The sequence below is a fragment of the Mycobacterium syngnathidarum genome (assembly GCF_001942625.1).
Classification (GTDB): Bacteria; Actinomycetota; Actinomycetes; order Mycobacteriales; family Mycobacteriaceae; genus Mycobacterium; species Mycobacterium syngnathidarum.
This window is the reverse complement of the sequence record NZ_MLCL01000054.1, coordinates 1-55,655: the sequence shown is the minus strand read 5'-3', so window position 1 is coordinate 55,655 and position 55,655 is coordinate 1. Positions and strand designations below refer to the sequence as shown.

Genomic DNA, 55,655 nt, shown 5'->3' with positions numbered 1-55,655 from the left:
CGCGCCCTATGGGTTACCGCCGACAGCATTCAAACCGTCATACGGCATCGCCGAGGCAACGCTGCTGATCTCGACGATCGCTCCGGCCGAGCAGGCGTCGGTGGTCTACTTCGATCGCGAACAACTCGCGGGCGGGCGCGCCGTTGCCGTCAGCGCCCACGCCGACGGCGCGGTCGCACACGTATCGTGCGGCAGCCCTGCTCGCAGTTTGTGGGCGGTCGTCGTCGATCCCGCGACCGCAGACGGGCTCTCCGCGGAAGTGCCGGACGGTCACGTCGGGGAGATCTGGTTGCACGGCAACAACATCGGTCGTGGCTACTGGGGCAGGCCGGAGGAAACCCGCAAGGTTTTCGGGGTCTCGCTGCACTCGCGCCTCGCCTCCGGCAGCCATGCCCAGGGGCTTCCTGAGCACGCCACCTGGCTGCGCACCGGCGATCTCGGGGTGTACTTCGAGGGGCAGTTCTACGTGACCGGGCGTATGGCCGACCTGGTTCAGATCGACGGTCGCAGCCATTATCCCCAGGACATCGAGGCCACGGTGGCCGACGCCTCGCCACTGGTTCGGCGCGGTTACGTCACCGCATTCACCGTCACCCCCGATCCAAGTGGCGACGGTGACGGAGCCAGGCTGGTCGTGATCGCCGAACGCGCGGCGGGCACCAGCCGCGTCGACCCCCGGGAGGCCACCGAGGCCATCCGCGCGGCCGTGGCCGACCGGCACGGATTGACCGTGGCCGACCTACGGTTCCTGCCCGCAGGTGCGACACCGCGGACCACCAGCGGCAAGCTGGCCCGGGTGGCGTGTCGCGGCGAGTACCTGGAGGGCACACTGGGCGTGCGGTGACCGCCCGGCGCAGGCATGCTGCTGGTATGAGCAGAGACGAGATCACCGCCGCGATCGTGGAAGCCCGCCTGACCAAGGGCCTGACCTGGCAGCAGTTGGCCGACGCCATCGACAAGCCGGTGGTGTGGACGGTGTCCGCGCTGCTCGGTCAGCACCCCGTTCCGGTCGAAGCGGGCAAGACCATCGTGGAGTTGCTCGGATTGGACGATTCGGTGATTCCGGTGCTGGCCGCGGTGCCGATGCGCGGTGGATTGCCCACCGCGGTGCCCACCGACCCCACGATCTACCGCTTCTATGAGGCACTTCAGGTGTACGGCGGCGCGCTCAAGGAACTCATTCACGAGCAATTCGGTGACGGCATCATGAGCGCCATCAACTTCAGTGTTGACGTACAACGCAAGTCACACCCTGCCGGTGACCGGGTGGTGGTGACCTTCGACGGCAAGTTCTTGCCATACGACTGGACCGCCGCGGAAAATTAGCACCGGCTGCGACACAGCTCCCGTTCGTCCTGGGCTGACCGCATTCTGTGGTCAAGCGGGCCGCCGGCGGTCGATGATGGCCTGGTACACCGACGGCGACGGTAAGGATCTCAATGTCTACTCATCGAGCTGTTCAGGTCAATTCCTCGGGTGGGGCCCTGGAACTTGTTGACGCCCAAACTCTCTCACCGGGACGGGGGCAGGTGCGGGTGGCGGTCGCGGCGTGCGGAGTCTGCGGCACCGACCGGGCCATCGTCAACGGCGGATTTCCGGGCATCACCTGGCCGGTGACCCCGGGCCACGAGATTGCCGGCACCATTGCCGAAGTCGGCTCCGGTGTCACCGATTTCACGGTGGGCGACCGCGTCGCGATCGGTTGGTTCGGCGGTCATTGCGGAGTCTGCATCCCGTGCCGCAAGGGCCTGTTCATCCACTGCGTGGCGGGGCAGATTCCGAGCCTGCATTACCCAGGAGGCTACGCGGAATCGGTGACGGTACCTGCCAATGCGCTGGCCCGGATCCCCGATGAGTTGTCGTTCGCCGAGGCCGCTCCGATGGGGTGTGCCGGCGTGACGACCTACAACGCGCTTCGCCACACCCGCGCACTACCCGGCGATGTCGTGGCGGTGCTCGGCGTCGGAGGTCTGGGCCACCTGGGGCTGCAGTTCGCCAACGCGATGGGGTTCGAGACGGTTGCGATCGCTCGCGGCCCCGGCAAAGAGGCGGACGCCCGCGCGCTGGGCGCCCGGCATTACGTCGACTCGACCGCTGTGGACGTCAGCGCAGCCCTGCTCGACTTGGGGGGTGCGGCAGTCGTTTTGGCGACGGTGGGCAACTCGCAGGCGATGGCAGACACGGTTGGCGGGCTGGCACCGCGTGGCGAACTGGTGGTGATCGGGGTGTCGGCAGACCCGTTGCCGATCAGCCCGGTGCAGCTGATCCAGCCCGCTCTGACGATTTCCGGGCACCCTTCCGGGACCGCTCGTGATGTCGAGGAGACGATGCATTTCGCGGTGCTGTCGGGGGTGCGTGCCCTGGTCGAGGAGTGTCCACTCGATGATGCGGCGAGCGCGTATGGGGCGATGGAGAATGGACAGGCACGCTATCGCATGGTCCTGACGATCTGAGCTATCTCACCCGCCGGTCGCTACAAGCAGGTAGCGTCGTACTTCGTTTGCTGGACGACGACTCGGTGGGGGCCGGATGGCGTGGAAGCGGAGGGCGACGGTCGCCGGGCGGAGTTTCGCCGGCAGGTCACGTGGCGTTGCCCGGAAGTTGGTATGTGATATCTACTCTGCCCCGGTGCTTTTCGTGCCGGGCCGGCTCAGAACAGCGTTTTTCGCAGCGCTCGTCGCGCTGTCGTGGGGCACAGCGGGCGCCTTGCCCGCCGCGGCCTCGCCGCTACCGTCGGCGCAACTCGACTTCGGCGGCATGATGCGCACCTATCGTGTCCATTTGCCGGCCGGAGGCCCGCCATCGGGTTTGGTCGTGAATCTGCACGCCGCCGGATCGACCGGAGCAGATCAGGCGGCACTGACCCATTACGACGCCGTGGGCGACGCATACGGGTTCGCAGTCGTTTATCCCGACGGCATCGACTACAGCTGGGCGGACGGCCGGGGTGCCTCGGTGCCGGACCGGCAAGGGGTCGACGACGTGGGTTTCATCTCGGCCCTGGTTGAGCGTCTCGTCGCCGAGAACGGTATTCCGCGGGGACGGGTGTACGTCACCGGTCTGTCGGCGGGAGGGTTCATGGCCAATCGCCTGGCCTGTGATCGGGCGGACCTGTTCGCGGCGGTTGCCCCGGTTGCCGGCACGCTCGGTACGAATGTGGGCTGCAATCCGTCCAGACCCGTCTCGGTCCTCGCCAGCTACGGCACCGCAGACCCCATCGTGCCGTTCAACGGCGGGCCGATGAGCGGGCGCGGTGGAGGCAGCACGGTGCTGTCGGGCCCCGCGATGGTGGATCGGTGGCGCCAGATCGACGGCTGCCCCACCCCGACTGACGAGCCGCTACCCGCCACCGGTGACGGCACCGAGACCCACCGCATCGTCTCCGACGGGTGCGCCGGCGGAACTTCGGTGGTGTTCATGCGAGTCGACGGCGGCGGACATACCTGGCCGGGCGTGCCCGAGATCCTTCCGGTGCAAGCCGTCGGTGCCGCCAGCCGGGCGTTCGACGCGTCGGTCGCCTCCGCGCAGTTCTTCGCCGCGCACGGGAGGTGACCGCCGCAGCTGAAGCGTGTCGTCTGCTGTCCGAATAGTGTTCTGCGCCACATGCATTCACCATCAGGGTGCTGCGATTTCCGAAGCCGGCGACGTCAGGCTACTGCGGCACAGATCTGCGACGACACTGCAGGTCGCGGCGTAGTTCCACCGGGAACCGACCGTTCATCAGTACGCTTTTCAACGATGGCTGAGGAAGGTCTGAACGGTAGAGATCGCCTGCGCGGAGGGCTGCGCATCGCCCTGCGGGGACGGCGCGACCCGGCACCCGTCGCCGGCCGGCGCAGTCGCGCGTCGGCGGGAATGGGTGACGTGCACACCCGGAAGGTTCTCGATCTGACCATCCGCCTGGCGGAGGTCATGCTCTCGTCGGGCTCGGGTACCGCCGACGTCGTCGCCACCACCCAGGACGTGGCGCAGGCGTACCGGCTGACCGACTGCGTCGTCGACATCACCGTCGCGACGATCATCGTGTCGGCGTTGCCCACCGCGGACAGCCCGCCGGTCACGATCATGCGCGCGGTGCGCACCAGGTCGACGGACTACACCCGGCTCGCTCAGCTCGACCGCCTGGTACGGCGCATCACCTCCGGCGGTATCACCGTCGACGAGGCGCACGAGGCCATGGACGAGCTGACGGAGAGCCCCCACCCGTTCCCGCGGTGGCTGGCAACTGCCGGCTGGGCGGGTTTCGCGCTCGGCATCGCGATGATGCTCGGCGGCAACTGGTTGACCTGTCTGCTTGCCAGCCTCACTGCCGCATTGATCGACCGCGTCGGACGGTTGCTGAACCGTATCGGCACACCGTTCTTCTTCCAGCACGCGGTGGGGGCGGCGATCGCCACCATGATCGCCCTGGGTGCCTACCGCTACGCCGGGCAGGGGCTCAGTGCGCTGGTCGCCACCGGGATCGTGTTGTTGCTGTCCGGCATGACCCTGGTCGGTGCCGTCCAGGACGCGTTGACCGGGTACATGGTCACCGCGGTCTCGCGGCTTGGTGATGCGGTCTTTCTCACCGCCGGGATCGTCGTCGGAATCACCGGTGCGCTGCAGGCCGCCACGTTGCTCGGGTTCCAGATCGAGTTGCACGTCAACACGGCCGGCACCTTCATCACGCCGAGAGGTCCGCTGCCGATCCTGCTGGCGGTTCTCGGTGCCTCGCTGGCCGGTATCAGTCTGACCATGGCCAGCTATGCGCCACTGCGCTCACTGCCCACGGCCGGGCTGGCCGCGGGCCTGGCGGAGCTGACCTTGATCGGTCTCGGGACAGCCGGTTTCGGTCAGTGGGCGGCCACCGGGGTGGCGGCGATCGGAGTCGGTTTCCTCGCCACGTTGATCTCCATTCGCCGGCAGGCTCCGGCGCTGGTGACGGCGACCGCCGGCATCATGCCGATGCTGCCGGGCCTCGCGGTGTTCTGGGCGGTCTTCGCCTTCGCCGTCGACGAGAACTTCGGTCAGGGACTGGCGCACCTGCTGACCGCGGCGGCGACGGCGTTGGCGCTGGGCAGCGGCGTGGTGATGGGTGAGCTACTCGGCTCGCCGCTGCGTTACCGCGCCGGACGTATCGGTGAGTTCTTCCGCAAGGAAGGCCCGCCCGGGCTGCGCCGGGCCGTGGGCCAGGTGGTCCAGCTGCAGCCGGCCGACAACACCTCTGCGGTCAACTCTCCACGCGCCGAAAGTGTCCCGCTGGAACCGCCGTCGGCGGACGAGCAGGACGCCGATGACACCACAGAAGAGTCGGGTCCGCGAGGACAGACATCGGGGTGATGCCGGGGCCGCTGCTCAGGTGAACGGCAGGAAGTCGCCGTTGATCCACACGCCCCAATGGCCGCCCGCGGGCAGGTTCCACCAGACCATCGGGTGCCCCTGCCATGTCTCGGCCGGCTTCTTCGGTGCATTCGGGGGCGGCGGGAGGCTCGGGTCCGGCTCGGCGCTCGCGGTGGCGGCACCGAGGCCGAGGGCGGCCCCGATCAGGCCGGTGGCCGCAATGGTTGCCAGGGTTGCCTTGCTTCCGAACATGAATCTCCACCTCGGTGCTTGACTGAAGAACTTGGATACCCGAAGCTTAGCCAAACAAAGTGATTGATCGCGCCCTTGAGGTCCGCGTCGGGGTCATACGCCATCCTGAACCCCTACGACCTGGTCTGACAACGAGACCAGAAATATTTCGGTATTTGTGTCGAGAACGCGACGTCGGCTCCGTCCCAGGGGTGAGCGACCTACTAGGGTCGCGAATCTGAAGGGAGAATCACATGGCCAAGTACCTGTTTCTCAAGCACTACCGAGGTGCGCCCGCGGCCGTCAACGACGTCCCCATGGATCGGTGGACACCAGACGAGATTCAGGCGCACATCCAGTACATGAACGACTTCGCGGGCCGGCTGAAAGACAGCGGTGAATACGTCGACAGCCAGGCCCTCGCCCCGGAGGGGGCCTGGGTCCGCCACGACGGCGACGGCAGACCGCCCGTCACCGATGGCCCGTTCGCCGAGACCAAGGACCTGATCGCGGGTTGGATGATCGTCGACGTCGACTCTTACGATCGCGCCCTTGAGCTGGCCGGAGAACTGTCGGCGGCGCCCGGCGCGGGCGGTAAGCCGATCCACGAGTGGCTCGAGGTGCGCCCCTTCCTGGGAGCGCAGCCGACGGTCACCGAGTAGGGGCCACCGGCGCGGTGGACGAGCAGCAGTTCCGGGATCTCATCCCCGGTGTCCTGGCGGCCCTCGTCCACCGCGGGGCCGACTTCGCCACGGCCGAGGACGCCGTGCAGGAAGCCGTCGTTCGCGCCTGGGAAACCTGGCCCAACCGGCAACCCGACGATCCCAAGGGCTGGCTGGTCACCACGGCGTGGCGGCGTTTTCTCGACTTCACCCGATCAGACGGGGCTCGGCGCGGCCGCGAGGCACGGGTCGCGGCGGCGCCGGCCGCGGGGCCCGCCCAGGCGACCGACGACACGTTGGCGCTCTACTTTCTGTGCGCGCACCCGAGTCTGTCCTCGTCTTCGGCGGTCGCACTGACGTTGCGCGCGGTCGGTGGCCTGACCACCCGCCAGATCGCACAGGCCTATCTCGTGCCGGAATCAACGATGGCTCAACGGATCAGCCGGGCCAAGCGGACGGTGGCCGACGTACGGCTGGACCAGCCCGGGAAATCGAGCACCGTGTTGCGGGTGCTGTACCTCGTGTTCAACGAGGGCTACAGCGGCGATATCGACCTGGCCGCCGAGGCCATCCGGTTGGCGCGCCAGCTGGTCCGGATCACCGACGATCCGGAAGTCGCCGGGCTGCTCGCACTGTTCCTGTTGCATCACGCCAGACGCCCGGCGCGCACTCGCGCCGACGGGACACTGGTTCCCCTGGCGGAGCAGGACCGCACACTGTGGCGGCGCGATCTCATCGCCGAAGGTGTGGCCGTACTGCAGGCGGCACTGGCACGCGACCGGCTGGGCGAGTACCAGGCGCAGGCCGCGGTGGCGGCGCTTCACGCCGACGCGCAGTCCGCCGAGGAGACCGACTGGGTGCAGATCGTCGAGTGGTATGACGAACTCGTCGCGCTCACCGACAGCCCGGTGGTCCGACTCAACCGCGCTGTGGCCATCGGTGAAGCCGATGGCCCGCAGGCAGGTTTGGCTGCGCTCGCCGAACTCGACCCGGCGTTGCCGCGCCACACCGCCGCGGCCGCCTATCTGCACGAGCGCGCAGGAGACATTTCCACGGCCGCGCACCTCTACGTGCAGGCGGCGGCCGAAGCGCAGACGCTGGCCGAGCGTAATCACCTCACCCTGCGCGCATCTGCGCTGCACGGTCGCATTCCGGGCCGGGACGGTTAACCTCCTAGTTGTGGGCGACAGTCGGATGAGGGTGTTGATCATCGGTGGGGGATTCGGCGGTCTGTTCTGCGCGCGCCGACTGGGCGGGACCGACGTCGACGTGACGCTGCTGGATCGCGCGGCGGGACATCTGTTCCAGCCCCTGCTCTATCAGTGCGCCACCGGAACGCTGAGCTTCGGGCAGATCAGCCGTCCGCTGCGCGAGGAGTTCGAGCGTCACCGCAATGTCACCACGCTGCTCGGCGAAGCGGTCGACATCGACCCGCAGCTGCGCCAGTTGACTGCCCGTCGGCCGGACGAGACGACGTTCACCATCGACTACGACGTGCTCGTCGTGGCCGCGGGAATGCGACAGTCTTATTTCGGCAAAGAGCATTTCGCGCAGTGGGCCCCGGGGATGAAGACCCTGGACGACGCGGCCCATATTCGGCAGCGGGTGTTCACCGCCTTCGAGATCGCCGAGACGTTGCCGCCCGGCCCCGAGCGTGACGGATGGCTGACGTTCGCTGTCGCCGGTGGCGGCCCCACCGGGGTGGAGTTGGCCGGGCAGATCCGGGAGATGGCAACCCGCACCTTGGCTCATGAGTTCCACAGCATCGAGCCCGAGGAAGCCCGGGTGCTGTTGTTCGACGGCGGTGAGCGGGTGTTGAAGGCTTTCTGTTCCGAGCTGGGAGACAAGGCGACTCGGTCGTTGCAGCGGCTGGGTGTGGAGCTCCACATGGGCGTGCACGTGACCGACGTCAACCGCGATGGGGTGACCGTGAGCCCCAAGGCCGGTGGTCCCGACGAGCAGTACGTGGCCCGCACCGTGTTGTGGACGGCAGGTGTCGAGGCCGTGCCCTTCGCCCGGCACCTCGCGCAGGTTCTGGGTGCGGAATCGGATCGGCGTGGGAGAATCGCTGTGGGGCCTGATCTTTCGGTCGCCGGCTATCCCGAAGTGTTCGTGATCGGAGACCTCGCCGGCCGCGAGAATTTGCCCGGTGTCGCCGAGAACGCGATGCAGGGCGGGCTGCACGTCGCCTCGTGCATACGTCGGGAACTGGCCGGTAAACCTCGAAAACCGTTCCGCTACCGCGACCTTGGTTCCGCGGCGTACATCGCTCGGGGGCAGGCCCTTCTGCAAGTCGGCCCGGTCAAAATCGCCGGAGTTTTCGGCTGGCTGGCATGGGGCGTCCTCCACATCGCGTTTCTGACCGGGATCCGCAACCGGATCAGCACCGTGACCACCTGGCTGGGCACCATCGCGCGGGCCCGGCGTGCGCACCGGGCCTTCATGCTCGGCGCGACGGGCCTTCCCGAGCAGCGCTATACGTGGACCACCTGGGATGCGCTCACGCCGCCATCGTCGGACGCGCCGCCGAAGGCCGGCGATTGCTGACCGCAACGATCGCACCTGCCGGCGCCGTTCCAACCCAGCGCGTACTGAGGGCGGTGTGCGACGATGCACGGACCGACCGAGAGAGGACCGCCGGATAGATGACCGAAGCGCAGCGCGCCACGCTCGCCGTTCACGCGGCGAAGCTCGCGATCGCCGGCCTGACCGCCGCGGGCGCCGTGCTGGTCGGGGCCGGCCAGGCCATGGCAGACCCCGTCGTGCCTGATCCAGCGCCTGCACCGGCGGATCCCGCGCTGGCGGCGCCCCCTCCGCCCGCACCGGCCGGCCCTCCGCAGGTTCCCGAGATCGCCAACCCTGTGTACGGCTCGGGGCAGTACGGATCGGGACCGGTGGGCACCCTGCGGGATCTGTGGCACCAAGCTCATGACCCGTACGGTTTCCAGGGCGGCGGGGGAGCACCCGATGGTGTCGCACCGCCTCCCGGCGCGGGTCCGGCACCGCCATTGCCGCCCGGATACAAATCGATCAACGCTCCGGGCTCGGAGACTCCGGTCACCGAGCCTGCACCCGGTAGCGGGCCGGCCGGCCCTCCGCTGCCACCCGGGTACTACTCGCTCGACGGCCCACCTCCGCCGGGATACGAGTACAACTCGCCGGGACAGCAGCCGGCCGCGCCGCCGGTAGTTCCTACGCCGTAGCCGGGTGTCCCAAGACGTGGCGCAGCGCCTGATCCAGCTGCGGATGGCGGAATCTGTGATCGGCGGCGGTCAAGACCCCGGGCATCACCCGCTGGCTGGCGCATGCCAGTTCGCGGGCACCCTGGTCGCCCAGCAGCAGCCGCGGCCCCACAGTGGGCACCGGCAGAATCGTCGGGCGGTGCAGAACCTGGCCTAGCGTGTCGGTGTAGTCAGCGTTGCGCACAGGTTCCGGAGCCACTGCGTTGACCGGGCCGAACAGCTGCGTGTCCCACAATGCCCGGTGGTAGATGTCTACGAGGTCATCGATACCGATCCAGGGCAACCACTGCTGCCCGTCGCCGATGCGGCCGCCGAGTCCGGCGGCGAACAGTGGCCGCAGCAGCCGTAGCGTTCCGCCGCTCGGGGACTGGACGATTCCGGTGCGAATGCGCACCACTCGAGTGCCTGATCGTTCAGCCGGGGCCAGCGCGTTCTCCCAGTCCGCCACCACGTCGGCCAGGAAGCCGTCGCCGCGCTCGCTGGTCTCGGTGAGAAGCTCATCGCCGCGGTCGTATCCGTAGATGCCGACGGCCGACGCGCTGACTACCACGCGCGGTCCGGTGGCGGCAACCAATTCGGCCAAGCGCCGGGTCGGATCGATGCGGCTGTCGCGAATTGCACGGCGGTGCCCTTCGGTGAACCGGCCCGCGATCGACGCACCGGCCAAGTGGATGAAGGCATCCACCCCGGCGAACAGTTCCGGGTCGGGGTCAGCCGGATTCCAGTGCCGTTCATCAGGTTCGGTTGTCGGGTGCCGTACCAGCCGGATGACCCGATGGCCCCCGGTGCTGAGGAACGCGGTCAATGCCGAACCGACCAGCCCGGAGGCCCCGGTGATCGCGATCGTCAACGGCGTCAGCCCCTGGGCGCGGGCCTGCTGGTGGGCCGCGAGGTCGGCGGCGAGCTGGCGGTGACGGTAGGCGAACATCGGGCGCAGGAAACGGCCGGGCACCGGCGTCTCGACGCGGTCGGTCATCCGGGTGTGCGTGGCGTCGATCGCTTCGAAATCGTGAATGTGCTTCCAACGCACGGCCAGTGCCGCGGGCAGCGACGCCGGCCCGCCGCGGGCGATCTGGTCGACGAAGCGCCGTGGCGGGTCGTAGGCGTCGGCTTGGTGCTGAGCCACCCACCGCAGCCCGCCGGGGATTGCGAGTTCGGCACGGCCGTCACGCAACGAGGCGGCCTCGGCTGTGAGCTTCATGGCTTGCCAGGGCGGCGAGAGCCGGGCGAATGCACCCGGGCGGCTGTGCCAGGCGAAGACGTCTTCTTGCGGGGCATCGACGATGCTGGAGTACACCAATCCCATCAGCCGACGTTACCCGCAGAATCCGGACCTAGGTCGCAGCCCGCTTCGCCCGCATGCCCGCATAGGCGAACAACAGGCCGGTACCGATCTCGGAAAGGGCTGTCACCCAGGAGAACCAGGTGACATTGATGCGGGGGCCGCTCAGATAGCTGTCCTGGAATTCCGGCCAGAGATTCGGCAGCAGATGCGCGTAGGTGAACACGACGGCACTGCCGACACCGGTGAAGATCGCGAGATCGGGCGCCCGGGGATGTCCGCGCAGGGTCCAGGTGATCGCGATGATGACGATCACGCCCTGGATCATGCCGCCGACCATGACGAACATCGGCGATGCCGACATCCCGCGTAGCAGGTGATCGATCACATGCAATCCCCAGCCGGCCAGAAAAGCCCATCCGGTCAGGCGCAGAAAGCGTTGTGCCTGAACGATTGTCGGTGCTGTCATACGAGCCCCCGGGATCGTTGTACTACAGGCGATAGTAGATCTGGGGGAGGCCCGTGGCAATAGTCGCGTGCTAGGCGGGTCGCAGAATCGCGACGAGGAAGTCCGAATCTTCGGTGAAGGGCCGCAGATCCCATGTGGACAGCAACAGATCCCGGGCGAATCCGGCCGTTGCCGCGTCATCGAGGAACTGGCCGAACCCGTATTCGCGGCCGGCCCCGAATCCGATCACCGCGCGGCCGCCGTCGGCCAGGTGAGCACGCAGATGGGTCAGCACCTGGACCCGGGTGCTCGGGGCGAGGAAGGTCATCACGTTGCCGGCCGACACGATGATGTCGAAGGGGTCGGCTATACCCCGCGCCGGTAGGTCGAGTTCAGCGAGGTCGCCGACGAGCCAGCGAGGACCGGGGTGGTCGTTCTCGGCTGCCTCGATCAGCGCGGGGTCCACGTCGACGCCGACCACCTGGTGGCCGACGCCGGCCAGGTATCCGCCCACCCGCCCGGGCCCGCAGCCGGCGTCCAGGATGCGGGCACCGCGCGGTGCCATCGCGTCCACCAGTCGAGCTTCACCGGCCAGATCCTCACCGGCGCGCGCCATGGCACGAAAGCGTTCGATGTACCAGTGCGAGTGCCCGGGATCGGCTGCGACCTTTTGCATCCAGATACTGCGCTCGACCATGTGAGCATTGTTGCAAGCGGACACCGGGCGCCGGGCGGACGGTGTGTGTCTATTGCTGGGCGTCGAGAATCTTGATCGCGAAGATCAACGTGTCACCGGGCTGGATTCCGGCGGCGGGCTGGCCCTGGGGATAACCGTCGGCCGAGGCCACCGCGACCCCCACCGTGGAGCCGACCTTCTGTCCCGAGATTGCCTTCTGGAAGCCGGGGACGACGCCGTCGAGCGGGAAGTCGACCGTCTCGCCACGCTGGTAGCTGCTGTCGAAGACCGATCCGTCGCGTCCGTTGACACCCATGTAGCAGACCGTGACGTTGGCCGTCGGCGCGACGACGGGTCCGTCACCGGCCTTGAGGGTATGCACCTGGGTCTCGGCCACGCTGAACGGCCCGTTCACCTTGACCGCAGGCGCCGCGGTGTCAGTGGAGCCGGTGACCTCGATGCTGCCGGTCGCCCCGGACGTCGTCCATTCAGGGGCCCCCGCATCCTGCGGCGCCGCGGTCGGGCAGGTGGCGGCCTCGGTTGCGGTCTCGGCGATGGAGGGGGTGAGGACATCGGCGACCGACGGTGTGCTCGACGAGGACGTGGCCGAGGAGGTTTCGGTGTCGGACCCGCACGCGGCGAGGGCCATGGTCAACGACGCGGCACAGGCCACGAGCGCAACGGAGGAAGGCACGCGAAAGGAATTCATGCACGTCACGCTACAGCCGCGGACGGATACCACCCGAGGACGGTGTCGTGCGCCGATCGTGATCTCGCCGGCCGGGGCGTCGATATCGAAACCTTGATACCTTCCAGGTTTGTCGCCACACTCGAGGTGATGGCTGAAGGCCTCGACTTCACAGGCATGTTGGGTTCGGCCGGGCTCCGGATCACTCGCCCCCGGAGCTGACCGTCCGGTGTGTTCACTGCGCGACCCGGCACGTTGTCCAACGATTTCTTCGTCAACCTGTTGGACATGAGTACCGAGTGGAAGGAGTCCGAGACGGCTGAGAACGTCTACCAGGGGCGGGATCGCGCGACGGGGGCGCCGCGGTGGACGGCCACCGCCAACGACCTTGTGTTCGGCTCGAATTCGATTCTGCGTGCCATCGCCGAGGTCTACGCGCAGGAAGACAACAAGGCCAAGTTCGTGGAAGATTTCGCGGCGGCGTGGGTCAAGGTGATGAACAACGACCGGTTCGACCTGGATTGAGGCGAGTAACCGCCGGCGGTTACTCGGTCCAGTGGGAAATGAGCACCGCCGCTGCCCATTTCGGCCAGTTGGGTGACCCGATGACGTACCCGCCCGTTGTCTGGGCGACGATGCGGGGGCCTCGGATGGTGCTGTTGTCGTAGAACGTTGCGGCATCCGCACGCATCGCGGCGACGGCGACCAGATCCCAAAGTCGTTGGTACCGTTCCCGGATCTTGGCTTCGGGTACGTCGTGGCCGCCCGCTGAAACCCGGTGGCGCACGCGCTGCACGGCAAGTTCTTCGGGGATGAGGATGCAGTGCAGGACCACCGTGTAGCCGGCACGGTGTGCCATGTCGATGAGGTCGAGTTTGGAGGGGTGGGAGAACACGGTCTCGGCGATGAACGACTCACCGAGTTCGATGAGTTTGGCTCGGGTTTCGGCCGCGACCAATGCCGCTTCATATGAGTGCGGGGCCGGGTCTTCGGGCCAACGCCGCTTGGCGATTTCGTCTGCGTTGACGAACGGGCTGCCGGGCAGCAGAGGCGAGAGGGTGAGCTCGACGAAGGTGGACTTGCCGGCACCGTTGCAGCCGACGACGAGATCGAGGCGTTTCACCGCGCGGTGATACGGCCCACGTCAGTGCCGGCCACGATCACGCTTTGTGTGCCAGCACCGCAGTGCTGCCGTCGGGGCGGTACTGCACGATCTCGCCGTTTGCGTCGAGCGCCACCGTGGTGATCCCGCGTCCGGCCAGCGTTTTGCCATAGTCAGCGCGCGCCAGGCTTTCCTCGATGGAGGCGGCGATCTCGGCGTCGAAAACCGTGCCTTCCTCGGTCGTCAAATCGCGCAGGGGCAGATCGCCTGCCAACGCGGACTCCACCTTGCGGCGTGCCGCACTGTGTTGGCTCGACACCGCCCGGCCCACGCGAGCCCAATGGTCGAGCTGCTGTTTGGCTGACCGGCTCTGACGCGCGCCTTCGGCGGCCGCGCTATCCATGAGATCAGCGGCGAACCGGGTAACCCGATCTGCGGTTTCGGTCATGGCAGACCTCCGTTGTAGCAGTCTGAAACCAGCGTAGCAGAATGCTACAGCGCGGGTAATGTGCGCTTCACCTCGTCGACAGCCGTTTCGCGATCTCGCCGTAGCGTTCGAAGCGTTCGGCGCCGCCCAGCGCGTTGTAGAGCACCAGCCGGGTGGCGATCCCGGCGTATTTGTCGATCAGCGCCTCAGCCAATCCGTCCCACGTCGATTCGGTGGCGAACGCGGCGATGTGGTCGTCGGTGATCTGTGCGGCCATGCCTGCGATGTCACCGGCTTTCTGTTTCTCCCGCAGCCGGGCCGTGGTGCCGTCGAAGCCGGCCTCGTCCCAGATGAACGCGTAGTTCGGCGTACTCCCGTAGAAACTCATGCTGGCCCGCACCAACTCGCGCTCGTGGGCGCGTTCTTCGTCCGTGTCGCCGACGATCGTCATGACCGGCACGATCTTGGCGATGTCGGCAGGGGCGCGGCCCGCCCTGGCCGCTCCAGCGGCAATATTGGGCATTACGTGGCGAGCGATGTAGCCCGGCTCGCCGATCGGGTGGATGTGCACCCCGTCGGCCACCTCGCCCGCCATGCGCAGCATCCACGGATTCACGGCCGCGATGTCCACTTTGGGATCGGGCGCATCGATCGGGCCGGGACTCCACTGGGGCGTGATGAAGTCGAGGTTGTAGAAGTCGCCGTGATGATCGAGGGTTCCGGTTCGGAAAGCCGTGAAACACGCCTTCACGGCCAGCACGTAGTCGCGCAGGCGCGGTCCGGGGTGTTCGAAGGGCATCCCGTAGCGCCGGACCACGTGGGTACGGACCTGGGTGCCGATACCGAGCCGGAACCTGCCTCCGGTTGCTTCCTGGAGTTCCCAGGCTGACGCCGCGGTGATGAACGGGCTGCGTGGAAACGCGACGGCGACACCGGTCGAGAGCTCCAGGCCGGGAGCGGCCTGAGAAGCCACCGCCGCGTTCAGATACGCGGTGCGGCCCGTCTCGGTGAGCAGGAGCCCGGAGAATCCGGCGGACTGGGCGCTGCGGGCAAGCTCACCGACTTTTGCCAGCGGTTGCGGAACGGTCATCGCATCGACGTACACGTGGGCAGCGTACGTGTCGAACGTCCGAAATGCCTTAGAAGTCAACCGTTTCACGCCTAGACTCGAAGAAGATCAGGGCAATCGGACTTGTCAACCAGGGCTCGTTGCAACTGAAGGAGGGGACCTATGGTCAGGATTCACACGGTCGTGGCGGGGGAGACGCTGTCGGCATTGGCGTTGCGGTTCTACGGGGATGCCGAACTGTATCGGCTGATCGCTGCGGCCAGCGCAATTCCCGATCCGGACGTCGTCAACGTCGGACAGCAGCTGGTCTTCCCAGACTATGCGCGTCTCACTGCGGCCCCCGGGGAAACGTTGTCGGCGGTGGCGTCCCGCTTCTACGGACAGCCCGATCTGGCCCGCTTGATCGCGGCCGCCAACGGAATCGGCGAGGGCGCCGGCCTCAATCCCGGGCAACGGCTCATCGTCCCCGAACTCAAGCGTTACACGGTTGCGCCGGGAGATACGTTGTCGGCGTTGGCATCACGCTTCTACGGTGATGCCTTGTTCTATCCGCCGATCGCCGCGGTCAACGACATCCCCGATCCGGGTCACCTCAAACCAGGGCAGACGCTGGTCATATTCAGCGGTCGCAGTGACGGCTTCGGTCTGCGGATCGTCGACCGCAACGAGAGTGATCCTCGCCTGTGGTACTACCGATTCCAGACCGCCGCCGTCGGCTGGAACCCCGGCGTCAACGTTCTGCTTCCCGACGACTATCACACCAGCGGCCGCACCTACCCGGTGCTGTACATGTTCCACGGCGGTGCCGACGACTTCCGTCAGTTCGACTTTCTGGGAATCCGCAGCTGGACGGCCGGCAAGCCGATCATCGTGGTGATGCCCGACGGCGGGCACGCTGGTTGGTACTCCAACCCGGTCACGTCCTTTGTCGGGCCGCGCAATTGGGAGACGTTCCATATCGCCCAGCTGCTGCCGTGGATCGAAGCGAACTTCCGGACGTACGCCGAGTACGACGGCCGTGCGGTCGGCGGTTTCTCGATGGGCGGTTTCGGTGCGCTGAAGTACACCGCCAAGTACTACGGCCATTTCGCATCGGTCAGCGCCCACTCCGGGCCGGCGAGTCTGCGCCGCGATTTCGGCCTCGTGGTGCACTGGGCGAACATCACCTCGGCCGTTCTGGATCTGGGCGGCGGGACGGTCTACGGCGCGCCCTTCTGGGACCAGGCCAGGGTCAGTGCCGACAATCCGGTCGAGAGGATCGACAGCTACCGCAACAAACGGATCTTCCTTGTCGCCGGTACCAGTCCCGATCCGCTCAACTGGTTCGACAGCGTGAACGAGACGCAGGTGCTCGCCGGCCAACGCGAGTTCCGTGACCTGCTCGGCCGGGCCGGGATCCCGTTTGAGGCACACGAGGTGCCCGGGGGACACGTGTTCCGTCCCGAGATGTTCCAGCGCGACCTCGACGGCATCATCGCTCGCTTGCGCCCGGCGGCAGTGGTGGGCAACGTTCTGTAACAACAACCACATCTCTCACAGCTGTCACATTTGCATCAGAATTCATTTCTTTCACTACCGTCTCTTCAGAATCTGAATTCACGGCAGTTGTAAATCGCCACAGCGGTAGGCCCTGAATTTATGAGAGCGGTGCCGGGTGCCGCCGGCCGGACCGAGATGCGACAAGTGGGGTGCTGACCTGTGCCGATGGGCGATTCGTCCGCGGGATCTCACCTACCTCACTGGCCACAGAAAGCGCATAACTATTAAATAAACTCAAAGAAGATAATTAGACTCTCTAGCACGGCTATTTTACTTTCACCTCATTGGTAAACTCTGTATCACGATGGGCTGCAAATAGTCTTTCGCCCCGCCATTACCGGCGGGCACGGGTAGTGCCCGCCGCCATGAAGGGATCGACATGCGCGTGCGCAGGGTCGTCACCGTGTTCGGGTTCATCGGTGCATTCACCTTGGCCCAGACCCTCCTGACTGTTCCGAACGCCGGCGCAGAGCCGAACTGGGATGCGATGGCGCAATGTGAATCGGGCGGGAACTGGGCAGCTGACACCGGCAACGGCTTCTACGGAGGGCTGCAGTTCACTCCTGCCACGTGGGCCTCCCACGGAGGAACCGGATCGCCTGCTGCGGCGAGTCGCGAAGAGCAGATTCGCGTGGCCCGCAACGTATTGCAGACTCAAGGCCTGGGAGCGTGGCCGGTCTGTGGTGGGCCGATCGGCCAGGCCACCGGAACCTGCCGCCAGGTGATGGTCTGGATCCCCCTGAGGAACCTGCCAAGGCTGTGCACCTTGGTGCTCAATCCATTGGGCTGATGCGCACATTCGCCGCTCGGCTGGCGACGTTCCTGCCGCAGTGGCACTTTCGGGTTCGCGGCTGCGCGCTGTGACCGCGGCCACGCGCAGCCCGGCAAAGTCTTGGGCCGCACCGAGCTCACTCTCAGCTAACCCTCAGTACCGGACTGCAGCATCTACATAGGCGCCGGCACGGCGCATAAATGTCGGTGTCGCAACGAAAGAAGCAAGCGCAATGAATCAGTGGCCGGGGATGTCATCATCGAATAGCAACCAGGGGTGGGAAGCGAAACAGGCCACAGGTCAGCCGGATCCGAGCCCGTGGAGCCGGAAGGGCTATCAGCAGCCGTATCCGCCCTATGGGCTGCATCCCGAGATGACCCAGAAGTTCGATACGCCCGTCACTCAGGAAGCGTCGCAACCGAAGAAGAAGTCGCGCGTCGGCGTGCTCGTCGCCGGCACCGCCGCGGTCGCCATGGCGACGGGTGCGGTCGCAGCGATCGCTGTGGTGGACCATGCCGGACCGCCGAGTCCGGTGGCCCAGGCGTCGGCGCCCGACCGCATCGGCAAGCCGTTGCCCGCCCCAGGGGGGGTTCCGGTGCAGCCGAAGGGTTCGGCACCGGCCGGATCGGTCGAACAGGTCTCGGCCAAAGTGCTGCCCAGCGTGGTCAAACTGCAGATCGAAACCGGGCAAGGGCGTGAGGAAGGCTCCGGCATCGTCCTGACCGAGGACGGCCTCATCCTCACCAACAACCACGTTGTGGCCTCCGCGGCGCGCGGCACCGGCGATCAGGGGCCGCTGGCCACCCAGATGTCGCCCGATGGCCCGTTCCCCGGCTTGCCGCGCGGCCTGTTCCCCGGCGGCGACCCGTACTCACCCGACGGACCGTCGGCCGACAGATCCGGACGGGCCGGCGGCGCGATTGAGGCGACCGTGACGATGTCCGACGGACGTACGGTGCCGTTCTCCGTGATCGGCACCGACCCCGCCGACGACATCGCGGTGGTGAAGGCACAGAACGTCTCTGGGCTCACCCCGATCACGATCGGTTCTTCGAAGGACTTGAAGGTCGGCCAGAACGTCGTCGCGATCGGCTCGCCGCTGGGTCTGCAGGGGACGGTGACGACGGGCATCATCAGCGCCCTGGATCGCCCGGTCACCACCGGCGGCGGCCAGAGCGGCCAGCAATCGGTGATGAGCGCCATCCAGACCGATGCGGCGATCAACCCGGGCAACTCCGGCGGTGCGCTCGTCGACATGAACGGAGACCTGATCGGGGTCAACTCCGCAATCGCCTCGCTGGGTGGTGGCCAAAGTTCGCCGGGTAGCGGGCCGGCCGGATCGATCGGTCTGGGCTTCGCCATTCCGGTGGATCAGGCCAAACGTATTGCCGACGAACTGGTTTCGACCGGCACCGTCCAACACGCCTCGCTGGGTGTTCAGCTCTCCGGCAACGACACCAGTGGCGCAACAGTCGCCGGCGTGGTCAGGGGTGGTCCGGCGGCAGTCGCGGGCCTGAACGAGGGTGCGGTGATCACCAAGCTCGACGACAAGGTGATCGACAGTCCCGATGCCCTGGTCGCCGCGGTGCGTTCCAAGGCGCCGGGGGACACCGTGACGCTGACTTTTGAGGACTCGTCGGGCGCGTCGCGCACCGTCGATGTCACCCTCGGACAGGTGCAGGCGTAGCAGCCAGTTACCGGGCCCCAGCCTCGCACATTCGAGGCTGGGGCCCACGTCTTCAAAATTGGAATGACGGCCGCCCGCCACGTGTGTGACGATTCCCGGATGCCCAGCACGCTCATCGAGGTCAGGCGCCCGTACACCGAATCCGACGAGGTGGCGATCATCGATGCGGTGCACGATGCGCTGGTGTCCGCGTTCCAGATACCTCCCGGCGACAAGCATGTCCGATTGGTATCCCATGAACCGCATCGGTTCTCGTATTCCCCCGGATTGGCTCACCCCGAGCTGTACACGTTCGTTGCGATCGACTGCTTCGCCGGTCGATCGGTCGAGGCCAAGCGGAATCTCTACCGGGAGATCACCACTCGTCTGCAGGCGCTGGGCATCCCTGCAAACCACGTCACGATTGTCTTGCGTGAGAGCGCACTCGAGAACTGGGGCGTACGAGGCGGACAGGCCGCGTGCGACGTCGATCTTGGCTTCGCGGTCAACGTCTGATCGGTGTCAACGGGACCTCTCGTGCCGCCCGAGGCCGGGGACGAATCGCCCGACGGCAGCACAGTAGTCGCGGTACGACTCACCATGGGTGCGGAGCAGGTAAGGTTCCTCGACGATCCTGACCTGGAGTTCGATCGTCGCCAGCAATGCGACGAACCCGACCAACGCAATCGGGTTGGGCGTCATCAGGGTAATGCCGCCGGCGAAGACCAGCATGGCGGTAAAGATCGGGTTGCGCACGGTTCCGAATACCCCGTTGCGCACCAACGTCGTTGTCTCACTGGGGTCAACGCCGATTCGCCAAGACTCGCCCATGTCCAGTTGGGCATAGACGGTGCCCGCTACTCCTACGACGGCGAGCACTGTCCCGAGCGCCTGAATCCACGCGGCCTGCAGGCCTGCAATCGGGGTGAGGATTCCGAGAAACTGCGCCGCTGGAGCGAAGACTCCGACGATGACCGCCACGATGAATCCGATGCCGGCCAGCCACTCCAGCGAGCCGGGCCGTCCGTGAATGCCGCGGAACCCGGTCGAACCGCTGCGGCGGTACTGAACCCAGCTACGCCAGCCGAATCCCAAGACGGCGAAGATCAGATAGAGAATCAGTGCGGCCACAGCCATGTTCATCTCCTTGCGTGATCAGTCGGTGCGGTTCGGGCAGCAGCCGTCTCCGCCGTCGGCAGCAGGAAGGGCTGTGGTGCAGCAGGTTTGGCCACGCCACGCTTTGCGTCCTTCGTAGCCGGCAACGCCGGCCAGGATGAGTGCAGCGATCGGGTCGGCCCAACTCCAGCCGAAGAGACTGTTGAGCACCAGGCCGGCGAGCACCACAGCGGACAGGTAGGTGCAGAGCAGGGTTTGCTTGGAGTCGGCGACAGCAGAGCGGGATCCGAGTTCGCGGCCGGCTCGGCGTTGGGCCCACGACAGCACGGGCATGACGATGAGGCTGGCCGCGGTCAGCGCGATGCCGATTGTCGAGTGTCGAGCCTCGGCCGCTCCGGTGAGTGATCGGATCGATTCGACCGTCACGTAGCCGGCCAGCGCGAAGAATGACACCGCGATGATCCGGAGCGCGGTCTTTTCTCTGGCTTCTGGGTCCGGACCGGAGAATTGCCAGGCGACCGCAGCGGCCGAAGACACTTCGATCACGGAGTCGAGGCCGAAGCCGATCAACGCGGTCGAGGACACCCTGGCGCCTTCGCCGATCGCGACGATCGCCTCGATCACGTTGTAGGCGATGGTTGCCGCGACAAACCACCGGATTCGCCCGTGCAGCAGAGCGCGTCGCGCCGGGGTCAGGGCAGGAGCGGGGTACTCGAGGTCCGAGGCCATCAGCAACACCCGTCGGAAGCTGCGTTCGGGCAATGTTCGGACTCGGCGGCGAGCACCACCTGCAGTAGATCGTTCAGTGCGTGGGCAAGCCTGCCGTCGGCGAGTTCATAGCGCGTGCGCCGACCTTCTGGAACGGCGACGACCAGGCCGCAACCGCGCAGGCAGGCGAGGTGGTTGGACATGCTCTGGCGGGATACCCCCGCCGCTTCGGCCAGGTCTGCCGGATATCCCGGCGAATCCTTGAGTGCCAGCAGGATCTTGGAACGGGTTCGATCCGACAGCGCGTGACCGAACCGGGCCAGCACTGCCACCTGGGTGAGTGTCTCCACATCGGCAACAGTACATCCATATATGTATTCAGAAAAGGATGTACCGTTGGCGCACTCGTAGGTTCGCGGCTAGATGGCCCCTGGGGTGCCGGGAGGGCTGAGAGATCCGTCGACATTTGGCACCATCGCAGGGGCCGGTATGCCGCCCTCCGCCGCGTTGTCGCCAGGGATCCCATCGTCGGGCGACTGGTCGTACATGCCGCCCCAACAGGCCGGATTCCACCCCTCGGTCGCGCACGCCGGATCATCCGGGCTGATGGGTTCGAGGGCCACCGGCACGCAGGGCGAGGCTGCAACAGCGGCGGCCGCATGCGCGGGGGTGACCGCGGCCAGCACGGCCAAGCCGCCGATCGCCGCAACGGCCGTTCTCGTCAGTGCGCTCCGTACCTCGGAAGTCATCATCCAGTTCATCTGCCGCTCCTTCACCCGGGTACCGAACGAGTCGGCTAGACGTTTGCCGTTGCCGAACCGCCATCGCCCATGCTCGCAGTTCCGCGCACAGTGCGGAGGGAAACCGAGGCTTCGCTGGAAGAAATCCGACATCTAGTTCAGGTTTGTCGTTCGCGTCAAAAACGAACGCGCACAGGGTGTCCGCCGCGAATAGGCCGGCGCTCTCAGTGCAGAACGACAGAACGCCGGCCCATCGCCCACGCGATCAGTAGTCCCAGGGGGCCGGCACACACCGGAATGCGTCGCCTGCGGTCGCCACGTGGCAGACCGAAGGGAACGGCAGGTGGGTAGCCACCAACGATTCTCCGGTCGCGGCGAGCTCGCGCAGCAACTGAATGCGAACGCGGGCCGCCTCCTCGGGATCGTGTTCGAATCCGTTCTGCCACTCGGGGTTATCGAACCCCGGCGCGAACACGGCATCACCGGCGAACGTCAGCTTGTCGCCCCGGGACTCGAGCCGGACCACGCTGTGACCGGGGGTGTGGCCACCGGTGCGCGAGATGAGCACACCAGGCGCCACCTCGTACTCCGACTCGAATGTCCGCAATTGACCCCGGTAATCGTCCAGGAACTGCGTGGCCACCCTGCGCAACACATCGGGTATCGGCTGGGGCATGACGGTGCGGGAGAAGTCCGGCGACTCCCAGAACTCGGCCTCGGCGGTCGCGGCGTGGATCTGCAGGTCCGGACGCAGCCGTTCCTTCAGCCCTTCGCTGATCAGTCCGCCCACGTGGTCCATGTGCATGTGGGTGAGCACCACATCGGTCACAGCGTCGAGATTGACGCCGGCGGCCTCCAGACGCTGGACGGTGTTGCCGGCGCGCGGGAAGTCCGGGAACTCCAGGCCCAGCCCCGCGTCGACGAGGATCGTCTTCTCGCCGCTGCGCACCACCACCACGTTCAGCGGCCAGTCGATCACGTCAGGCGGCAGGAAGTTGTGGTCCAACCAGCCCCCCAACTCGGCCGGCTCAGCGTTGGTCGCCAGGGTCGAGGCCGTGATCGGCAGGACGCCATCGCTGATCACCAGCACCTCGATGTCGCCCACCTGCACCGCATAACGTGACGGCACCAACTCGTCGACCGGACTTCCAAGGCGTGAAAGGTTGTCCAAGCTCATGCGTTCTCCTCCTGAGGGCTGTACGGGAAGACATGGTGAAATGACCTGTCTTTCCCGGGGAACGCCGTCGGAGGCGCAGATTCATCCGCTCCGCGGCTATGGTCGGATCATGGCCGCGGTCAGACAATCTTCTGGTGCGCGGTGCTGGGGTATGTGATACCGCCGCCACCGCCGGGGTTTGACTCGTGGGCGGATTTCGATCGGACGCTGCCTCAGGAGCGTCAGGGTTCGATGTTCGCTTGCGAGGCTCCTTCCGGTAGCGGGCCGCGGCTGTTCTTCCAACGAGTGCCCGAGAGCAAGGTCGTGAAGAACAGGCTGCATCTCGATGTGCGGGTGGGTGCCGGACTGATCGGTCAGGAGTGCGTGGAGGCACTCGAGGCCGAGTGCGCCAGGCTGGTCGCGTTGGGCGCGATCCGCGTGCGGCTGCTACCTGCCTATCGGTCCCCGTGCATGTGCGAAATGACCGAATTGGACCTCGCCACCTGAGGCCGAATTATCAACCGCGACTGGGCGTTTGCGTTTGATGCCGTCAGCGCGCTGGGATCTCAGGGATGTGCTCGGGCGCCGCGGCACCTGAGCCGTCGATACGGAGACCGGCGCAACAGGCCGTCTGGCAAAGGTGAAACGCATCTACACGCAGACCTGCGCCGGTCTCGAGCCAGCCCGGCCGCACCGGCGTTTTGCCAGATCGACGATGCTGCCATAGAGTGCACGGCTAATTACTACCATGCCGTAGTACCAGGCAGAGTGACACAAGTCACAGTGTGGCAAAGCGGGGAGGCAGTTGCCGCAACTGTGACGTGCCGGCGTAGCGCCGGCTCCTGCGTCGTCGCAGCTGTGACGCACGCAGCAAACTCTTGCAGTCCAATCCTGTTTTTCGCGCCGAGAAGCGGGTTGGCCGGGGGGTGTTCGTGTCCGCCACACGAATCCACAAGTTCAGACCCCCACAAGGAGAGCCAGACCATGCACCGAGCCAACCGGGCAATCGAGACGTTCGGAAGACCCAAGCACGCGAAGAAGATCGTTTCCACCGTCCTCGTCGCTTCTGGCCTCGCCGGTGCCACTTTGCTGACCTCGCCGATGCATCAGCATCCCGAGATCGCGGTTGAGCAACCACCGGCGGACGGCACCGTCACCCACACGGCCGCAGCCGCCACCGTCCCGGCACCGGCGGTCGTCACCAAAGACTCCAGCGCACAGGACATCGTCAAGGCCATCGTGAGCCAGGGCAGGGCTGCCAGGTTGAGCGACGACCAGATCAAGACCGTCATCGCCACTGCGAAAATCGAGTCCGGCTTCCGCCCCGCCGTTTCCGGAGGTGTGCAGGCCTACGGGGGACCGGGAGGCTCTGCTGACGAGGTCATCGGCCTGTTCCAGGAGAAAGCCAGCTTCGGCACTGTGGCCGAACGCCAGGATCCCAACAAGTCGATCGCCCGGTTCATCGCCCGATTCACTGAGGCGTTCAAGAAGTACCGAATCACCAGCGGTGACGCGGTCCTGGCGGCCACGCTCGCGCAGAACCCGCAACTGCTGAAGTATCACGGCGGGGTCGGAACGCACTACTACAACACGGTCAAAGCCGCGATGGGTACGGCATCGGACTTATACCGGGCCGCTGGCGCGCCGCTTCATCCAGTGACCTGATGCCAAGGGGGACAAGCTCGTTCGTGGTCCGAGCGGTCACACGTGACCGGTGAACCCCCGGAGCACCTGCACGGGGAGGTCAGGACCGGTCGTGGTGATTTCGTCTGCCGTCACACGCCCTGACAACCAGCGGAGCAGGTCCGGAAGAGAGCCGGCCAGTGTTACCTCCGGCGCCGTCGTTGGCCCGACAGACCACTGGTAGCGGTTGTCGTTGGTACCGATGGTCACCCGGACGCCGGCGGGCAATTGCTTGACCTGATAACGCAGTACGAGAGGTATGACCTCAGCCAGAGTCGCCGGCACGTTGTGGCCCCGCTCGCTGACTCGGACCAAATCGTCATGATGCGTCCAGTACTCGAACAACGAGAGTGGCGCCACCCGTGGCCGCAGCAGTAGCTGCGGGACGGGACGCCGCAACCTGTTCACCAATGCGGCAAACCCGTGGCGTCGCTGGAGGCGCATTGCGGTGTCGACCAGTCTCGGTTCGGCCGGCACCGAGACGCCACGCGCAACCAGGGAGCGTGCGATGAAAGTCATCACACCACCGTTGCGCTCTTCACCCACCAGATGGGCGGCAAGATCGAGCGCAGTCCACTCACCACATCCGGTGCCGGCCGACGGGCCCACCGCCATCAGCGTGTCCGCGAATGCCGCACGTTCAGTTTGGACGTCCTGCGCGATCGTCATGTCCAACAGTGTTATGCGGTATCGATGGCGGGCGACACGATTCCAGGTAAAAATCTCGCGATGGTTTCAGTTGGGCAAAGGTACCGCAGCTGACCGGCGATGCGCGGGCAGACATCGATGGCTCGGCTTTATTGTTTGCAGCTGTGGCCAGACCCGACAATCGCGTGAAGCGCTGGAGCACAGCGCTTCACGTAGCGCTGGCGGCGATGATGCTTGCCGTGTCCGGGTGGTCCACCATCCCGGTCGCTCATGCAGTTGCGGCCGCCGCCAGGCTGTCGGTGACATCGACATGGCAAACCGGTTTCATTGCCCGCTTCACCATCGTCAACGCGAGCGCGGTACCGATGACGGACTGGCGGCTCGAATTCGACCTGCCGCCAGGCGAATCCGTATCGCACACATGGAGTAGCACACTCACCCGATACGGCACGCACTATGTTCTCGGGCCCGCGAACTGGAATCGCATCATCGCGCCGGGTGGTTCAGCCACCGGCGGGATGCGCGGCGTGCTGTCCGGCGTCTACGCGCCTCCAACGAATTGCGTACTCAACGGGCAATATCCGTGCACGTAGTGGCGGTATAACCAGCGACCCCCTGCGCCACTCAAGTGGTTCGGTTATAGTCCGGCCGGGCGGGGTTCAGTCGAATCTCCCCCCACGCGACGCCGCGAGAGGGAGCTCATGAGGACGAACGCATACCACCGCACAGCACTCGCCGGCCTGTCGGCCGCCGCGCTGCTCACTGTGGGATGCAGCAATGGCCAGAACGTCGACATGTCGGCTCAGCCCCAAGTCGGGTTGATCGCCACCTCCACAACTGAAGCTCCGCCCAGCGAGGTGAAGCTGATGGGGGAGCGCGACGTCGAGGTGACGCTGACCGGTCCGATCGCGGCCAAGTACTCCTCGGCAACCCAGAGCCAGAAGCAGGCGCTCGGCAAACCACTGACCGGTGACCGCAACGCCGGAACCCGAGACAGTGGCTTGGTATTCCAACAGTTCCAGGGCGGCGTGATCACCGCCAAGAACGACGCCGCGGGCACACCCGCCTACATCACCTGGGGCAAGATCAGGGAGGCCTGGAACGTCCCGCGTAACCCGGAAGGCCTGCCTGAGGTCACCGGCGAGAACGGCTCGGTAGGCCCGCTGGGTGCGCCCACCAGTGATGAGAACGCCGACGGCGACCTGCTCGTGGAAACGTTCGAGCACGGCCAAATCGCCTACAACACGAAGACCCATGAGGTCGAGGTGACGATCGACGGCAAGGTCGTGCCGTCAGGACTGTGACGGCAGGCGTTCGGCCTTAGCCGAGCGAAGCAGCGGCGGGGAGATGTCGCTCGCCGCGTTACGCCCGTTACCGCGGGCCGCTGACTGTGATGACAGTCTCCTGACGATCGCAATTTGATGTTTGCCGCATCAGGCGGCTTGCAGTTGCGGTCGTCTCGGGTTGTTTGCGAGAGTTCTGCTCGCTCACCCGCTGGCTGCGTCTTTGGTCATCAAACTGGCCGGCTGCGTCAACAAGTCGGAGGTTTGTGCGTGGCCTCATCCACCGCGACATCGCGGGCCCGGCCCGGACAGCGGTTCAAGCACTGGCGGTACGACCCGCCGTACAAGACGGCGTGCGCGGGGATGATCATCGTCCTGGTTGCGGTATTGACGTTGACCTGGATGCAGTTCCGTGGGTCCTTCGAGGACAAGACGCAGCTGACGGTGTTGTCCGGGCGGGCTGGTCTGTCGATGGATCCGGGTTCGAAGGTCACTTTCAACGGTGTGCCGATCGGCCGGTTGGCGTCCATCGACGTGGTCAATGTCGATGACGACCTCGAGGCCAAGCTGACCCTGGACGTCAAGCCTCAGTACCTGAAGCTGATCCCGGAGAACGTGACCGCCGAGCTGCGGGCCACCACGGTGTTCGGCAACAAGTACATCTCTTTCCTGTCGCCGCCCAACCCGTCGTCGCAGCGGTTGACGCCGGGCACGCCGATTCGTGCCCAAGGGGTGACCACGGAGTTCAACACCTTGTTCGAGACGATCACCGCGATCTCTGAGCAGATCGATCCGATCAAGTTGAACCAGACGTTGACGGCCACCGCGCAAGCCCTCGACGGGTTGGGTGACAAGTTCGGTCAGTCGATCGTGCACGGCAACGAGATCCTGGGGATCTGAACCAGCGGATGCCCCAGATCCGGCGTGACACTGCGGGTCTGGCCGATTTGGGTGAGGTCTATGCCGACGCCGCCCCGGATCTGTTCGACGGGCTGACCAACGCGGTGACCACCGCGCGCACGCTCAACGAGCAGCGCGGCAACCTCGATCAGGCCTTGGTGGCGGCCGTCGGTTTCGGTAACACCGGCGGTGACATCTTCGAGCGCGGTGGGCCGTACCTGGTGCGCGGTGCTCAAGACCTCCTGCCGGTCAGCGAGATGCTGGACCGCAACAGCCCGGCGTTGGCGTGTTCTGTCCGCAACTATGCGGAGGCTGCCCCGAAGTTCGCCCAGCAGACCCGCAACGGCTATGCGATCGAGCTGCAGGACTTTCTCATCGGTGCCGGAAATCCGTATGTGTATCCCGACAACTTGCCCCGGGTGAACGCCAAGGGCGGCCCCGAGGGCCGGCCCGGCTGCTGGCAGCCGGTCACCAAGGATCTGTGGCCGGCCCCATACCTGGTGATGGACACCGGGGCCTCGATCGCCCCGTACAACCATTTCGAACTCGGTCAGCCGCTGGTGTCCGAGTATGTGTGGGGCCGCCAGATCGGTGAGCCCACCATCAACCCGTAGGACGTGAACGCCAGTTGAGTTCTGGCTCGGGCCGACCCCGACGGCGTTCGCGAGTGGCGGGTGCCCTGGGCCATTCAGGATTCGACGATTCAGCCCACGATCGCCCGGGCAGCGCGTTCGGCGATCAGCATGACCGGTGCGTTGGTGTTCCCGGAAGTGATGGTGGGCATCGCCGAAGCATCGACCACTCGTAGGCCGGCGACGCGGTATACGCGACAATCGGTGTCGAGTACCGTAGCTGCTGACGTCGGGATGCCCTGTGCATCAAAGGATCCCATCGCGCAGGTGCCTACCGGGTGGAAGATCGTTGTTCCGAGTTCACTGGCAGCCTGCTGCAGGTCTTCGTCGCTCACCAGTTGCGGCCCGGGCAGCAACTCTTGCGGCCTATACGGGGCAAGCGCCGGCGCTGCCATGATCTGCCGGGTCATCCGGAGGCCGCGCACGGCCAGCCGACGATCGGCGTCAGTCGACAGATAATTGCAGGCGATCTTCGGGTTGTTCAGCGGATCGGCACTTGCCATGCGCACGTGGCCGCGCGAGCTGGGTCGAAGGTTGCAGACCGACGGAGTGATCGCTCCGAAACGGTGTAGCGGTTCGCCGAACTTGGGCAACGACAACGGCTGCACATGCCATTCCAAATCGGGACTGGCCAGTGCCGGATCGCTTTTCGCGAAAGCCCCCAGTGTGGAGGGCGGCATGGTCATCGGTCCTGATCGCAGCGTCAGGTACTGAAATCCCATGCCGCCACGGGTGATCCAGTTCCGGTACAGCGTGTTGACGGTCCGGGTGCCCTGGACACGGTAGACGGTCCGCAGCTGCAGATGGTCCTGGAGGTTCTCGCCCACTCCCGGCAGATCGACGGCCACGGGTACGTGGTGTTGAGCGAGCAGGCCGGCCGGACCGAGACCCGAAACCTGCAGGAGATGCGGCGATCCGATCGCTCCGGCGCTCAGGATCACCTCCCGGCGGGCTCGGACGTCGATACTCTGGCCGTCCTTAATCAGCCGAAGGCCGGTGACGCGTTGCTGGGCCGTGGTCCACGCGCCGCGCCGCTGATCGTCGCGGACCTGGTCGTCCATCAGCAGCCGCACTGCCTGGGTCCGGGTGTACACGGTGAGGTTGGGGCGGTGGGCGATGGGATGTAGGAAGGCATCGGCCATCGACCAGCGCCGGCCCCGTCGCTGGTTGACGTGAAAGTAGGCGCTGCCGGAGTTGTCTCCCCGGTTGAATTCGTCGATCGGGGCGATGCCCACCTGGGCAGCGGCGGCCTGCCAGGCGTCCAAGATCTTCCAGCGCACTCGCGGCCGCTCCACGCGGATCTCTCCACCGACGCCGTGCCAATCATCGGCTCCGCCGAAGTAGTCTTCCAACTCCTTGTAGATCGCCAGCGTCTCGCCGGGTCTGTCCGAGCCGCCCCAACGCCATCGTTCGTCGCCGGTGGCCTGCGCCCAAAGGTCGTAATCGCTGGCCTGTCCACGCATGTGGATCATCGCGTTGATCGACGAGCAGCCGCCGATCACCCGGCCACGCGCATAGAGAATGCTGCGGCCCGCCAGACCTGGGTCGGCTTCGGTGGTGAAACACCAGTCGGTGCGCGGGTTGGCAATGGTGTACAGATAGCCCACCGGCACCTTGATCCAGAACCAGTCGTCTTTACCGCCGGCTTCGATCAGGAGCACACGGTGATCGGGGTTGGCACTCAACCGATTGGCGAGCAGGCAGCCCGCACTGCCTGCTCCCACAATGATGAAGTCGAATTCGGCGGTGCCGAGGCTGGGACTCATATCCGGAATCGTTCCTCCATGGCGTCGGATGCGTGTCCCAGTGTGCGCGATGCGTACCCGGCACGCGGCGCCCGCGCTACACGCCGCCGCGGCGCAACATCCGGCCTTGTGCAGTCTGGAAGTCGACTTTCTTGCCACGCAGCCAGGTGCTGGTCACGACACCGGCGAGGGCACGCCCATCGTACGGACTGATCGGGTTCTTGTGATGCAGCTTGTGCACATCGACGACCTGTGCAGATTCGGGCTCGAAAATCGCGAAATCGGCGTCGTAGCCGAGGGCGATCTTGCCCTTGGTGTTCAACCCGGCGAGCTCGGCGGGTTTGGCTGCCATCCAGTCGAGCACCTGCGAAAGTTCCACGCCGCGACGCTTGGCCTCGGTCCAGATCAATGACAGGCCGAGCTGCAGCGAGGCGACACCGCCCCATGCAACGCCGAAGTCGCCGTTCTCGACGTCCTTCAGGTCGATCGTCGACGGTGAGTGGTCCGAGACGATGCAGTCGATCGTGCCGTCGAGCAGGCCCTGCCAGAGCAGTTCCCGATTCGACGCCTCACGGATCGGCGGACAGCATTTGAACGCGGTCGCGCCGTTCGGGATCTCCTCGGCGAGCACCGTCAAGTAATGCGGACACGTCTCGACCGTCGCGGTGCCAGTGCTGACCCGGTCCGATCTCATCGACTGTCCGGACGGGAGCGGGCAAGCGATTCAAACGCGTCGGCAGTCGTTTGGTCGCCCAGCCCGATGGAGCCGTAAAGCACACGTGTTTGACCGCCGTCATCCGTTGTCTCGCCATGTGAGCACCTCCTTGAGAGAGCTGAGGTCGTATCCGTTGTCGGAGGTGAGCTCGGTCTGGAACAACGTGACGCCGGCTTCGCGGAAGGCATCGGCGCTGTCGGCGTTCTGCCACAGCGTCGAGCGTTCGATGTCCGCGCCGTGGCGGCCGAACGTCGCAGCCAGCTCGTCGACGCGGTCGCTGGACCGGCGAAACGCATCGAGTTCTTGGAACGCGTGCCAGATGTCGGCGTGCCGGGCAACGGCGGGCAGCGAACGCTTGGGCCCTGTGCCGCCGATGAGGATCGGCAGCTTGCGCACGGGCGGGGGGATCAGTGCAGCCAGCCGGTTCTCGATGCGGATCAGGCTCTCGCCGAACAGATCGAAGCGGGAGCCGAAGGTGCCGAAGTCGTAACCGTAGGTGGTGTAATCCTTTTCGTACCATCCGGCGCCGAGGCCGAGGATGAGCCGGCCGCCGCTGATGTGGTCGACGGTGCGCGCCATGTCGGCGAGCAGGTCCGGGTTGCGGTACCCGACGCCGGTGACGAGGAGTCCGATCTCGGCGTGTGAGGTGATCTCACCCCACGACGCGAGCGCGGTCCAGCCCTCGAAATTGGCCACGTCGGGCTGCTCGTCGAACAGGACGGGCTTACCGTCGACGAGCGCCTCCATCGCCGGGCGGTGGAAGTGGTCGTAACCGAAGATCACGTCGACACCGAGGTCGTCGGCGGCCAGGACGGCGTCGCGCCACGTGCGGTAGTCGGGCGTACCGCCGGGCTGGATCTGCACGGCGACACGAACAGGACGGGTCATGGGTGCTCCTGAGTCGGGGGAATGACGACTCTCGAGCCAAGTTGACTGGGCACGAATTTTATTCCAGGGGTCGCTAGGGCGATGTCGGCATCTGCCCGGTCGGATCAGCTACCGCCGTCGACCTGGCCGGTGGCACCCACGTCCATGGCGGCTGCTGCCACGATCAGGTTCGAGCCCAGCGAGTGTCGGTAGATCGGGCCTGGAATTGCTTGCGTGCCAAGAGCTTTCGAAGGTTCCTACCGCGAACCCTAATCAGGTTTGAGGCCACGCAACAGTGCGGCGAGCCCCAAGTGGAATTCATCGTCTGGCGTGATGCACTGTGCCGTGCGCGCGGTTTCGACGACGTGGGGAAACTCGGTGTCGGACAGCGTGGCCATGCTCGCGGTGCCTGGTCCGGACAGTGCGCTCGAGTGCTGGCTACTGAGGCTGCCGAGCAGGTAGCTGACGAGACTTCGTTGTGCGATCGCTCTGTCTTTCCCGGCGAGTCCCGCTTCGTTGAGCACGGTGAGCATCGACTCGATCCACCGCAGGGATGCGAGTGATTTGTGGCGGTGGGAGAGGAGGAGGGGAATGGCCGCGGGGTGCGCGCCGATGGCGGTGCGGAGACGGTCCATCAACACCTCGACCCGGTGCATCCATGGCCTCCCGGTCGGCACCGTGCAGTCGATTGGGGCCAGCAGCTGTTCGACAATCAACTCCTCGAGCTGCTCACGGTTGTCGACATACCGATACAGCGCCATTGGGCTGACACGGAGCTCCGCGGCTACGGCCCGCATTGACATCCCGGAGAACCCGTCGCGATCGAGCACAGTGAGCGCAGCTCGGAAGATCGCGTCCGTGGTCAGTGTCCGGGGGCGGGGCATCACTTGAAAGTATACAAAGTACACCTACGCTGGAGGTGTACTGCACATATTTCATGGGAGGGCTCGACATGATGTTCACCGAAGTGTTCGTCCCGAAGGGTTCGCACACCCGTGAGGATCTTGACCGACTCGCGTGTGGCCTGACGGCTCACGGGCTCTACGACGACCCGGAATCATTCGGCGATCCGGTCGCCGAACGCGCCGACCCGGGCGTGTTGGATTTCCTCGAAAGCATCACCCACGTTGTCGTACACGAGGTCGACACATGGGTGGCCGGGGGGAGTCCGCTCAAGCCAACAGATCCCCCGCGCTATGTGGCGCGGGTCTATGTCCCGGGCCCATGGCGAAAGGCGCTGAGCGAGTATCTGATTACTCACATCACACGGGTGTTCGCCGACATTGCGCCGGCGCCGGACCGGTTGTACCAGCAGGCGCACGCGGAAGTGCACGTTCTCGGAGTGCCGGAGGGAGGTTACGGCGCGTTCGGACGCGTCGTCGGCGACTCGGCGTTGAACGACATGATCAACGATGCGGTCCGCGGCACCGCCGAGGTGCCCGATGGGATGGCGGTCGACCCCATGTGCGGAGCCTTGGTGCGTCTCGACGATCCGGCGTCGGTGACCGCGGACATCGACGGCACCGAGCACACATTCTGCTGTCCCGGTTGCCGCCGAGCCTTTCTCGACCGCCAAGGCAGGCAAGCCGCCCGGACATGAGGTCCCGTACGTCGCGTGCCGGCGCCACTGCGGCCCCAGTAGACGACGCTGCCGCGGTCAACACTGCGCCCTGGTCAAGGGAAGCCGCGAAGCGGCATCTACCTCGAAATCCGTTAAGGGATATGGTGGGGAAGAAGTCGTGCGAAGGACGCAAGCTGTGCGTGTAACCGGAAACCAGCATCCGCAAGCAGATTCGGGTTCTGCCGCGTCTCATCGGAAGGTGGGCGAAGACGAACATTTCATACCATTTCGCAAGACAACGATCGTGGAGTTGCTCGCGCAGCGGATGCCCGAGCACGAGCGTCAAGCCTTCCGTGAGTTCACCGACGTTTTGTCGAGCCTGCTCCACCACCGGTTTCGGCGGCGCCTCGAATCAATCAAGGACACATACCACACGCTGAGTCCCTCTCCAGATGTGCGCCGCGTCATGCACTTCGACAAGGCAGCGCGGCAAGCGGCGCAGGAGCAGCTCGAGCACGAGCTCACCGAGCTGGCTCAATGCGCCAACTTCACGCGGGTGAGTGATGAGGAGCTGAAGCGCGCCTTCGACGAGGAAGGCATGATCAAGGTCCGCCTGGACATCGATACGGACGACATCGACAGCGCGATGTTCTTTCGCCGTGGAGAACTGCACCGCGAACGAGAGGAAAAGCAACTCTTTGGGTTGCGGCGCAAGACCATTGCGTTTCGCAGCTACGCGAAAGTCCTCGTCTACGTCAGGTTCAAGGATGAAGACCACTTTGACCGGCGTGACACTGACGGTCTTCCCTTTACGCCAGGATCAACGATCATCAAACTGTTCGAGAACGTGCCCCGCTGCGATCTCGAAATGTTGTTCCCGAATGTCCGCGTCGCCATGCGACTGATCGACAAGCTTCTCATCGGTATACCTGCCGCGGTCTCCGGGGTCATCGTCATAGCGACCAAGCTTGTTGCCTCGCTAGGCGTTCTACTGCTGTTGATCGCGTTCTATCTGGGACTTCGCGATGACGCGGTAGAAGTCGATCAAGGGGCCCTGGTGACGATCGGCGCCGGTTTGACGGCTTTCGGTGGATACATCGTCCGGCAGTTCAACAAGTTCAAGAACCGCAAGATCCAATTCATCAAAGCTCTTTCGGAAAATCTCTACTACCGTAACCTCGACAACGACGCCGGCGTTTTCTTCCATCTGCTCGATGCGGCCGAGGAAGCCGAAGTAAAGGAAGCGGTCCTCGCGTACCACTTCCTGCGAAGTGCCGACCAACCGCTTTCGTTGCATGAAATAGACGAACGAATCGAGTTCTGGTTCGCCGACGAGTTCGATTCCGAGTTCGATTTCCAAATAGACGACGGTGTGCGAAAACTGCGGGAATTCTCCCTGGTCGAAGACGCCGGAGGCGGAAAGCTCGCAGCGGTCGACATTGATGAAGGCAAGCGTCGATTGAGCGACGCGTGGGACGCCGTGTTCGAGTCCGATGGTGCATCGGCAAGGGGAGTGAGCTAGGTGTATTCCGGCGCGTGAGGAGCCGGCTCGCGCTTGGCAGATGAACCTGCCTAGCGGTCGCGGCTGGCCACCCCTACGGTGGAGGCTGTAGCCAACGCAAATTGAAGGGAACTGAAGTGCTTGCCATGACGGACGCGGCGGCTGAGGCGATCGCGGCGATGACTTCCCAGGACGGGCCGGACGGACAGAGTACTACCGGGCTGCGCTTCGCAGTGCAGACCCAGGATGACTCAGGGGCGCAGCTCACGGTCTCGGTCGCTCCTGGGCCGGAGGAAGGGGACCAGGTGCTCGGAACCGAAGGGGGTGCAAGGCTCTTCCTCGAACCGGAGGCCGCCACGTTGCTCGATGACAAGGTGCTCGACGTCCAGCAGGACGATCAGGGCCGGTTGGCCATCGCGGTGATGCAACAACCGCAAGCCTGACTCGTTCCTTCCGGGGACGAGCGGTGGTCGATGCGTGTTGGTACCGGCCGCCGAGGACGTCGCACCCACTTCGTCAAATGCACCGAAAACACAGGCGTCGTAAATCGATTGGTACCACGCGGCCCGGTCCGGCCTTCGCGACGTCACCGACCGCGCCATGAGCTGGAGATCGACACGGTCAACGCACACCTGCCGCGTCGTAGTGTCAGTCCGACTGAACTGGTTCGCCGTCGCCGGAACCTCGGGCCCGCACGTTCACTGCAATGGCTCGGGCGTGAAGGTGACGTCGACTCCGCCTACGGTCATCGTCACCTGACCTTCGATCACCATCACCTGCGCCGACACGCGTCGATCGACGTTCTGGGCCAGTTGCTGCACCGGTGCGTGCGGTATCTGAACTATCGACAGGTTCGCCAGCCCTGCGACTTTGGGGCCGACGGTGCGCCACCAGGTGGCCACGCCGGCGGCAAACGGGAACAGCAGCACCTGGTCGGACTGGCCGGCCGCCTTGCCCAAGACGCGTTCGTCGGGCTGGCCGACGTTGATCCATTCCAGGATCCGGCCGGTGTAGTCGGCGAGCCTCAAATCCGGTACGCCAGGGGTGGACAGGCCCGCCCCGAACGCCAACTCGCCGTCGACGTCGCTGAGTCGGTGTGCGCGCAGCCCAAATGCCAACAACCGCACCACCATCCGCTCATCGGTCTCACTGGGATGCCGGGCCACGGTCAGCGCGTGATCGGCGTAGTAACCGTGATCGACATCGGAGACGCCAAGTTCGACTTTGAACACTGTTGCAGAAAGGGCCACGACATAGTGTCCACCCGGGTGGTGTCTCCGGGGCAGTTGGGAGGGGGCAGGGCGTCAATTTGCTACTGGTAACTCTGCATGTTTGATTCCTGCATATTCTTTTCCCGCGAAACGGGGCGGTTCAAGTGCGCCGCGGTGGCGTCTCACCGGTGATACGCTGCGAACGTGGATACAGTCACGGTGCGCGAACTGCGCAACAGTGGAGGAGACGTTCTGCGCCGTGTCGAGCATGGCGAGCGCATCGTCATCACTCGGGACGGCACACCCGTTGCTGAACTACGACCACTGCCTCGATCCAGCGCAGGGCCCGCCGAACTGATTCGTCGCCGCAAAAATCTTCCACCGGTGAACCCGGATGCCCTCCGGCGCGACATCGACGACCTCATCGACCCGTCGCTGTGACGCAAACTCGGAGTCGGGGGATGCTGGATACCTCCACGGTGATCCTCTTGGGCAAGATATCCGACCCGGCCGAGCTTCCCGATGAATCGCTGATCAGCGCGATTACGCTGGCCGAGCTGTCCGTAGGACCACACGTCGCCAACGACGATGCAGAGCGCAGCGCCCGGCAACAGCACCTACAGCAGGCCGAGGCGGACTTCGACGTCCTGCCGTTCGATGGAGATTGCGCCCGGACGTTTGGAGCCGTAGCCGCGGCGCTGCGCGCGTCGGGGCGCAAGTCGGCTGCGCGCGCGTACGACGCGCTCATCGCGGCCAGCGCAATCGCACATGCAGTGCCGCTATACACGTGCAACCCCGCCGACTTCGCAGGAATCCCGCGATTGGAGCTACGATCAGTCACGCACCCGCATCATCGATAGAGAAGAAGTTCGATGCCGAAAAGCACAGGGCTCCAACACAATATGCAGTGGTTTGCTGGTAACTTGCCATATTCGAATGCTGCATATTCTCCGTTCACGGCTGGTGTAGCCGACTGAGGACGCGCGCGTATATACTCAATCAAGACTTCGTATATACGTGAGGGTGGCGAGATGACCAAGCGTTTGATTGACCTCGATGACGACCTCTTGGCCGCCGCGCAGAAGGAACTTAAGACGTCCGGCGTATCAGATACCGTCCGCATCGCGTTGCAGCAGGCTGCAGCGGCGTCTGCACGCGCTCGCCAGATCGCATGGTTGAAGTCTGGCGGTATGAGGGAGATGAGTGACCCTGGCAAGCGAGGTGATGTGTGGCGGTAGTAGCGCGGTATCTCATCGACACCAGTGCCGCGGCACGGATGACAAACCCCGAGGTCGCCGACCGACTTGCTCCGCTTATCGAGGCCGGATTGGTCGCAACCACCGCTCAGCTTGATGCCGAGGCGCTCTACAGCGCCCGGGCCGCCGCGGACTACGCGCAGATATGGTCAGATCGCCGCCTCGCATACGAGTACCTGCCGACCAACGATGAACACTGGCACGCGGCATTGGATGCGCAGCGATCGCTGGCCGACACTGGTCGTCATCGTGCCGTCGGCATGGCCGACCTACTGATCGCCACCCTTGCCAACGCCCATGATGTGACACTGCTGCACTACGACGCTGATTTCGAGATCGCTGCCGAGGTGTTGCCCTTCCAACATCGGTGGGCGTTGCAGCAGGGCACTATCAGTTAGGTCAGGGCAGGGTGTGGTGGGATCGAAACCCGTTGGAACCCTGCATATTCGATTCCTGCATATTGTCCCGTGTAGGTCGGCGTCTCACCGGTACATGGCGACGGTGCTTGAGTTGAACGCTGCTCGCGGTTGACAACGACAGCGCCGAGCCCAAGCGCCCATGCATCGCGCGTGTGGCGGGTTGCGAGAGACGTCTATATTCGCGATCCGTGCGAGCACTGCCAATCCGATAATCCGAGGTGGCCGGGGGCGGACATCGATGGTCCGGCGTTGACTGGAGAGAGGCCTGTCGGACGACAGCGTAGGTAGTCTCTCGGTATGGAAACTGCAGCCGCGCCCAGCCCCGACGCCGGGACTGCGAGTGGCGTGATCCCCATGATTGAGACCAGCTGATCCGTGCCCGCCGTTTCGAGCCACGATCATGCGAGTTGAGGGATCGAATAGGTGGATGTCCAGAGCGTTTCGTACTCCGTGGGGCTGATGTTACCGAGGTAGCTGTGCCGGCGTTCGACGTTGTAGAAGTTGTCGATGTAATCGGCCATGGCGGCAGCCAATTCGATGGTGGTGGCCCACTTGCGGGTATTGAGCAGCTCGACCTGCATCCGTGCCCAGAACGACTCCATGGCGGCATAATCGAAGCAGTCGCCCACGGTACCGAACGAGCCAAGCAGACCCCACCGCCGCATGTTCTCACCAAAGCTCCAGGACGTGAACTGACTACCATGGTCGGCATGCAGAATCGTTGGGCTACTACGGTTTCTGCTATCGGCGGCCATGTTGACCGCATTGTTGACCAGGGCGGTGTCGGGGGCGGTAGAAAACGTGCGGGCCACGATCATTCGCGAGAAGCAATCCAGAATCGCACAGCAGTACACCTTTCCATCACGCGCGGGGTGTTCGGTGATATACGTACACCACAGTTCGTTTGGCTTGGTAGCACTGAATCGTCGGTTGACCAGGTCAACCGGGGTGTCGACACCAATTAGGTTGGGTTTCCGCCGCCCGGGACGCGGCAACCCGAATAGGCCGTGCTCGGCCATTATCGAGTTGACGAGCTTGTGGTTGACGTTCATCTCGTAGTCGGCCAGCAGCGCCGCGCGCACCCGTCGGCGCCCGTAGGTGCCGCGGGACCGTTGGTGGATCTCGGTGATCGTGTCGGCCACAATGAGGCGACGCACCTCCCGGTCCGGGACAGGGCGGTGCCGGTGATACTGCAATAGAGAACGCGTCAATCCCGTTATCCGGCAGGCTGATCGGCCTGAGTGCCCGCGCGCGATCAGCCCTTCAGTGATCGCGCGTCGGCGTTCTGGGGGCACCACCGCCTGCTCGTCGAACAGTTCGCACGCGTCGCGGGTCAGGGCCAGCTCGGCCTCGAGCGCCGCGATGCGCTTGCGGGCGGCTGCTAGTTCGTCGGCCTCCACACTCGGGATGCCCTCGATGACCCCGGCGTCGATGAGTGCCTGACGTTTCCATCGGAACAGAGTTGCTTCACAGATCCCGGTCTCGATCGCAACGGCAGCCACCGGTTCACCCGATCGCAGCCGCGCGACGATTTGCCGGCGGACCGATGATGAGTACTGACGGGGCATGTGACCTCCTGATGATCACTCTGCCCTCGACTCGCATGACCGTGGACCAACAACACGGGTACAGATCAAGCCTGTTTTAGAGTCCTGTGGCCCGAGGTCGGGCAGAGAAGGGACGATGACACGCATGGCTGGTCGTAAGCGGCATTCCGCGGAGGGAATCGTGCGCAAGTTGCGCCGCGCCGGATTTCGAGATCCTTCCGTTCGACGCTGAGAGCGCGCGGGCATTTGGGGGGCGCTGCCGCGTTGCGTACTGCGGCCGGCAAGCCTGTCGCGCGGGCCTACGATGCGCTCATCGCTGCCAGCGCCGTCGCGCACGGTGTGCCGTTGTACACGTGCAACCCCGGTGACTTCTCTGGGATACCCGAGCTGGACCTACGTGCGGTCACACACCCCGACCACTGATTAGCGGCGCCATCTCCGGGGGCATACCGTCGATTGTGGTCTCAAGCTGGATACCGCGGATGAAAGCCGTTGGGAAGCAGCGCAATAGCGCGTACTAGCTACTGGTAACCCGCCATATTCGATTCCGCCGTATTGCTTGCCGGTGCAAGTGGTGGATCGCCACCGACGCCTAGACGTAGATCCTGGGAGTCGTCGCGCCAAGGCGGAGAGTGGGGTCCGGCGGCACTCGAAGGTTGCCCAGCGTCCGTTGCCGAATACGTGGGACGAGCTGCCCTGACCTGTGTCTACAATTCGTCTACACTAGTTCCATGGCAGCAGAAACCACAACCGTCCGAGTCCGCCGTCCCGATTCTGAGCGGCTGCAATCTCTAGCCAAGGCTCGTCAAACCGCCGTCGTCGACGTCGTGCACGCAGCGATCGACGCCTTGGAAAGGCAGGAATTCTTGCGGGGGCTCAACGGGGATTACCAACGCCTGCGCAACGACCCCGATCTGTGGGACCAATACCTGGCCGAGCGCGACGACTGGGATGCACTGGCTTGATCTGGCGAGGGGAGATCTACCAGGTCGATCTCGGCCAGCCAATCGGACACGAGCCAGCCTTTCGCCGCCCGGCGGTGGTGGTGTCGGTCGACATTCTCAACAATGGACCGGGCGGTCTGGTGGTTGTCGTACCGATCACGACCGTTGGTTACGGCCTGCGAAGCCACGTCGAACTTGAGCCAGAGAACAGCGGGCTGGACCATATTTCCTACGCTCGCTGCGACCAACTGCGAGTGGTCTCTGTCGAACGACTGTCATCTCGCCAGGGAATGATTAGTCCAGAACAGATGCAAGCCATTGACCAAGCAATGCGCTTCGTCCTGGATCTGTAATGCCAAGCTTCCTGGCGCAGTGGAGGACAGCCGGTTTGGAACTGGTTCACCTGATGCAATATGCAGGGCGTTACCTGACATAATGTAGCTTATCGGCGTTTAGCGATAGGCGCTGTAAGCGGCTTGCGCGTGCGCGACGCACCGTTTTCCTCGTCGCCTCATGTCGTTTTGCAGTTGATCCCTGACTTTTTCACTCGTTCGAGGATCAGCGCATGGTCCTTTCCGCTCCTTCGCCTACTGGATGTCGCATCTCGTGACGCTTCCGCGCCGGTGGCGTGATCAGCTTTCGCTCGAGGTCCGCCCCGCACCGTCCTCGGTCGCTGCGGCCGGCGGGGCCCGACTAATTCGTCACTGTGACGTATTAGTCGGGCCGGGCTTCTCCATTAGGCCCCTCGTATGGCGGTTACGCTTCGCCCTCATTGCTGTCTTGGATCCTTTGCGCATGGCGGTCCCGGGCGGCACGCCTATCCGCGTCAGCAGAGAGATCATCAAAGTCCGAGGCCAGTTGGGCATAGCCAACATCAAGGGCTTGTTCATGCAGTGCGTCTGCCCCGGCCCTGAGCAGCGCACGAAGCACGTCGGCTTCCGTTGGAATTTCGGCTGGGACCCACCCTCGCCGCCTGGTCCATCGTCGCAGAGCTTCCGCCGCGGGCGAATCCTGACTGAGGTATGGGGATATCACCGCTTCGTCGGCTTCCCTCAGGATCAGGCTGACGCGTCTAACCACGTTGTCAATGATGACATCACCGCCACCCTCGCGTTTAGTCACTGTGACGGTTTGGGTTGTATTAGCCGGTGGCCTTGTCGGAGCCGAGACCTATTGTGAGGGCTTGTTGTGCGGCGGAATAGGTGAAGGACGGGCAGATGGCCAAGCGTGGTGACCGTATGGCGGCGAAGCGGCGCCGGCAAGAGCGCGAAAAGCAACGTCGTCATACGGTTCCCGAGACCGATCCCGGTCCGGAGGCCTTCGGCATCAAAATGCCATCGCCCGCCGCTCCAGGCGGCCCCGCCTCGCGGCCTGACTTCTCGGAGGTGGATTGGGACAAGCTCAAGGCTGCGTACCCGGACGGCGCGCACGGGCTCATGCGAGCGATGTTTCTTGGGCTCATCGGTGAACGCGCCAAGCGAGCGAAAGATCTTCTGTCGTGGGGTCTGCGGCCCAATCCGATCCATCGCGAGAGCCGCCTCGCATTCGACGATGTGGCAGTCACACTCGAGGATGAAACGAATCTGGTTAGCTCGACGGCGCTCTATCCGACCATGAACGCGTGCGAAAATCTCGCGGCGGCGGCCGAGGTCATTGCGCTGGCACTCACACAGGGGCAAATCCGAACGTCGGCAACGGCGGCGCTGTGCCGTATTGCGATGGAATCGTCGGCCAAGACCATCTGGCTGATTTCCGAGACGGACACGGAAGAACGAATTCGCCGCTGCTACGGATTCCTCAAGGCTGAGCGTGGCAGGCAAGAAGAGTTCGAGAGGCTTGAGGCTGAGGCTCTGGCAGCACGAACAGACCCACTGGCGGAAGTCGATCTGACCAACTTTGAGAAGCGGCGCGAACGGGTGGCTGCTCGGCAGGCCAAGATCGCGGCGTTATCCGCCGAGCATATAACTGGGCCAAGTGGCGGACCGCTCAAATTGGTTGAAGGCGCGGAGATTTGGATGGACGAGCAACTGCCACGCAAGGCTGACGCCGAGTTGGACGCCGTGATGCACCCACGTAGCGCCAAGAGCTTCTACTCACTGGGCTCGGGGTTCGTTCACGGATTCAAGTGGCTGATGGGATACGTGCTCAACGACGAAGAACTCGACGACACGCCACTGCTGGCGATCACTCTCGACTCCTTTGGAAACGCAATTCGCATGACTGAGGCTGCTGTGTCGCTGTACGAGGCACAGTCGGTTGGCCCCCGTCCAGACCCCAAGCGAGCACGCAACTATCCCGACGGTGTGGCAGACGCCGTAGAGGTACTGGCTCCGCAATATCGGTTCGCGGAGAACGCCGGCTGAGCCCGGTGGAGGGCCACCGCGGCAGCGGAGCATGACAGTGGATGGGCATCGCCGGTCATTTGGATGCGGCTCTCCATATCGGGCGATTCAGGCGTGTCGGACGAGTAGTTTGCCGATCTCGGCCATACGATCAGAGACGTGCCCACCCATGGGCGCGCGGCGGCGCAGATTCGAAACAGCGAGCTGATTGACTACCGGCCCGCTGAGGGTGAACCTGTCGCTCAAATTCCGGTCGACGAGCTGTGGTCGGTACAGTTCGAGAAATGTGCGCCGGTCCGCAAAGCCTCGACGTACAAGGGTCAGAAGAACTTCACCGGCGAGTGGTGGTGCTCGGCCACAGAGTCGCACATCTCATTCGAATCGTGGGTTGAACGTGATTTTCTGATCGCGGCCGACTTCGATCCAGATATCATTGGAATATCAGTACAGCCCTTCGCTTTTCGCTTCGTTTCGGCCGCAGGCAAACAGCGGCAGCACACACCTGATGTGTTCCTCCGAACGAGATCCGGCGACGGCGTCGTCGTGGATGTTCGACCAGACCGACTCGTGGACGGTGACGCACGCGAGGCATTCGAATCGACCAGTGCGCTGTGCATGCGTACTGGGTGGACCTACCGCCGTGTTGGAGATCAGCCTCCGATCCGAGCCGCGAACTTGCGTTGGCTCGCCGGCTACCGGAACCCGCGAAATCGACGGCAAGACGTCGTTACCAACCTGACCTCGCTACTGGCCCACAACCCGAAGACAATCGGCGCAGCCGCCCTCGCGGCGGGCGAACCGATATTGGTACTACCCACTCTCTATCACCTGCTCTGGACACACGAGATCGACGTCGATGTCGACTCGGCGCCGATCGGTGAACATACGCTGATCCGGTTGGCCACACGATGACTGCTGCTGAGCCCGCCAAAATCGCCATCGGCGACTTTTGTCGCTACGACGGCAAGTTCTGCGAGCTGGTAGCGATCGACGGAATGATAGCGAAGCTACGTCGCGAGGACGGTCAGCTGGCAGCAGTCAAGATTGCAGACTTGTTCGCGGACAGTTCATTCGACGTCCTATCCCCCAGCGTTCGTCGCCGCCCAATCCCACCCGACTACTTCTCCGCGCTGCCGAGGCGGGTCCAGGAGCGCGTCCTCTGGCTCGAGCACCACATCTCCGAAGTGGTCGACGGGATACCAGTTGGCTCACCGCCGCAGACCACTCCGCGCAACGGATACGACATTCGATCGACATCACTCGGACAGCGCGAACGCAACAAATGCTCCGAACTTGATGCCGCTGGGACCCCATTGGGCCTGAAGTACCTTCAAGAACTCCGTCGCCGTTACGAACGATCCGGCGTTGCCGGGCTGGTTGACGGCCGTCTTCACCGCCGGCGCTCGCCAAACCGGCGGGTCGATAGTCGCTACGTGGGCGTGCTGTTGGAGGTGCTGAACGAAAACGAACTGCAGTCGACGCGCACAGAGATCGCCATGAAATGGCACGTGGACCGGCGAGTGGTCGACAAGTTCGGCGACGGCGTGAAACTGCCTTCTCACACCACGTTTCATCGGCTGATGAAACAGCTCCCCCAGGCGCGTCACGCCACTGGATCCGCTCGAACCCGGCAGACGAAGAGCCATCAGCCGGAGGGTGTGTTCGGTAAGGTCGTCGCGAGCCGTCCCGGTGAGTGGATGCAGATCGACACCACGCCGTTCGATGTCGGCATCCGGCTCGATGAGTCGGTGAGGGGCCGGGTGGAGCTGACGGGCCTCGTCGACGCTGCGACGCGCACCATCGTCGCGGCGGTTCTCCGACCTACAACGAAGGCAGTAGACGCATCCCTTCTTGTCGCAAAATCGATGACGCCGGAACCGATGCGGCCAGGGTGGATCGATGCCGTCCGAATGTCGAACTCGGTCCTGCCCTACCACGCAATGCGGTCTGTCGATGACAGACTTGAGCACGCTGCTGCCCGCCCCGTCATCGTTCCCGAGAACATCGTGTACGACAACGGCGCCGTGTATCTGTCGAGCACTTTCCGCTCTGCATGCCGATCGCTCGGGATCAGCATGCAGCCTGCACACAAGGACGAGCCCACCGATAAGCCGATTGTCGAACGCACCCTGGGATCGGTCAAAACCCTCTTCGCACAATACGTTACGGGCTACCTCGGATCCTCGGTCGAGAACCGAGGCAAGTACGCCGAGCAGAATGCAGTTTTCTCACTGCAAGAGCTTCAGGATCTGCTGGACGAATGGATCGTCGTCGCCTGGCAGAACAGACCCCACGATGGACTGCGGGACCCCTTGAACCCGCAACGAAAGTTGACCCCGAACGAGAAGTACGCGTCCACGCTCGCGGTCAGCGGATACATCCCCGCACCGTTGACCTCCGACCAATACATCGCGCTCCTACCCAGCCTGTACCGGACGGTGACAGCCGCAGGCATCACTATCGACTACCGGACCTACGACAGCGACGACTTGGACGCTGCGCGGGGTGAAATCTCCGGGGTACCCGGCAAGGGGACGCAGTGGCACGTCCACTACGACCCCTACGACGTCAGTCGCATCTGGGTTCGCAACCACCACGGCGAGGGGTACCTGATGGCCTGCTGGACGCAGCTCCATACCGCACCGCAGCCGTTTGGGTCGTCACTGTGGGAGCATGCACGTCAGCTCGAGACAAGTCGAGGAGAGCGACGAACCTCGCAAGAGGCGATCACGGCCGCAGTCGAGGACCTCTTGGGTCGTGCGTCCGTGGCGCCCGAGCCGCCGACTCGGCGTCGCCGCACCGCAAAGGACCGCCGAGCCATCGCCCGTACGCGGGCGGCGGCGGAACTACCACCGACAGTGCCGCCAGCAGCGAACCAGCCTACGGCTCAGGTGTCCCCGGAGGAAGACGACGATATCGCCGACGTCATCCCACTACCCGTATTCGACGCTGAGAAGGAGTCCGACACATGGTGATTCGAAGATGACCGTCGATGAGCAGGCGGCCGAGCCCGACCTCGACCCCCGTCAGCTGCCGTCAGTAACGCTTGATGGTTGGCGCAGATTCGTCGACGCCAAACCCGCAATATTTGACCTACCCGATCACGATTACTACAGCACGCTCACCGGTGCGGAGAAGCTCGCCTTCGATGACCGACGCATGGCCTACCACTCGGAGTTGGTCATCATCGAGACTTCAACGGTCCGCCACATCACCCGCCAGGGCCGGCTGCTGACTCTGCTCAATCAACGTGAATGCGGCGCCCGCAGATCCATGATCGTGTCAGGGCCCTGGGCGAGCGGGAAGACCACCACCATCAAGTTGCTCGGAAAGATCCACGAGCAGAACGTACGCCGCCGGTATCCCGGCCAGGACCGGATACCTGTCGTCTACATCACGACACCGCCGAAAGGCTCGCCCCGCAAGCTCGCTTCAGAGTTCGCCAACTTCCTCGGACTTCCGACGCGGCAACGTCACAACACCACAGACATCGCCGATGCCGTGTGCCACGTGCTCACTGAGGCCCGGACCGAACTCGTCATTGTCGACGAGATCCACAACCTAAACCTTGCCAGTGCCGCCGGCGAGGACATGTCCGATCATCTGAAGTACTTCAGCGAGCACATGCCCGCCACATTCGTCTACGCGGGCATCAATGTGGAGCGCTCCGGGCTGTTCACCGGAGTCCGCGGCCGGCAGATCTCAGGACGGTCCGTTCTGATCAAGACGGGCAACTTTCCATTCAATGACGAATGGAAATCGCTTGTCGCATCAATGGAGTCAGCATTGCGCCTGTACAAGCACCGAGACGGCACGCTGACGCGCAACTCGAAATACCTACACCAACGAACGGGTGGGTCGATCAGCAGTCTGAGTCATCTCATCCGAGTCGCGGCGATCACGGCCATCCTCAACGGAGACGACGCGATCACGCGTGAGGCACTCGACGCAGCCATCATCGACCACGCAGCGGAGGCCGCAACCAGCCACCCAATCGCCCCCAAGGCCGGGTAGGTCACGATCATGACAACGCTCACGTCCAGCATCGGCAACCCAACACTTCCCCGTCCGGTGAGGCCCGTGCCGAACGAAGTGCTTGCCGAGTACCTCGCCCGTCTTTCGAAGGCGAACGGCATCAGCCGTGCTCGCCTGGAAGCACTGCTGACCCGCCGGGGGCCAACGACGCGAGCCGCTCTCGCCGCCTGCGTGTCGATGAGCGATCGCGCCCTCGTCTTCGCGCTGCCCGAACTGCGAATTGCGGGCGACAACGACGCTTATCCTGAGTTGTTGCAGCGCGAAGTGGAATCGGTCGGGCCCGGATGTCCACTGTGCGCGTCGAGACACGGACGACGTATTTCCTTCCCGCAGGTGTGGTCCACCCACGACAACGTGGTGTGCGTCCACCACAGCATGTGGCTCAACGGCACGGCCTTTCGTGTCGACCCAACCCGCCCGACTGTCAAAATCGTTGGCGTCTCACGTGCCGATATTCTGCTTGCACACCGACGGCACCAACGTCTCATCCGCCAACACGGCCGGCCCGCGATTCTGCAATCTTTCACCGACGCCTACGACATCGTGGAGCAGTGGAACTACTGGCGACCGCTGGAAGCGATCGGATTCCGTCTCATCGAACTTCAACCCGATGAGGCTCAGCGAGGCGCGGGCACCGCAAGCCGCAACGCAGCCATGTATCCCGAGATCGTGCGGCTGGTCACCGTACTCAGCGACATGGCCTGGCGACGGCGGCTGCTCGCCAACGACAGAGCGAAGCGCGGAAAGGCCATGCGCGACCTCTTCGAACTTGTCCTTGATGGTGATACGCCGTACCGCACAGCCGACCCCATCTACGAGTGGAGGCTTCGACAACTTGCAGCAAAGGATGGCGAAAAGCCAAGGCGCAGTGTCAGCGAGCTAACCAGGAAGAAGGGATCACTATGAGGGCCTTCGATCAGGTGCAGCCGAGTTTGTCAGTCGGCGCGGCAGGCTGCACCGACTGGCAGTTGGTGGAGAACGACTGGGTCCCCACATAGGCAGCATCGAACACCGCGCGCATATCTACCGCCGCCACTGCGCTACCCGGTCGCGCCTTCATGGTCTTTCCTTCGTACCGTCATAGTCTGTCGCCGTAGCGAAACAGTCAGCGCATGCTGTTTCGGCTCAGAAACACCGAGCGACGACCCAGATATGTGCTCGACGTCATGGGACCGACCAATGCATCAATCATTATGGGTAACCGGGTGGGATGTCGTTGGCACCCATCGCGGTGTCGATGCGCTGTTGATAGGCGCGTCGTGCGGCGCCGTCGTAGTCGAGGAAGGCGCGGTCAGATCCGACGAGTTTGTTGAGCCTGCGGCGACTCCGCGGACCCATCATCGACATCAGTGGCGCAATGAAGCGCATCGAATGTGGCACCACAACATGGGTTCTCGGGCGTTCGATGACCGCGACGACGGCTGTGGCGATCGCGTCGGGCGTCACAGCCTTGCTTCCTGACGGGGTTGCGATTCCGGCGATCAGATCGGTCGCGGTGAATGGCGGGGATACCACGCTGACCTCTACCCCGTGCGTGGTGAACTCATCTGCCATGGCAGTGGAAAGGGCGACGACGGCGGCTTTGGTTCCGGCGTAGACAACCTCGCCCGGGACGGGTACGGCGCCGGCCAGCGATGCGATGTTCACGATGTGGCCGCTTCGACGAGCAACCATCTCAGGCAGAACCAGGCGGCACCCGGTCAGCACCGCACAGAGATTCACCTCGACTGCGGTGCGGATCTCGTGGTCGCTCTGCTGAAGGAAGTGACCGACCGGCATCACTCCGGCGTTGTTTATTAAGACGTCGATGCGGCCTCCTCCGTCACACCGCGCGTGGTCCACGAACGCCGCAAACGACGACGCGTCAGTGACGTCGAGTGGGTGACCGCTGACGAGATCCGACGCCGGAAATTCGTCCAGAGCCGCACTCAAGGCGTCGGCGTCGCGGTCACCGATCACTACCGTCGCCCCCCGTCCGGCGAGAGCTCGGGCGGTCGCCAAGCCGATCCCCCGTGCTGCCCCGGTGATGGCGATTGTTCTACCTGCGAACGCGCTCATATCGATCGCTGGCCTCCTCGTTGTCGCAGTTGATGAGCGATCCAGACGATCGCCTCGACATCGACGGGCCGGCGGTGCTCCACAGGAACGTCTCCGTGCTCCCCGCTCTGTTGCCGGGGCAGCCTGCTGCCGCGAGCGCGTGCCCTTTGAAAACCGCTGCCGCGCTGCTCAACTGAATCGGGATGCAGTCTTGATGCAGACCCGCCGGCAGATCCTGCGCGATCCACCAGCCCCGGTCCCGCCACCGACCCGACAGGTGGGATATCGCACCGACGCACTCGATGACGATTGTGGGTTGCGCTGGGTTGTCGTCGTCGCCGAGCGCGCTCAAGTCGACAACACGCGCGCCCAGTATCGAGATTGCGCGCTCGGCGGCGCCGGTGGGCAGATAGACAGCGACGTCCCAGCCGCAGAGGGCCCGGTCGAATATCGCGCCGCCTGCCAGACGCACGACATCGCTGGCACAGTTTGCCACCACCTGCATGACATAGCGTTCAGCGCGGGAGTCCCCACCCTCAGCGAGCAACGAGTCGACAGATGACATCATCGCGGTTCCAAGGACACTCGGAGTAGGGCCTGCTGGAAGGACGCCGTCACGAGCAGTTCGCCGGGACGCTGGCCCAGGCAGACGTTGGTGGGAAGCGATCCGTCGGCGAGGGCGACACTGTCCAGTCGCGTTCCCGTGGCGCCGATCAGGTCCAGCCGGTGGCCACCCGTCAGCGCGACCCACGAGGCTCCATCCGGACACACCGCCATGCCGTCGGGCCACCCGCCTTCGAAGGTGTGCAGCACCCCGCCAGCGGCGGCATCGACGCCGCCGTCTTGCGTGATCGGATAATTCCACAGTTGCGCCCCGCACGTCGTGGTCACCAATAACTGGCGGTCATCCGGTGTGAAGCCGAGACCGTTGATGAATACCGGGCCGTCGTCGAGTACCAATTGCTTTGCACCGCTGCCGACCTCGACGTTCCACACCCATCCCTGCTTGTCCTGCTGGGGGTTGAAGAAGTCGATCTCGGCACGCGTGTCGGTGACCCAGATGTGGCCGTCGGGCCGCATGACGAGGTCGTTGGGCGCTTGCATGCCCGTGGCCAGGTACTCGGCGCGCCCGTTCTGGATCACCTGCACCCCGGGTTCCGCGGGCCCGCTGCCGCCGAAGATGCCGCCGTTCTGCGCGACGTACAGCGTCCCGTCCGGTGCGACCGCCAGGCCGTTGGCACCTCCCCCTGTCGCGATCTTCTCGAGTGGTCCCCCGGCCGGATCCACGACGTAGACACAGCCGTGGCTGATCGACGTGAGCGCCACCCTGCCGTCGGGCAGCAGCGCCGGCCCCTCGGTGAATCCGAGTCCGTCGGCGAGTATCTCGACGCTCATGTCGACTCCTTCTTCCCTGTACGTGCATAGCTCGGTCGCCCCAGGCCCAGAACGTGCGTGGCAATCATGTTGCGGAAGACGTCGATGGTGCCGCCGTAGATCCCGATCAGCGGGGCCACACGGTAGAGGTGTTCGGCGTCGCCGCCCAACGCCGCCGTCGGCCCCATCAGGTCCATCAACTCAGGGGCGAGGTCGCGCATGGTCTGTGCGATCGCGACGCGGCCGAAGATCCCTGGAGTACTCAACGCCGCCTCGATTCGGGCGTGGGCACGTCCGAGCCGGTATCCGGCCGATCCACCGGTGCAATCGGCCAACTCACTCGAGACCGAGTCGGCGATGACAGCCATTTCGGTCCCGGCCGCGCTCATGATCGCGATGTCGGCCAGCCCGTGGCGATCTGGGCTACGGGCGCCGTGCTCGGCGGCCAGCGGACCACTCAGGACGGTCCAGCCGTCGTTGACCTCTCCGATCCGGTACCGGTCGGGGACGACGACGTCGCTGTAGAAGGTGATGTTGGTGCGTTCGCCGTCCACGGTCCGCAAGCCCTGGATCTCAATGCCCGGCGTGTCCAGTGGCACCAGGAACATCGTGAGGTCTCGGTGCCGCGCACCGCCGGGAGCGCTGTTGGTCAGCAAGAAAACGTACTGGCAGTGCTGCGCGCCGGTGGTAAACATCTTCTGGCCGTTGATGATCCACCGATCACCGGCGAGCACCGCCCTCGTCTTGCACGTCGCGATGTCCGATCCGCCTTCTGGCTCGGTGTAGCCCATCGCGAATCGGACTGTGCCGTTGTAAACGCTGGGCAGGATCGCATCGACCAACTCAGGCTGTCCGAATCGCTGCACAGCAGCCAGGATCATCATCGTTGCGCCCCAGGTTTGCAGCGGCACCCGCGCGCGACGGCATTCGAGCGCCCAAATCCTGCGCTGCAGCGGGGTGAAGCCACCGTCGACGGCCTTCTTGGCTTCGGGTTCCAGCCAGCCCTCGGCTCCCATCGCCAGGTGAACATCTTCTAGGAACCCTTCGCCGGCGATCCGGGCATGTTCGATCCGCTCCGGTGTTACCTGACGGCCGAGGAACTCGCGGGCCCGATCGAGGAAACGCTCCTCATTCGGCCCCAATTCGACTGTGCAGAAATCCATGTCAACTTCCCCTCGCCGCGATCTGCTGCGCCCATCGATAGTCGGCCTTGCCGTTGCCGAGCCGCCGGATCTGTTCGACGATCACGATGTCTTTGGGCACTTTGAAGCCGGCCAGCCGTTCCGCGCAGAACTCCCGGATGGCAGCAGCTGGCTGTACGGTGAGGGAATCCCCCGGCGCCAGCACCACCACCGCGACAACTGCGCTGCCCCACCGTTCGTGGGGCCGGCGGGTGACGACGGCGTCGACCACCGCCGGGTGACCGGTGAGCACCTTCTCGACCTCTTCGACGAATACCTTCTCGCCACCGGTGTTGATCACCAGCGAGTCCCGCCCTAGGAACTCGATGGTGCCGTCAGACAACAGCCTTGCCCGGTCACCGGGGATGGCTGCGCGCCGGCCGCCGATTTCAGGAAAAGTGCGCTCGGTGGCTGCGCGGTCACCGAAATATCCCAGTGGGACCCGGCCGATTCGGGCCACCCAGCCGATCTCGGGATCACCGGGCTCGAGGAATCGCGTGCGGTCGGCCGACGCCACAGCACCGGTGGGATGCATCACCATCGGCGTCGTCTCGCCGTCGGCGCACGACGACCCGCCGGCCATGCCGCCGGTTTCCGACGAGCCGTAGGTGTCGGCGATCGTCGCGTATGGCAGGTGACGCAGCAGCCGCCTCTTGTGTTTGGGGTGAGTGGCAGCGCCCCCGGTGCCAATCCGGGTGAGCGCCGCTAGGTCATAGCGGCTGCGTGAGAGCTCGTCCGCCAGCGGTCCGGCGTACGCATCGCCGACGATCGACATCACCACCGCCCTTTCTTGTTCGGCGGTGCGCCACACCACCGCGGGATCGAACCGACGGCGGTTGTCATAGACGACGGCGGTGCGGCCCATCAGCACCGCCGTCAGCGCCGTCGACAATCCGGCGGTATGCATCAGCGGTGACACGGCGAAGAACGGATTGCTCTGAGCAGCAACTGATTCCGTAACCGATTCCACCGAGTTGTGTTCGGTGCCAGTCATTGTGGAGATGTAGGCATCAGCTTGACGCCACATCACCCCTTTGGGGCGCCCGGTGGTCCCACCGGTGCACACCATCATCAGATCCTCTGGAGCACCCGCAGGTTCGGGTTCTACCGGATCTACGGTGATGTCGTCGAGCCGCACCGTGCCGGGCAGCAGTGCCTCGATCCCGCCGTCGTCGACTGCGATGCGCACGTCACAGCCCGCCGGCAGTGCCGCATGCACCAACGGTGCGAGCGAGCGGTGATAGATGACGCCGGTCGGGCCGATGTAGTCCAGCAGGTCGCGAACTTCGCCTGCGGTGTAGAGGTGATTGACGTTGACGGGGACGACCCGTGCGCGCAGACAGGCCAGAACCGCTTCCACGTAGGCGTCGTTATGCATGATCAAGGCGACCCGGTCCTGACCGCATTCCCAGCGCGTCAACCCGGCCCGCGGCCGCTGTACGCCAAGCCCGCAACCGACGAGAAATCCTGCGAGAGTGCGGATCAGCGCGCGTGACTCGGCGAAGGTCGAGCGGCGGGATCCGCACACGGTCATCGTCCGGTGCGGAACTGCCGCGGCGACCGCGTCGAACACCGCGTTGACCGTCCAGTCGGCCATTTGCCTCCTCCGGCTCGGGTCCTCACCCTGCGCGACTGCTGCGCCGGGTCTTCTTCGTCGACGCGACTCCGGCTTCCTGGCGCACACCGGCCAGGAGCCAACCGATCGACCGCGGAAAGTTGCGTTCGATGTTGGCGTACTCGCCGGTCGACTCCCTCGACAGCTTGGGATGATCTTTTCCGCGCACCTCGACAACCGAGTGGTTGATGGTGAGGTTCACCAACGATCGGCAACATTCCACTGCGAGTTCATCCGGAATCCCTTCTTGCAGAGCTGCTTCCACGAGTTTGTTGACGTAGTCCATGATCGCGGACCGGTCGTCGACAGTCATCAGCTCGGTCAAGTACGGGTGGGCGCACAGCGCGTCGCGCAACGACAGGCACCAGTTCAGCGCGGTGCTCTCCCAATCGTCGTGTTCGTGAAAGTCCAGTCGCAGCTGAGAGAAGTGCCGGGCCACCAGGGCACGGATCAGTTGCTCACGGGAGCCGACCTGCTGGTAGAGCGTGCGAGTCGAGATCTTCAGGTCGGCCGCCAGACGTCTGGTCGTCAGCGCCGAGGAACCTTCGGCGTCCAGCAGCGCCAGAGCGCGTTCGTAGATGACTTCGACGGGGATTAGCGGCTTGGCCATCGCGTGATCGTACTTCCGTGCACGTATTCAGCCGCTGACCAGATCGGGGGCTCGCCACAACGGAAAAACCTGCTCTGGCTCGCAGACTTCCTCGACAATCCATTTGCACATCCGGCGCACCGGCTCCATCGCGTCCTGCGGGATGGTGAAGTTCACGCTGGCTGCGTAGCCCAGCGACGTCAACCGCTGCGCACCGTAGAGCGGAAGTGTCTCCCGCAGTTGCATTTTGAGCGGCTCCGGATAGATCCCGATAGTCTGGGTGTAGGCGTTGACAGCGTCAGTCACCTTTTCGATCGAGTCCACCGGCACGATATTGGCCACCCGGCCCGACAACATGGTGGAGTACGGCACCGCCTCGTCGAGCTGAGAAACGACGATCGCCCCCTCGGCGTGCTCGCCACCGAACACCCTGTACCAGTCGTCGGTCAGCCGCGAGCCCTCGATGTGCTCCAGCAGCGTCCGGTTGACAACCTTCGGCGTGGTGCTGATGAAGTCCGGCAGCTCCATCATGGCGGAATAGATCAGTTCGCCCAGCCTGTTGGCCTTCTCCAGGCCCTCGTCGTCGGTGCCGCTGAGTACGTAGATCACGCGCGCGTTGACGCAGCCCTCTTGGTTACCGGCCCCGACGTCGCAGGCCGCACGCTGGGCGACGTCGCGCAATGTCTCCTCGGTGGCGAACGCTTCGGGTCCGATGATGGTGGCGCTGCGCTTGGGATCCAGCGCGATCAGTTCCAGGCCAGGCTGGATATAGCGGGTGACGTGCTTGACCGAAGCCAAACCACCCCAGGCGATGACCTTTTCGATGTGCTCGGGTTTATAGAGCTGTTCCTCGACAGTCTCGTCACCACCCTTCCAGTAGGCGACCGCCAGATGTTTGGTCACCGGGTGGTCGGGCGCGATGTCGGCGAGCGTCCTGGCGATCGCCAGCGCCGTCAGCGGGTCGTTGGAAGGTGCCTTCACGATGGCGTCGCTGCGGGTGATCGCATTGCGTAAGACGGTGATCCCGGCGACCAGTCCGCCGTTACCTGCGGGCACATGCAGAGTGCGGGCACCGAACGCGCGAACCCGGATCTCGCGCCCGTCGAGGAGCCGCTGAGGCACCCACCCTTCGAGATGGTCGATACCGACCGTCGTGTCGGCGAGCTCGCGCATCGAGTCGCGGGCGAACAGTGCCGGCAGCGCCACATAGCCGGTGCGCAGAATCGACTCCGGCATGGGGTTGGACACCAGGCACGCCTCGAAGGCCTCCTGCACGTAGCTGTTGGTCTCGAAGGCGAGCGCCTGACCCAGCTCGGTGAGCACGTCGAGGATCTCGTCGAGGGAGACCGTGTAGAGGTCGGCAAGTTTGCGCGGATCCCCCAGCGGCAGCCGGTGGGCGTGCTTGGCCGGATCCGGTGCCGTAAAACTGTGCTCCAGCCGGGTGGCGAACGGAATCAGGTCATCGGTGATCAGCTCGCCACGCACGAACATCGGCACGGTGAATGACGTCATGCGAGTTCCTTCAGAAAGTCGATGGCCTCGTTCTGCACCTCGTGGGTTGCGGCACAGGAGATCTTGTCGTCCTCACCGTCGCGCTTCTCGCTGAACCGCACGATGTCGTGTTCAAGCGCAATCGTGGTACGTCCGCACGGACAGGGAGTGTCCCAGTCGATGGTGACCTCGTCGCCGGTGATAACACCGCCCCAGTGGCTCTGGTTGATCACGTCGTAAACCGCGAAGCGTCCGGTCTGGCGCCCGGCGCGCGGAAACGGCTCGCTGGTCTCGGGGTCGAGAAGGTAGGGGATCACCCACGGCTGAATGTGGTAGCGGCCGAGTTCGCAGGCGAAGTGCACACCGTTGTGCTCGGAGAACGAATAGCCCTCCTGGATCCGGACTCCGCCATAGAACTCGCGAATGACGTCCATGTAGCCCTCGGGCAACACCTGCCCTTTGGCCCCGCCTCCGGTGAGGATGGCCGAGTTGGCCGCGAAGTCGGCCCGGCCTCCTTCTTTCAGGCCGGCCGCGGCCAGGTTGTACATCAGGTTGTACGTGTTGGTCATGAAAACCCGTTTGCCGCGAAGCTCGTTGGTCAGCCGGGCCAGGAACTCGGGAACCTCGGTCATCTGACGCTGCTGCAGCGCGATGAACTCGTCCTTGCGCGCAGCAAGATGCGGGGGCAGCTGCAGCCGGTCCAGCTCGCCGCGCGACGCGGCCAGCCGCATCTTGTTGGCCAGGAACATCAGATCGGTGTCCATTGCACCGGAATACAAGGCGTGGAAACGGCTTTCGTCGCCGCCGGTGAACTCGCGCTTGATCCACGGCACCATCCGGGTCATCCCGAATCGACCCTCGCTGAAGTTCGGCCAGATCACGTCGACCACGGGGTTGAGCTCGTCTTCTGTCGGCTCCTTGCCGAAGGTTTGGAACACCATCATTTTCCAGATCCGCATGCCCTGCACAGTGATCGGCTCATCCTTGGGGATGAACGAAAAAGTTCCGGTGGTTCCCGAGGACGTGACCAGTTGCAGCGGGCTCTGCGCCTCCAGTCGGTCCAGCCATTCGTCGATCGATTCGCATCCCTCCACGTCAACCCCTGACAGTGAATCGCCCTGGTTTTGCCGGAGGCTCGGGCTATTGGATTGCGACCAGTGGTTGGTCGGTCCGTTGTGCATCGTAGAACGTGGCTTCGTACTCGGCGGGTGGGACGTCGTTGAGGTAGCCGTGTAA

At 64.6% G+C, this 55,655-nt stretch carries 59 protein-coding genes and 3 pseudogenes (1 of these 62 running past the window's edge); 33 read left to right on the top strand and 29 right to left on the bottom strand.

Features of this window, described 5'->3' with window-relative positions:
- From BKG60_RS14740 to BKG60_RS14720, 5 genes are all read left to right on the top strand, one after another.
- Positions 1-844 carry the 3' end of a fatty acyl-AMP ligase gene (locus tag BKG60_RS14740; protein ID WP_075909706.1) on the top strand. It extends 1,022 nt beyond the left edge of the window, so the window shows 844 of its 1,866 coding nt (coding positions 1,023-1,866); its start codon lies beyond the left edge, outside the window; it ends in the stop codon at positions 842-844.
- A gap of 26 nt (positions 845-870) precedes the next feature.
- Complete coding sequence (gene cynS / locus BKG60_RS14735) at positions 871-1,326, top strand: cyanase (RefSeq protein WP_070188065.1); 456 nt, start codon at positions 871-873, stop codon at positions 1,324-1,326.
- 113 nt (positions 1,327-1,439) lie between these two features.
- Positions 1,440-2,453, top strand: coding sequence for an alcohol dehydrogenase catalytic domain-containing protein (locus BKG60_RS14730; RefSeq protein ID WP_075909705.1), 1,014 nt, complete (start codon positions 1,440-1,442; stop codon positions 2,451-2,453).
- A gap of 184 nt (positions 2,454-2,637) precedes the next feature.
- Positions 2,638-3,552, top strand: coding sequence for an extracellular catalytic domain type 1 short-chain-length polyhydroxyalkanoate depolymerase (locus BKG60_RS14725; RefSeq protein WP_374243966.1), 915 nt, complete (start codon positions 2,638-2,640; stop codon positions 3,550-3,552).
- Between the two features lie 186 nt (positions 3,553-3,738).
- Complete coding sequence (locus BKG60_RS14720; RefSeq protein WP_075909704.1) at positions 3,739-5,319, top strand: threonine/serine exporter family protein; 1,581 nt, start codon at positions 3,739-3,741, stop codon at positions 5,317-5,319.
- Between the two features lie 15 nt (positions 5,320-5,334).
- Here BKG60_RS14720 and BKG60_RS14715 read toward each other — a convergent pair whose 3' ends face one another.
- On the bottom strand, positions 5,335-5,571 hold the full coding sequence (locus BKG60_RS14715; protein WP_070188068.1) for a hypothetical protein: 237 nt from the start codon (positions 5,569-5,571) through the stop codon (positions 5,335-5,337).
- Positions 5,572-5,804: 233 nt separating this feature from the next.
- Between BKG60_RS14715 and BKG60_RS14710 the strand changes: the two genes are divergently transcribed.
- From BKG60_RS14710 to BKG60_RS14695, 4 genes are all read left to right on the top strand, one after another.
- Entirely contained in the window at positions 5,805-6,212 is a 408-nt protein-coding gene (locus BKG60_RS14710) for a YciI family protein (RefSeq protein WP_075909703.1), read from the top strand.
- A 14-nt stretch (positions 6,213-6,226) separates the two neighbouring features.
- Entirely contained in the window at positions 6,227-7,381 is a 1,155-nt protein-coding gene (locus BKG60_RS14705; protein WP_070945361.1) for an RNA polymerase sigma factor, read from the top strand.
- 25 nt (positions 7,382-7,406) lie between these two features.
- Entirely contained in the window at positions 7,407-8,759 is a 1,353-nt protein-coding gene (locus BKG60_RS14700) for an NAD(P)/FAD-dependent oxidoreductase (protein ID WP_070945362.1), read from the top strand.
- Positions 8,760-8,857: 98 nt separating this feature from the next.
- On the top strand, positions 8,858-9,415 hold the full coding sequence (locus tag BKG60_RS14695; protein WP_070945363.1) for a hypothetical protein: 558 nt from the start codon (positions 8,858-8,860) through the stop codon (positions 9,413-9,415).
- Here the strand turns inward: BKG60_RS14695 and BKG60_RS14690 are convergent.
- The 4 genes from BKG60_RS14690 to BKG60_RS14675 all read right to left on the bottom strand — a co-directional run bounded on the left by BKG60_RS14690 (position 9,405) and on the right by BKG60_RS14675 (position 12,569).
- On the bottom strand, positions 9,405-10,760 hold the full coding sequence (locus BKG60_RS14690; protein ID WP_070945364.1) for a TIGR01777 family oxidoreductase: 1,356 nt from the start codon (positions 10,758-10,760) through the stop codon (positions 9,405-9,407). The genes BKG60_RS14695 and BKG60_RS14690 overlap by 11 nt on opposite strands.
- Positions 10,761-10,788: 28 nt before the next feature.
- Positions 10,789-11,205 (bottom strand): hypothetical protein, encoded by a 417-nt coding sequence (locus BKG60_RS14685; protein ID WP_070945365.1) that lies wholly within the window; start codon positions 11,203-11,205, stop codon positions 10,789-10,791.
- Positions 11,206-11,275: 70 nt separating this feature from the next.
- Positions 11,276-11,881: a class I SAM-dependent methyltransferase gene (locus BKG60_RS14680; RefSeq protein WP_070945366.1), complete on the bottom strand. Its 606-nt coding sequence runs from the start codon at positions 11,879-11,881 to the stop codon at positions 11,276-11,278.
- A 49-nt stretch (positions 11,882-11,930) separates the two neighbouring features.
- Positions 11,931-12,569, bottom strand: a complete 639-nt coding sequence (locus tag BKG60_RS14675; protein ID WP_083339284.1) for an FKBP-type peptidyl-prolyl cis-trans isomerase — start codon at positions 12,567-12,569, stop codon at positions 11,931-11,933.
- Between the two features lie 207 nt (positions 12,570-12,776).
- Between BKG60_RS14675 and BKG60_RS14670 the strand changes: the two are divergent.
- Positions 12,777-13,073 (top strand): annotated as a pseudogene (locus BKG60_RS14670) (catalase/peroxidase HPI); the annotation flags it as partial.
- A 19-nt stretch (positions 13,074-13,092) separates the two neighbouring features.
- Here BKG60_RS14670 and BKG60_RS14665 read toward each other — a convergent pair.
- From BKG60_RS14665 to BKG60_RS14655, 3 genes are all read right to left on the bottom strand, one after another.
- Complete coding sequence (locus tag BKG60_RS14665) at positions 13,093-13,671, bottom strand: ATPase (protein ID WP_070185605.1); 579 nt, start codon at positions 13,669-13,671, stop codon at positions 13,093-13,095.
- A gap of 37 nt (positions 13,672-13,708) precedes the next feature.
- Positions 13,709-14,098: a TA system antitoxin ParD family protein gene (locus BKG60_RS14660; RefSeq protein WP_070185606.1), complete on the bottom strand. Its 390-nt coding sequence runs from the start codon at positions 14,096-14,098 to the stop codon at positions 13,709-13,711.
- A gap of 67 nt (positions 14,099-14,165) precedes the next feature.
- Positions 14,166-15,182, bottom strand: a complete 1,017-nt coding sequence (locus BKG60_RS14655) for a TIGR03617 family F420-dependent LLM class oxidoreductase (RefSeq protein ID WP_070185607.1) — start codon at positions 15,180-15,182, stop codon at positions 14,166-14,168.
- Positions 15,183-15,308: 126 nt separating this feature from the next.
- On the opposite strand from BKG60_RS14655, the gene BKG60_RS14650 reads away from it, so the two are divergent.
- The 4 genes from BKG60_RS14650 to BKG60_RS14635 all read left to right on the top strand — a co-directional run bounded on the left by BKG60_RS14650 (position 15,309) and on the right by BKG60_RS14635 (position 19,639).
- Entirely contained in the window at positions 15,309-16,664 is a 1,356-nt protein-coding gene (locus BKG60_RS14650; RefSeq protein WP_070185608.1) for an alpha/beta hydrolase-fold protein, read from the top strand.
- Between the two features lie 400 nt (positions 16,665-17,064).
- Positions 17,065-17,475, top strand: coding sequence for a transglycosylase family protein (locus BKG60_RS14645; RefSeq protein ID WP_070185609.1), 411 nt, complete (start codon positions 17,065-17,067; stop codon positions 17,473-17,475).
- Positions 17,476-17,929: 454 nt separating this feature from the next.
- The gene (locus tag BKG60_RS14640; RefSeq protein ID WP_070945402.1) at positions 17,930-19,144 is read left to right on the top strand and encodes a S1C family serine protease; all 1,215 of its coding nucleotides are present in this window, start codon (positions 17,930-17,932) and stop codon (positions 19,142-19,144) included.
- A gap of 99 nt (positions 19,145-19,243) precedes the next feature.
- A complete protein-coding gene (locus BKG60_RS14635) occupies positions 19,244-19,639 on the top strand; it encodes a tautomerase family protein (protein WP_070185620.1) in 396 nt (131 codons plus the stop codon).
- A 6-nt stretch (positions 19,640-19,645) separates the two neighbouring features.
- Here BKG60_RS14635 and BKG60_RS14630 read toward each other — a convergent pair whose 3' ends face one another.
- From BKG60_RS14630 to BKG60_RS14610, 5 genes are all read right to left on the bottom strand, one after another.
- Entirely contained in the window at positions 19,646-20,260 is a 615-nt protein-coding gene (locus BKG60_RS14630) for a methyltransferase family protein (protein WP_070945403.1), read from the bottom strand.
- Positions 20,261-20,278: 18 nt separating this feature from the next.
- Positions 20,279-20,968, bottom strand: coding sequence for a cation efflux transmembrane domain-containing protein (locus BKG60_RS14625; protein WP_070945404.1), 690 nt, complete (start codon positions 20,966-20,968; stop codon positions 20,279-20,281).
- Positions 20,968-21,297 (bottom strand): ArsR/SmtB family transcription factor, encoded by a 330-nt coding sequence (locus BKG60_RS14620; protein ID WP_070945368.1) that lies wholly within the window; start codon positions 21,295-21,297, stop codon positions 20,968-20,970. The genes BKG60_RS14625 and BKG60_RS14620 overlap by 1 nt, the downstream gene beginning before the upstream one ends.
- A 69-nt stretch (positions 21,298-21,366) precedes the next feature.
- Positions 21,367-21,708: a hypothetical protein gene (locus tag BKG60_RS14615; protein WP_131823383.1), complete on the bottom strand. Its 342-nt coding sequence runs from the start codon at positions 21,706-21,708 to the stop codon at positions 21,367-21,369.
- A 244-nt stretch (positions 21,709-21,952) separates the two neighbouring features.
- Entirely contained in the window at positions 21,953-22,864 is a 912-nt protein-coding gene (locus BKG60_RS14610; RefSeq protein ID WP_070185612.1) for an MBL fold metallo-hydrolase, read from the bottom strand.
- Positions 22,865-22,909: 45 nt separating this feature from the next.
- Between BKG60_RS14610 and BKG60_RS14605 the strand changes: the two genes are divergently transcribed.
- Together BKG60_RS14605 and BKG60_RS14600 are read left to right on the top strand one after the other, a co-directional pair.
- Positions 22,910-23,350, top strand: coding sequence for a VOC family protein (locus BKG60_RS14605; RefSeq protein ID WP_207549577.1), 441 nt, complete (start codon positions 22,910-22,912; stop codon positions 23,348-23,350).
- Between the two features lie 477 nt (positions 23,351-23,827).
- Positions 23,828-24,508 (top strand): hypothetical protein, encoded by a 681-nt coding sequence (locus BKG60_RS14600; RefSeq protein ID WP_070945371.1) that lies wholly within the window; start codon positions 23,828-23,830, stop codon positions 24,506-24,508.
- A 36-nt stretch (positions 24,509-24,544) separates the two neighbouring features.
- On the opposite strand, the gene BKG60_RS14595 is transcribed toward BKG60_RS14600, so the two are convergent.
- Positions 24,545-25,195, bottom strand: coding sequence for a maleylpyruvate isomerase family mycothiol-dependent enzyme (locus tag BKG60_RS14595; RefSeq protein ID WP_070945372.1), 651 nt, complete (start codon positions 25,193-25,195; stop codon positions 24,545-24,547).
- Positions 25,196-25,338: 143 nt separating this feature from the next.
- Here BKG60_RS14595 and BKG60_RS14590 point away from each other — a divergent pair, with 143 nt between their 5' ends.
- The 3 genes and pseudogenes from BKG60_RS14590 (at position 25,339) to BKG60_RS14580 (ending at position 27,971) form a co-directional block, all read left to right on the top strand.
- Positions 25,339-25,767, top strand: coding sequence for a cellulose-binding domain-containing protein (locus tag BKG60_RS14590; RefSeq protein ID WP_070945373.1), 429 nt, complete (start codon positions 25,339-25,341; stop codon positions 25,765-25,767).
- Between the two features lie 108 nt (positions 25,768-25,875).
- Positions 25,876-26,478 (top strand): LGFP repeat-containing protein, encoded by a 603-nt coding sequence (locus BKG60_RS14585; RefSeq protein WP_070185617.1) that lies wholly within the window; start codon positions 25,876-25,878, stop codon positions 26,476-26,478.
- A gap of 342 nt (positions 26,479-26,820) precedes the next feature.
- A pseudogene (locus tag BKG60_RS14580) lies at positions 26,821-27,971 on the top strand (MCE family protein).
- 89 nt (positions 27,972-28,060) lie between these two features.
- On the opposite strand, the gene BKG60_RS14575 reads toward BKG60_RS14580, so the two are convergent.
- From BKG60_RS14575 to BKG60_RS14560, 4 genes and pseudogenes are all read right to left on the bottom strand, one after another.
- Positions 28,061-29,755, bottom strand: coding sequence for a GMC family oxidoreductase (locus tag BKG60_RS14575; RefSeq protein ID WP_070945374.1), 1,695 nt, complete (start codon positions 29,753-29,755; stop codon positions 28,061-28,063).
- A gap of 76 nt (positions 29,756-29,831) precedes the next feature.
- Positions 29,832-30,398, bottom strand: a pseudogene (locus BKG60_RS14570) (amidohydrolase family protein); the annotation flags it as partial.
- Between the two features lie 129 nt (positions 30,399-30,527).
- On the bottom strand, positions 30,528-31,337 hold the full coding sequence (locus BKG60_RS14565; protein ID WP_070185415.1) for an LLM class F420-dependent oxidoreductase: 810 nt from the start codon (positions 31,335-31,337) through the stop codon (positions 30,528-30,530).
- Between the two features lie 248 nt (positions 31,338-31,585).
- The gene (locus BKG60_RS14560) at positions 31,586-32,200 is read right to left on the bottom strand and encodes a TetR/AcrR family transcriptional regulator (protein ID WP_070185414.1); all 615 of its coding nucleotides are present in this window, start codon (positions 32,198-32,200) and stop codon (positions 31,586-31,588) included.
- A gap of 68 nt (positions 32,201-32,268) precedes the next feature.
- Here BKG60_RS14560 and BKG60_RS14555 point away from each other — a divergent pair, with 68 nt between their 5' ends.
- The 3 genes from BKG60_RS14555 (at position 32,269) to BKG60_RS14545 (ending at position 34,821) form a co-directional block, all read left to right on the top strand.
- Complete coding sequence (locus BKG60_RS14555; RefSeq protein ID WP_070945375.1) at positions 32,269-32,916, top strand: hypothetical protein; 648 nt, start codon at positions 32,269-32,271, stop codon at positions 32,914-32,916.
- Positions 32,917-33,136: 220 nt separating this feature from the next.
- Positions 33,137-34,399 carry a TMEM143 family protein gene (locus BKG60_RS14550; RefSeq protein WP_070945376.1) on the top strand — a complete coding sequence of 421 codons (1,263 nt, stop codon included), beginning with the start codon at positions 33,137-33,139 and terminating at the stop codon, positions 34,397-34,399.
- Positions 34,400-34,524: 125 nt separating this feature from the next.
- Positions 34,525-34,821, top strand: a complete 297-nt coding sequence (locus BKG60_RS14545; protein WP_212757694.1) for a hypothetical protein — start codon at positions 34,525-34,527, stop codon at positions 34,819-34,821.
- Positions 34,822-35,076: 255 nt separating this feature from the next.
- On the opposite strand, the gene BKG60_RS14540 is transcribed toward BKG60_RS14545, so the two are convergent.
- Complete coding sequence (locus BKG60_RS14540) at positions 35,077-35,628, bottom strand: YaeQ family protein (protein WP_070185411.1); 552 nt, start codon at positions 35,626-35,628, stop codon at positions 35,077-35,079.
- Positions 35,629-35,793: 165 nt separating this feature from the next.
- Here BKG60_RS14540 and BKG60_RS14535 point away from each other — a divergent pair, with 165 nt between their 5' ends.
- The 4 genes from BKG60_RS14535 to BKG60_RS14520 all read left to right on the top strand — a co-directional run bounded on the left by BKG60_RS14535 (position 35,794) and on the right by BKG60_RS14520 (position 37,243).
- On the top strand, positions 35,794-36,030 hold the full coding sequence (locus BKG60_RS14535) for a type II toxin-antitoxin system Phd/YefM family antitoxin (protein WP_171054893.1): 237 nt from the start codon (positions 35,794-35,796) through the stop codon (positions 36,028-36,030).
- A 20-nt stretch (positions 36,031-36,050) separates the two neighbouring features.
- Entirely contained in the window at positions 36,051-36,449 is a 399-nt protein-coding gene (locus BKG60_RS14530) for a type II toxin-antitoxin system VapC family toxin (protein ID WP_070185410.1), read from the top strand.
- Between the two features lie 171 nt (positions 36,450-36,620).
- A complete protein-coding gene (locus BKG60_RS14525) occupies positions 36,621-36,827 on the top strand; it encodes a DUF2191 domain-containing protein (RefSeq protein ID WP_070185409.1) in 207 nt (68 codons plus the stop codon).
- Positions 36,818-37,243: a PIN domain-containing protein gene (locus BKG60_RS14520; protein WP_075909702.1), complete on the top strand. Its 426-nt coding sequence runs from the start codon at positions 36,818-36,820 to the stop codon at positions 37,241-37,243. Before BKG60_RS14525 ends, BKG60_RS14520 begins: the two co-directional genes overlap by 10 nt.
- A gap of 419 nt (positions 37,244-37,662) precedes the next feature.
- On the opposite strand, the gene BKG60_RS31130 is transcribed toward BKG60_RS14520, so the two are convergent.
- Positions 37,663-38,832 carry an IS3 family transposase gene (locus BKG60_RS31130; protein ID WP_083339286.1) on the bottom strand — a complete coding sequence of 390 codons (1,170 nt, stop codon included), beginning with the start codon at positions 38,830-38,832 and terminating at the stop codon, positions 37,663-37,665.
- A 710-nt stretch (positions 38,833-39,542) separates the two neighbouring features.
- Here BKG60_RS31130 and BKG60_RS14500 point away from each other — a divergent pair.
- The 7 genes from BKG60_RS14500 (at position 39,543) to BKG60_RS14465 (ending at position 47,038) form a co-directional block, all read left to right on the top strand.
- Positions 39,543-39,776 (top strand): hypothetical protein, encoded by a 234-nt coding sequence (locus tag BKG60_RS14500; protein WP_070945379.1) that lies wholly within the window; start codon positions 39,543-39,545, stop codon positions 39,774-39,776.
- The gene (locus tag BKG60_RS14495) at positions 39,773-40,108 is read left to right on the top strand and encodes a type II toxin-antitoxin system PemK/MazF family toxin (protein WP_070185406.1); all 336 of its coding nucleotides are present in this window, start codon (positions 39,773-39,775) and stop codon (positions 40,106-40,108) included. Before BKG60_RS14500 ends, BKG60_RS14495 begins: the two co-directional genes overlap by 4 nt.
- Before the next feature lie 864 nt (positions 40,109-40,972).
- Entirely contained in the window at positions 40,973-42,118 is a 1,146-nt protein-coding gene (locus tag BKG60_RS14485) for a hypothetical protein (RefSeq protein ID WP_131823384.1), read from the top strand.
- Positions 42,119-42,256: 138 nt separating this feature from the next.
- Entirely contained in the window at positions 42,257-43,009 is a 753-nt protein-coding gene (locus tag BKG60_RS14480; RefSeq protein WP_165617789.1) for a TnsA-like heteromeric transposase endonuclease subunit, read from the top strand.
- Positions 43,006-45,072, top strand: a complete 2,067-nt coding sequence (locus BKG60_RS14475; protein ID WP_083339288.1) for a Mu transposase C-terminal domain-containing protein — start codon at positions 43,006-43,008, stop codon at positions 45,070-45,072. Before BKG60_RS14480 ends, BKG60_RS14475 begins: the two co-directional genes overlap by 4 nt.
- A 7-nt stretch (positions 45,073-45,079) precedes the next feature.
- Positions 45,080-46,111, top strand: a complete 1,032-nt coding sequence (locus BKG60_RS14470) for a TniB family NTP-binding protein (RefSeq protein ID WP_070945381.1) — start codon at positions 45,080-45,082, stop codon at positions 46,109-46,111.
- Between the two features lie 9 nt (positions 46,112-46,120).
- Positions 46,121-47,038 (top strand): TniQ family protein, encoded by a 918-nt coding sequence (locus tag BKG60_RS14465; protein ID WP_120764922.1) that lies wholly within the window; start codon positions 46,121-46,123, stop codon positions 47,036-47,038.
- Between the two features lie 10 nt (positions 47,039-47,048).
- Here the strand turns inward: BKG60_RS14465 and BKG60_RS31970 are convergent, their stop codons facing one another.
- The 9 genes from BKG60_RS31970 to BKG60_RS14425 all read right to left on the bottom strand — a co-directional run bounded on the left by BKG60_RS31970 (position 47,049) and on the right by BKG60_RS14425 (position 55,513).
- Positions 47,049-47,192: a hypothetical protein gene (locus BKG60_RS31970; protein WP_165617790.1), complete on the bottom strand. Its 144-nt coding sequence runs from the start codon at positions 47,190-47,192 to the stop codon at positions 47,049-47,051.
- Between the two features lie 131 nt (positions 47,193-47,323).
- The gene (locus BKG60_RS14460; RefSeq protein ID WP_070945383.1) at positions 47,324-48,190 is read right to left on the bottom strand and encodes an SDR family oxidoreductase; all 867 of its coding nucleotides are present in this window, start codon (positions 48,188-48,190) and stop codon (positions 47,324-47,326) included.
- Positions 48,171-48,674 carry a hypothetical protein gene (locus BKG60_RS14455; protein ID WP_131823385.1) on the bottom strand — a complete coding sequence of 168 codons (504 nt, stop codon included), beginning with the start codon at positions 48,672-48,674 and terminating at the stop codon, positions 48,171-48,173. The genes BKG60_RS14460 and BKG60_RS14455 overlap by 20 nt, the downstream gene beginning before the upstream one ends.
- A gap of 59 nt (positions 48,675-48,733) precedes the next feature.
- Complete coding sequence (locus tag BKG60_RS14450) at positions 48,734-49,564, bottom strand: SMP-30/gluconolactonase/LRE family protein (protein ID WP_070945385.1); 831 nt, start codon at positions 49,562-49,564, stop codon at positions 48,734-48,736.
- A complete protein-coding gene (locus tag BKG60_RS14445) occupies positions 49,561-50,706 on the bottom strand; it encodes an acyl-CoA dehydrogenase family protein (protein ID WP_070945386.1) in 1,146 nt (381 codons plus the stop codon). The genes BKG60_RS14450 and BKG60_RS14445 overlap by 4 nt, the downstream gene beginning before the upstream one ends.
- Position 50,707: 1 nt before the next feature.
- The gene (locus BKG60_RS14440) at positions 50,708-52,321 is read right to left on the bottom strand and encodes an AMP-binding protein (protein ID WP_070945387.1); all 1,614 of its coding nucleotides are present in this window, start codon (positions 52,319-52,321) and stop codon (positions 50,708-50,710) included.
- Between the two features lie 22 nt (positions 52,322-52,343).
- Entirely contained in the window at positions 52,344-52,949 is a 606-nt protein-coding gene (locus tag BKG60_RS14435) for a TetR/AcrR family transcriptional regulator (protein WP_003883394.1), read from the bottom strand.
- A 27-nt stretch (positions 52,950-52,976) separates the two neighbouring features.
- The gene (locus BKG60_RS14430) at positions 52,977-54,440 is read right to left on the bottom strand and encodes an acyl-CoA reductase (protein ID WP_070945388.1); all 1,464 of its coding nucleotides are present in this window, start codon (positions 54,438-54,440) and stop codon (positions 52,977-52,979) included.
- The gene (locus BKG60_RS14425) at positions 54,437-55,513 is read right to left on the bottom strand and encodes a long-chain-fatty-acid--protein ligase (RefSeq protein WP_239253101.1); all 1,077 of its coding nucleotides are present in this window, start codon (positions 55,511-55,513) and stop codon (positions 54,437-54,439) included. Before BKG60_RS14425 ends, BKG60_RS14430 begins: the two co-directional genes overlap by 4 nt.
- Between the last annotated feature and the right edge of the window lie 142 nt (positions 55,514-55,655).

Coding starts and splice junctions, on each gene's coding strand:
- cynS (WP_070188065.1), top strand. CDS start 871: ATGAGCAGAGACGAGATCACCGCCGCGATCGTGGAAGCCCGCCTGACC.
- BKG60_RS14730 (WP_075909705.1), top strand. CDS start 1,440: ATGTCTACTCATCGAGCTGTTCAGGTCAATTCCTCGGGTGGGGCCCTG.
- BKG60_RS14720 (WP_075909704.1), top strand. CDS start 3,739: ATGGCTGAGGAAGGTCTGAACGGTAGAGATCGCCTGCGCGGAGGGCTG.
- BKG60_RS14715 (WP_070188068.1), bottom strand. CDS start 5,571: ATGTTCGGAAGCAAGGCAACCCTGGCAACCATTGCGGCCACCGGCCTG.
- BKG60_RS14710 (WP_075909703.1), top strand. CDS start 5,805: ATGGCCAAGTACCTGTTTCTCAAGCACTACCGAGGTGCGCCCGCGGCC.
- BKG60_RS14700 (WP_070945362.1), top strand. CDS start 7,407: ATGAGGGTGTTGATCATCGGTGGGGGATTCGGCGGTCTGTTCTGCGCG.
- BKG60_RS14695 (WP_070945363.1), top strand. CDS start 8,858: ATGACCGAAGCGCAGCGCGCCACGCTCGCCGTTCACGCGGCGAAGCTC.
- BKG60_RS14690 (WP_070945364.1), bottom strand. CDS start 10,760: ATGGGATTGGTGTACTCCAGCATCGTCGATGCCCCGCAAGAAGACGTC.
- BKG60_RS14685 (WP_070945365.1), bottom strand. CDS start 11,205: ATGACAGCACCGACAATCGTTCAGGCACAACGCTTTCTGCGCCTGACC.
- BKG60_RS14680 (WP_070945366.1), bottom strand. CDS start 11,881: ATGGTCGAGCGCAGTATCTGGATGCAAAAGGTCGCAGCCGATCCCGGG.
- BKG60_RS14675 (WP_083339284.1), bottom strand. CDS start 12,569: ATGAATTCCTTTCGCGTGCCTTCCTCCGTTGCGCTCGTGGCCTGTGCC.
- BKG60_RS14660 (WP_070185606.1), bottom strand. CDS start 14,098: ATGACCGAAACCGCAGATCGGGTTACCCGGTTCGCCGCTGATCTCATG.
- BKG60_RS14650 (WP_070185608.1), top strand. CDS start 15,309: ATGGTCAGGATTCACACGGTCGTGGCGGGGGAGACGCTGTCGGCATTG.
- BKG60_RS14645 (WP_070185609.1), top strand. CDS start 17,065: ATGCGCGTGCGCAGGGTCGTCACCGTGTTCGGGTTCATCGGTGCATTC.
- BKG60_RS14640 (WP_070945402.1), top strand. CDS start 17,930: ATGGCGACGGGTGCGGTCGCAGCGATCGCTGTGGTGGACCATGCCGGA.
- BKG60_RS14635 (WP_070185620.1), top strand. CDS start 19,244: ATGCCCAGCACGCTCATCGAGGTCAGGCGCCCGTACACCGAATCCGAC.
- BKG60_RS14630 (WP_070945403.1), bottom strand. CDS start 20,260: ATGGCTGTGGCCGCACTGATTCTCTATCTGATCTTCGCCGTCTTGGGA.
- BKG60_RS14625 (WP_070945404.1), bottom strand. CDS start 20,968: ATGGCCTCGGACCTCGAGTACCCCGCTCCTGCCCTGACCCCGGCGCGA.
- BKG60_RS14615 (WP_131823383.1), bottom strand. CDS start 21,708: ATGAACTGGATGATGACTTCCGAGGTACGGAGCGCACTGACGAGAACG.
- BKG60_RS14610 (WP_070185612.1), bottom strand. CDS start 22,864: ATGAGCTTGGACAACCTTTCACGCCTTGGAAGTCCGGTCGACGAGTTG.
- BKG60_RS14600 (WP_070945371.1), top strand. CDS start 23,828: ATGCACCGAGCCAACCGGGCAATCGAGACGTTCGGAAGACCCAAGCAC.
- BKG60_RS14595 (WP_070945372.1), bottom strand. CDS start 25,195: ATGACGATCGCGCAGGACGTCCAAACTGAACGTGCGGCATTCGCGGAC.
- BKG60_RS14585 (WP_070185617.1), top strand. CDS start 25,876: ATGAGGACGAACGCATACCACCGCACAGCACTCGCCGGCCTGTCGGCC.
- BKG60_RS14575 (WP_070945374.1), bottom strand. CDS start 29,755: ATGAGTCCCAGCCTCGGCACCGCCGAATTCGACTTCATCATTGTGGGA.
- BKG60_RS14565 (WP_070185415.1), bottom strand. CDS start 31,337: ATGACCCGTCCTGTTCGTGTCGCCGTGCAGATCCAGCCCGGCGGTACG.
- BKG60_RS14560 (WP_070185414.1), bottom strand. CDS start 32,200: ATGCCCCGCCCCCGGACACTGACCACGGACGCGATCTTCCGAGCTGCG.
- BKG60_RS14555 (WP_070945375.1), top strand. CDS start 32,269: ATGATGTTCACCGAAGTGTTCGTCCCGAAGGGTTCGCACACCCGTGAG.
- BKG60_RS14545 (WP_212757694.1), top strand. CDS start 34,525: ATGACGGACGCGGCGGCTGAGGCGATCGCGGCGATGACTTCCCAGGAC.
- BKG60_RS14530 (WP_070185410.1), top strand. CDS start 36,051: ATGCTGGATACCTCCACGGTGATCCTCTTGGGCAAGATATCCGACCCG.
- BKG60_RS14525 (WP_070185409.1), top strand. CDS start 36,621: ATGACCAAGCGTTTGATTGACCTCGATGACGACCTCTTGGCCGCCGCG.
- BKG60_RS31130 (WP_083339286.1), bottom strand. CDS start 38,832: ATGCCCCGTCAGTACTCATCATCGGTCCGCCGGCAAATCGTCGCGCGG.
- BKG60_RS14500 (WP_070945379.1), top strand. CDS start 39,543: ATGGCAGCAGAAACCACAACCGTCCGAGTCCGCCGTCCCGATTCTGAG.
- BKG60_RS14485 (WP_131823384.1), top strand. CDS start 40,973: ATGGCCAAGCGTGGTGACCGTATGGCGGCGAAGCGGCGCCGGCAAGAG.
- BKG60_RS14475 (WP_083339288.1), top strand. CDS start 43,006: ATGACTGCTGCTGAGCCCGCCAAAATCGCCATCGGCGACTTTTGTCGC.
- BKG60_RS14470 (WP_070945381.1), top strand. CDS start 45,080: ATGACCGTCGATGAGCAGGCGGCCGAGCCCGACCTCGACCCCCGTCAG.
- BKG60_RS14465 (WP_120764922.1), top strand. CDS start 46,121: ATGACAACGCTCACGTCCAGCATCGGCAACCCAACACTTCCCCGTCCG.
- BKG60_RS31970 (WP_165617790.1), bottom strand. CDS start 47,192: ATGAAGGCGCGACCGGGTAGCGCAGTGGCGGCGGTAGATATGCGCGCG.
- BKG60_RS14460 (WP_070945383.1), bottom strand. CDS start 48,190: ATGAGCGCGTTCGCAGGTAGAACAATCGCCATCACCGGGGCAGCACGG.
- BKG60_RS14455 (WP_131823385.1), bottom strand. CDS start 48,674: ATGCAGGTGGTGGCAAACTGTGCCAGCGATGTCGTGCGTCTGGCAGGC.
- BKG60_RS14450 (WP_070945385.1), bottom strand. CDS start 49,564: ATGAGCGTCGAGATACTCGCCGACGGACTCGGATTCACCGAGGGGCCG.
- BKG60_RS14445 (WP_070945386.1), bottom strand. CDS start 50,706: ATGGATTTCTGCACAGTCGAATTGGGGCCGAATGAGGAGCGTTTCCTC.
- BKG60_RS14440 (WP_070945387.1), bottom strand. CDS start 52,321: ATGGCCGACTGGACGGTCAACGCGGTGTTCGACGCGGTCGCCGCGGCA.
- BKG60_RS14435 (WP_003883394.1), bottom strand. CDS start 52,949: ATGGCCAAGCCGCTAATCCCCGTCGAAGTCATCTACGAACGCGCTCTG.
- BKG60_RS14430 (WP_070945388.1), bottom strand. CDS start 54,440: ATGACGTCATTCACCGTGCCGATGTTCGTGCGTGGCGAGCTGATCACC.